The following is a 52859-nucleotide window of genomic DNA, read 5'->3' on the forward strand; positions in this document are numbered from 1 at the left end:
AACACCGCCAGCACCCCGGCCCGCGAGGACGGCTGAGCGGCCGCCGCCGTCTGCCCCACGCTCGCCTTGAAGAGCAGCCCGGACCCGGACCCGGTCAGCACCGCCGCCACCAGGAAGAGCGGCAGGGACGGAACGTACAGCGTGAGAGCCGTGAGCCCGAGACCCACCGGGAACAGCACCGCACCCAGCGTCAGCATCCGCGCCACCGGCATCCGCCCCAGCAGCAGCTGCGCCAGCGCCGAGGCCCCGAAGACGGCGAACGCGGCCGTGCCCGCCACCATCGGCGAGGTGATCCCGAGGTCGAGCCGGACGATGATCGCGCCCAGCGCGGAGAAGATGCCGCTCGCCGCGAAGGCGAAGAAACCACCGGCGGCGGCCGCCACGAACACCGGCCGCGCCCCCTCACGCAGCGCGAACCGCGCGGGCCGCACCCCCTTCGCCGCCTCCGTGTCGACCGTCTCGGGCGTGGCCAGGATCAGCCCGAGCAGCACCAGCATGGCGATGCCGAACAGGACGTACGGAGTGACCAGCGGCACCCCCGCCCACTGCGCGAGCGCGCCCACCACCAGCGGGCCCATCGCCAGTCCGCCGAGGTTGGAGACGGCGGCGACCAGGCCGGGGACGGGCGAGAGCGGCTGCCCGGGGTTCGCCTCGTGCCAGAGGTCCATGAGGTACGCGGTCGCCGTGGACGCCATCAGGCCCACCGCCAGACCGGTCAGCAGCCGGGCGGCGAGCAGCACTGGCAGGTCGGGCCGGATCGCCAGCATCGCGGCGGCGACGACGTCGACGACCAGCGCCGGGACGATCACGCGGCGGCGGCCGTAGCGGTCGGAGAGGTGGCCGAGGCCGAGGAAGCCGACGGACGCGCCGACCACCATGATCGCGAAGGCGATGGTGACGGTGGTCGCGCCGAAGCCGTCGCGGTCCTGGTAGAGCGGCCACAGCGGGGTGGGCGCGGTGCCGAAGGCCATCAGCACGGAGAAGGCGACGGCGACGAACCAGAAGCCGACGCGGGCGGAAGCAGCCTTGCGGGCGGGGGCGGTGGATATCGCGTTCATGCCTGGTTCAACGGACGGCCGATTCCGATCCTTACCAGCTCCACGACAACGGATGGAGATACCGACCATCTCCGCCAGAGATAATGGACGCATGGAACTCCGCCACCTCCGCCACTTCGTCGCCCTCGCCGAGGAGCGCAGCTTCACCCGTGCCGCCGCCCGCGAGCTGATCGTCCAGTCGGGCCTGTCGTCGTCGGTGCGGGCGCTGGAGAAGGAGGTGGGGGCGCTGTTGTTCGTACGGGGAACCCGCCCGGTCCGCCTCACCACCGAGGGCGAGGCCCTGCTCCCGGCCGCCCGGCGCACCCTCGACGCGGCGGACGGCGCGCTCCAGGCGGTACGGGACGTGCACGGCGGCCTCACCGGGCGGCTGCGGATCGGCGCGTACCAGGCGAGCCGCCATCTGGTGCCGCTGGCGTCCTGGCTGTCGGGTTTCGTCCGGGCGCACCCGGGCCTGGACATCGAGGTCCGCCAGCATCCGGCGAACGAGATGATCCGCATGGTCGCGGAGGGCGAACTGGACTGCGCGCTCGCCTCCGCCCCCGACCCGGCCAGGACGACCGCGCTGCTGGACATGATTCCGGTGGCGGTCGAACCGTACGTACTGGCCTGCGCGCTCGACCACCCCCTGGCCGCACGCGAGGACGTCCCCCTCCCGCTCCTCGACGGCGAACGCTTCGTGGAGACCCACAGCCTGTGGACGGGCCGCATCCTGTCGGACGCGCTGTTCGTGGAGGCGGGGATGCGGCGGCGGATCGTGTGCGAGGTGAGCGAGTGGGCGATGGTCAGCGACCTGGTGGCGGCGGGCCTGGGGGTCGCCTTCGTCCCCGAGTCCCTGGCCCGCGACCTGCTCCCGCTCCCCGACCTGCCGCTGCGCCTGCTGCCCATCACGGGCAACACGACGTCGGTACGGCTGGAGCGGCGGGTGGACCTGCTGCTGCCGAAGGGCCAGGCCCTGAACACGGCGACACGGCGGTTCGCGGAGCATGTGCAGGCGGCGGTACGGCCCGGAGGCTAGACCTCCGGCCCCTCCCGCAACCGCCGGGCTAGACCTCCAGCCCCTCGCGCAACCGCCGAGCTAGACCTCCAACCCCTCCCGCAACCGCCGAGCTAGACCTCCAGCCCCTCCCGCAACTGCCGGAAGGCCTCCCGGGCCTCCGCCACCGCCCCCGCGTACACGGCCTCCGCGCTCTCGCCCGCCTCGATCCGCCGCCAGTTCTCCAGGGCGAGCACCCTGAGCACGACCCCGATCTGCCCGGCGGCGAGCCGCGCCCGGACGCCCTCCCCCAGCACTCCCGCGAGGGCCGCCTCCGACCGGCGCAGATAGGTGAACAACCGGGCCTCCAGGCTCGGCGTCCCGTACAGCATCCGCTGGTACGCCAGCACGCCCGCCTCGTCGCACAGCCCGGTGATCGGGTCCCGCGCGGCCAGCCGCTCCAGGAGGTGCCGCTCCAGCGCGTCGAGCGCCCCGAGCCCCTCCGCCCGGCCCGCCCGCACGACCCGCGCCGACTCGTCCTCGTGGTCGGCGAACCGGTACAGCGCCAGGTCCTCCTTGGCCGGGAAGTACCGGAACAGGGTCGGCTTGGACACCTCCGCCGCGGCCGCCACCTCCGCCACGGACACGGCGTCGAAGCCCCGCTCCAGGAACAGCCCCACGGCCGCGTCCGAGATGGCCTCGTACGTCCGCCGCTTCTTCAGCTCCCGCAACCCGCTCATCCGGCGACCCCTCCGTGCTCGACGGCCATCCTAGTTCCGCGGCCCGCGCCCGGCGCGTGGGCGGGCCGCTCAGACGGCGGAGGCCCGGTCGCTCTGCGGGAGGGCGAGCTCCAGGTACGGGTTGAGCACCCTCGCGCCCCGCAGCCCCAGGGAGGCGGTGGCCGCCTGGAGCGTCATCGCGTACGAGTCCACGGCCCGCCGCACATTGGGGGCGTCCAGGCCGTCCCCGGTCAGCAGCCTGTCGAGGTCCACGTAGGCCGACCGGATCAGCTCCACCCAGCGGTAGGTGTGCACGTCACGCTCCCAGCCGTCCACGTACGCGTCCCCGCGCCGCCCCAGCACCCGCTCCCAGCGCTGCACCATGCGCTGGCGGATCTCCGCGCTGTGCGGCGTCAGGTGGAGGTGTCGTACGAGGTCGTAGAGCGGGTCCCCCACCATGGCCATCTCCCAGTCGATCAGGGTGAGCCGGCCCGGCGTTTCGCCCCGGACGAGGTTCCACGGGTTCAGGTCGCCGTGCAGCAGGACGGAACTGCGGGGGGTCACCGTGCGGCCCGCCAGGAGTTCCTTGAGCCGGGCCGCGTCGGGCAGGCCCAGCGCGCGAGCCAGCTGGAGCGACGGCCGGGGCAGCGAGTCGACCAGCTCCACAAGCCGGTCGCTGAGCCAGTCGTAGAAGCCCGCCGGGCCCATCGTCGGGTCCAGCCCGCTCAGCCCGGCGTCGGCCACCGCGCCCAGCTGGTCCACCAGGTCGTCCGCCTCGGCCGGGCGCAGCCCGTGCACCGGGTGCTCGGGCGGGCCGCTGGACGGGCCCTCGTACGAATGGATCGCGAAGCCGTCCGCGAGGCCGCTCTCCCCCAGCGCGAGCACCCGCGGCGCCCGCACGCCGCAGTCCGCGTTCTCCAGGGCGCGGAGCACCACGTGCTCCTGGAGGAAGCAGGCCTCCCTGCGGCTCTCGGACTCCAGCTTGCGCCGTACGACGACGGACCGCTGCGCACTCCGTACGTAGACGACCGTGTTGAGGTGCCCGGTGCCCTTGAAGACGTACGGGGAGGCGGCGGCTCCCTCGGCGGCCAGGGCTTCGGTCACCGCACCGGAAGGAAAGTCGGCACTCGCCCGGAACTCGGGGTCCTTCACCCAGTAGGCGGTGGACAGTTGCCGGGGCTCTCCCTCCTTGCCTCCCCATGCCGCGTGCCACCGGTACAGGGCACGCTCGATCTCCGCCGGTCCGGGCACTTTCGTCAGCGTGAGCGGCTGGCTCGCTGCCAGCAGGGATCGCCGGACGGCCGCGGTCGCCCGCTCCAGACCGGCGGGCTCCCGGCCCTCCCCGAGCGAGCGGGCCGCGCGCATCACCTCGGGCCAGAGCGTCTGTGCGCGTTCGAAGTCGAGATAGTGCCGGAGGTCGGTCTCCATGCCGTTGGCGGCCGCCGGTCGTACCGCGTTCATGGCCCGCAGCCAGGACCGCTTGACCTCGGCGTGCTGCTCCGGGGGGTACCGCATGCGCACCAGGTGTGTCGCCAGGTCGTACAACGGGTCGCCGTAGCAGGCCAGTTCCCAGTCGAGACAGACCAGCGGCGGCTGGCCGTCGTACGGAAGGAGCACCTTGTCGCGGCCGAGATCGGCGTGCAGCAGGCTGAACGGCCGCCGCACCATGGGCGGAAGCCGGTCCGCGAAATCCCTCATCGCACTCTCAGGCACCCCCAGAGCGGCGAAGAGCCCGCCGAACTCGGTCCAATTGGACTGCCTGATGTCCCGGTCGGCCAGCAGAGCGAGCATGCGCAAGAAGGTGCGGCTGTGCCCGTCCCGGGGCCACCCGCCCGGAAGCGCTGGAAGGGTCTCCTTGCGGACGGTGACCAACTGGGCCAGCAGACCGACGAGTGCCTCGACGAGACGGCTGTTGAGCGGGCCCTGCCCGTCCGGGGAGACGCCGGACAGCGGAACGGCCTCGACCGGGTCCTCCCTCCCGGCGAGGAATCCGGGTACTTGGGGCAGTGCATGCGTGAGGGCTTCGAGGACGATCCGCTGCTGGCCGCACCAGATGCTGATACCGCCCCGGGGCGCCTTCGGACGCGTGGAAAGTCCGAGCCGCGCGGTGTCGAGGACGGATTCCTGCCGACTGCCCTCGGCGGGATGGGCGATGGACGTCATGGAGCGGGTCACATTAGCGGTAGGACGAAACCCGGCGTGCGCGAGTGCCCTGTTTTGCTCGGGAGTCGTACGTCGTTGAGGTGACGGGGCCGCCGGGCGGGTGGCACGGGCGGACGAGCGCCCTACGCGTGTGCGGGCGGGACGGCGAGAAGTTCCCAGACCGAGTCGAACCACCGCTGGGACACCTCGACGAAACGGGAGCCGTGAGAGGTCGGGTCGCGGTCCTTGACGTACTCGAAGAGCGGCGCCTGCAGGCCCACCACGTCGATGGCGTCCAGTTCCTCGCCCGCGTCCATTTCCTTCGTGCGCTCGATGACCTCGTAGAAGGCCTGGAGCGCCACCGTCCCGTTCAGGATGTAGAGCTTGGCGTGCGGGGTCAGGGGGACCCGCCTGATCTCCACCTCCACCTCCTGCACCAGGCGCTCACGGCGGAGACCGAGCAGGATGCCCCGGATCAGCTCACTGCTGACCCTGCTCATCTCGTGCAGGGTGGTGGTCAGCCGCTTGTCCTCCGGACCGCCCTTGCTCCTGGGGTACGGCATGTCCACGTCCTCGGCGGGCAGCAGGAGGCGGACGGTGATGCGGCGCGGGCTGATCTCGCCCTCGTGCACGCGCGCCACCTGCTCGTTGAGATAGCCGCTCAGCGTCTCGGCGGTCAGCGAGAACGCGTCGAGGGTCACCTCCTCGGCCCGGAACGCCTCATCGATGAGGGCCCTCAGCACGCCCATCCCGCTGACGGCCGAGTGCACCCGCTGCACCTGGACGACCCTGGTTCCGCTCCCCTGCCTGGCCTCGATCCAGCCCTCACTGGTCAGTTCCCGCAGAGCCCGCTGGACGGTGTCCCGGGAGACGTTGAACCGCGTCGCCAGTACCCGCTGGGGCGGCAGGGAGGACCCCACCCCGTACGTGCCGTCGGACATCGCGGTACGGAGCGCGCGGGCAACCCGCAGATACTCGCCGCCCTCGTTGCCCGATGCAGTCGCCACCCCGAGAACGTACCTCTTCCGGACTGCCGCCAACCCACTTTGGGCCATCCAACAGACCGCAGGGCAAGTCCAGTTAGCCGATCTATTAGGCAGGGGACAAGCCAATCACAGCCAACCAGTCCAATTGGATTGATGGTTGACCGATGGGAGGGCACCTTTCATGTCCCTGCGAATCCTGGTGAGCGAATTCCTCATCGACGGTCTGGAGGCTCTCGCGCAGACGCGGTACGGGGCGCTCGGCGCCGTCTGCTTCCTCCTGATCGTCGTCGGCGCCAAGGCCCGCAACGGAACCTGCACCGCGGTCGGGGCGGTCCTGTTCGCCCTGCTGATGCTTCAGGCCTGAGCGCCGTCCTCCGTCAGCAGGCGGAGGACGTCCTCCATCGAGGCCACCACGGCCTCGGCTCCGGCCGTGCGCAGCCGCGCGATCCTGGCCGGGTCCCTTCCGTACCCCAGGAAGGGAACGCCTGCGGTCCGGGCTGCCTGGAGGTCCGTGGGGGTGTCGCCGATCATCAGGGACTTTGCGGGGTCCGCCTGGAGCGCCGCCAGGGCGCGAACGAGGCTGTAGGGGTGGGGCTTGAGGTGGTCGAGGTTCTCGGTCCTGCCGTAGACGTGCCGGGCGAAGCAGTCGCTCAGGCCGCGTCGCGCGAGGTAGCGGGAGGCGGCTCGGGACGAATTGTTGGTGGCTATGGCGAGCGGGACGCCGCGGACCGCCCACTCCCGGATCAGGGCGTCGGCATGGGGGGTCGGAGCGGCGGTCGGCACCGCCGTCAACTCGGCCTCGGTGAGGGACTGTTCGAGATCACGCACGATCAGCTGCTCGGGATGCGCCACGGCGACGGCTCTGAGCACGGCCTGCGGATCGTCCCGCTCCCTCCCGGTCAGCCGCACCTCGTGCCCGCGCTCGCCCAGCCAGCCGATCATCCGGTCCGCGATGTCATGGGCCCGATGCCCCGCAAAGAGCCCGCATATGGGGCCGTCGAAGTCGAAGAGGACGCAGGTGGCCCCCGTGACCAAGTCCCTCCACTGCTCGATCACGGAAGCCGCCTGCCCGAGGTCCGTCGATTCTGAAGTCACTAGGAGAGTGTCAGGTCCGACGTGATGGTGTTCCAGAGCGCGTCGAACCACTTCGCCGACTGTTCCACAAAGGCCGCGTCGCGCGGACCCTTCTCGGCGTTGAAGGTGAAGAGGACCGACTCCGGGCCCAGCGTGTCGTACATCTCCAGGTTGGTCTCCTCGATCACCTCGGGCCGCTTGGCGACCTGGTAGTACGCGAAGAGGGCTTCCGTGTCGTTCAGCACGTACAGCTTCAGGGGCGGGGTGAAGGGGAGCGCCCGGAAGGTCACGTGCACGTCGATGCCGTGCGAGCGGTAGAGGCTGCGGAGGCTGCTGCGCAGGACCTGGCCCTGCGCGTTGCGCTGCTGGAGCCAGCGCTGGTGGACCAGGGTCGCCTCGCTCGGCTCCACGCCCTTGGGGAAGGCCAGCTCGATGTTGCGGGCGGGCAGCAGGATGCGTGCCGTGATGCTCGTCGGCTTCAGGCGGTTCTCGTGGATCAGGCGCAACGGCTCCGCCATCGCCGGCAACAGCGACTCCGAGGTCAGGCTCAGCGTGTCGATGCGCACCTCCTCCGCCTCGAAGGCCCTGGCCAGGCGGGGGCCGAGCGCGCTCACCGTGGGCTGCGGGCGGGCGCCCTCCGGGTCGCCCGCCGCCGTCACCGGAGAGGTGGCTGCCACCTTCGCCGGCGCCCCCCGCGTCGCCTCCGTGAGGAGGCCCTCGGTGTGCAGGATGCGCAGGGCCTGGCGGATGGTGCCGCGTTCCACGCAGAAGTCCTTGGCGAGCGTCGCCTGTGTCGGCATCGGCTCGCCGGCCTTGATCTCGCCTCTTCGGATCCGGTCGCGCAGGGTGTCGGCCACTTCCCTGTACGTCCGCTTTCCGCCGCTTGCGGAACTGCTCACGTCGCTCACGACACAACGTTACAACTCACAGCCATCTAGCGGGAGTTGTAGCCATCTTGTTTATGGATCGCGACCAAGTGGGGACAACCAAGGTGAGTTGGTTGCTACTTGGCAAACTTGGCTGAGGCAGCGTCGCCTCCCCGCCGCTCACTCCACCGCGCATCCCGAGGGAGGGACCCCATGCCTGCTCTGCTGCTGCTCTCCGCCGTCGTCGTCATTGGATTCGAGAGGTTCGTCGAGTGGCGTTACGGGGCCCCCGGCTCGATCGGGCTCCTGCTGCTCTGCATCGGGGCGAAGGCCAAGAGCCCCGCCTGTGCGAGCGTCGGGGCGACCGTCCTGACGCTCGCGGTGATCGCGCCCGCCGCCATGCCCTAGGACGCCATGTCCCGGGAAGCCCGGTCCGGCTGCCAACTCGTGGTCAGTTGGCAGCCAGGTTCAGGTCCTGGCTGATCGTGTTCCAGATCGCGTCGAACCACAGCTGCGACTGCTCCACGAACGTCCCGTCCCGCGGACCGCCCGTCTGCTGGTCGAAGGGGAAGAGCATGGACCGGGTGCCCACCGTGTCGTACATCTCCAGGGGCTCGTGGTCCTGGTCGAACTGCTCCTTCTGCTTCGTGATCATGTAGTACGCGAAGAGGGCCTCGGAGTTGTTCAGGAGGTAGAGCTTCACGGGGGGAGTGAAGGGCAGCGCGCGGAAGGTGATCTTCACGTCGATGCCGTGCGTGCGGCGCAGGTTGATCAGGTTGTGCCGCAGCACCTGCCCCTGCGCATTGCGCTGCGCGAGCCAACGGCCGTGCAGGCGGGCGTCGTTGCCGTCCGCGACCGGCGTCGGGAAGGCCAGGTCGATGTCCCGGCTGGGGAGCAGCACGCGGACGGTGATCCGGGAGGGTCTCACCCGGCTCTCGTGCACCCGCCGCAGCGCCTCCCCGAAGCCCAGGGTCAGGGACACCGCCGTCAGACACAGGGCGTCGATCTCGACGTGGTCCGCCTCGAAGGCCTCCGTGATGCGGGAGCCGAGGGCCACCATCGTGGGCTGCGGGGGTGCCGCGGCGCCCGCGCCGAGCGCGGCGGGGGCGTCGCCCGCGACCGTCGCCGGGGAGCCCTTGGTCACGTTGGTCAGCAGCCGCTCCTCGGCGAGGATGCGCAGCGCCTGGCGCACCGTGCCGCGCTCCACGCCGTAGTCCTCCGCCAACTGCGCCTGCGTCGGCATGCGGTCTCCCGGCTGCAGCTCCCCGTCCCTGATCCGGGTCCGCAGCGCATCGGCCACATCGCGATGCGACCTCGACCTTTTCCGACCGTTCACGGCGGCGCCGACTGTGCTCACAACCAGAACACTACAACTTCACGCCATCTAACGGGAGTTGTTGGCGAACCTGGTTAAAGGTTCTTGAGGCATGGGGACAACTTGAGAAGAGTTGGTCGCCAACTCGACCAAGCTGGCCCCAGGTTCACCAACCACCGTCCGGAGTGATCCCCATGCCGCTCGTCGCACTCCTCGCCATCGGCGCCTACGTCCTCAGCAACCTGGTCGAGAAGCAGTACGGCCTGCTGGGCGCCCTGGCGCTCGGCTTCCTGACCGTCGGCGTCAAGACCAGGAACACCGCCTGCCTCAGCATCGGCGCCGTCGCCCTCGTCGTCCTCGGGCAGTCCGCCCTCGGCTAGCACCCGGGCAGGCCCTCAGAAGGTGTCCGGGCACCACGGCTGACGCGCCGTCCGGAACAGCCCGTCCGTCCGGGCCGCCGCCCCCGCCGTCCCCTCGGTCACCTCGCCCAGCGCCGCCATCCGCACCGCCGACCGGCCGCCCAGATACAGCGCCCCCAACTCCCTTACATCCAGCGAGAGTTCGGCGTCCATCGAAGTCGGCTCACAGGTCGCCGTACCGAACTCCGACACCGTCAGCCTGAAGCGTCCCCCGGCCAGGCCCAGCCGGTCCGCCACCTCCAGCACCACCGTCCCGCTCCTCTCGTACGTCCTGGCCTCCAGCGCCCGTACGACGTCGAGCACCCGCACCCACAGCCAGTCCGCCGACGTCACGATGCGCGCCGCACGCTGATCGGGCAGCAGGTCGGGCAGCAGGTCGTCCGGCGCGCGGTAGCCGGTCCGTACCGTCGACACCCAGTCGACGGAGCACAGGTAGTGCCACAGCGCGCGTTCGGCGTCCGGGGTGGTGGTGATCATGTTGCCGACGCTCGCCGTGTTCAGCGGCTGCTTGGCGTCGCCCCAGTTGTCGTCCAACCGGTACGCCGCCAGACCCTCGACCTGCCCGCCGCGCTCGGCCGGGCCGCGGTAGAGGGCGTAGAAGGCGGGCGGGTAGGGCTCGAAGGAGTACGCGGTCAGGCCCGTGCGGTTCTTCCACCAGACCTCGTCGCGGTCGATCGCGCCGTGCCGCACCGCCCGGAACCGCTCGTGCAGCTCGGGGCCCAGCTTGCGGATCTCCTCGGCATCGACCAGGTCGATCCGGCCGCCGCACGCGGGGCCCGACCAGCGCGGGTCGAGGCCGGTGCGGTGGGTGTCGATCTCCCAGACGTGCGTGGACGTGGCGTGCCCGAAGCCGTACCGCCCGTAGATCGGGTACTCGGCGGCGATCAGCGTCGCCACCACGTCGCCCCGCTCCTTCGCCTCGACAAGGTCCGCGCGGATCATCCGGCTGAGCAGTCCTCGCCTGCGGTGCGTCGGTGTGACGGTGACACTGGAGACCGCGTTCGCCTGCACGAACTGCCCGCCGGGCACGGTGAGTTGCTGGGCGAAGGAGCGGTACGTCGCCACGCACCGCCCCTGGTCGTACGCGCCCCGCGCCCGCGGGAGGTCGGTGCGCCCCAGCCGCAGCGCGAGGTCCTCGTCGGTGTACGGGGCGGCCCGCAGGAAGCCGGTGTTGGTGGCACGGGCCCAGTTCGGGAAGTCGGCCTCGGTCAGTGTGCGTACGTCTATGGAGTCAGCGGCGGCGGGACGATCAGCGTGGGCACTCATGCGCCCACGCTAAGCACGCCCCCTCAGAATGTCGCCCGGATTTCGCCGACCTTCACCGGTCCTCCGAGCAGCGGCGCGTCCCCGATCCGGGCCACCACGTCGCCGTCCACGCCCAGCAGCCGAAGCGCCCTGGCCAGCACCGGCCCGAGCGCCCGCCCGGCCCCGTCGTCGATCTTGAAGGCGAGGGCCCGGCCGTCCGGCAGCGCCATGGCCTGCACGGCCTCCGCGCCCATCTTCGACAGCGCCCCCGGCACCGCCCGCATCAGCCAGGTGTCCGGGCGTCGGGTGCCCGCCACGTACTCCGGGTGCGCCCGCATCGCGTCGGCGACCCGGCGCTCCGGGCTGCCCTCCTCGGCGAGGACGAAGTGCCGGAAGGCCCGCGCGAGCCCGGTCAGGCTGATCGCCATCAGCGGCGCCCCGCACCCGTCGGTGCCGACGGCGGTGACCTTCTCGCCCGCCGCGCGCTCCACGCACGCGAGGACGAGCTGCTGGAGGGGGTGGGCGGGGTCCAGGTAGGTGGCGGGGTCCCAGCCGTTCAGCCGGCAGGCGGCGATCATCGCGGCGTGCTTGCCGGAGCAGTTCATGGTGACCCGGTCGCGGACGTGCCCGGCGGCCAGGTACGACTCGGCCTCGACGGGGTCCAGCGGCAGGTCGGGCGGCGTCTGGAGGTCGCCCTCGGCGAGGGAGTGCTCGCTGAGCATGGTGCGTACGAGATCGAGGTGGAAGCCCTCGCCGGAGTGGCTTGCGGCGGCCAGTGCCAGGCGCTCGCCGGAAAGCTCCAGGCCCGCGCGGAGGACGGCGGCGGCCTGCATGGGCTTGTTGCTGGAGCGGGGGAAGACGGGGGAGGTGGTGTCGCCGAGGGCGAGCTCCGTGCTGCCGTCGGCCGCCAGCACGACCAGCGAACCCCGGTGGTGGCCCTCGACGAAGCCGGATCGGACGACTTCGGCGAGAACCGGGGGTATGACAGGGGCCGGACCGGCGGCGGGAGCGGTGGAGGTCGTCATCGTCGAGCGGGGCCTTCCGGACGGGGACCCGCCCCGCGGCGGCCCGGCACCGGGGATCGCCCGGCGGGAGCCTCAGTGGAGCAGGTCGTCTACTTGAGCTTCGCCTTCACGGTACCTGCGGGCGATCTCCGCGCTGCAATCGTCGGCGGTGCGCTGGAGGGCCTGCCGCTGCCGGGAGACCTGCTGTTCGTAGCCGATCAGGCGGCCCATTCCCGCGTGCAGCTCTGCGTCCGTCCGGGCGTCGAGGTCGGACAGCTCGACCTCCGCGAGCATGTCGGCGGCCAGCCGCATGTACTCCTCGTTGCGCGGCGTCGACAGGGTGACGTGCCGGGCGGAGGACCGGTGGCTGGAGGGGGTGTCGGCGAGGATCTCCGACAGCCGCTCCACCACGGGCGTCTTGGGCCCGCCCCGCCGGGCCAGCTCGGCACGCAGGATGTCGATGCGGCCGTGCAGCAGCCGCCGTACGTAACTCAGGTCGGCCTCGTCGCTCTGCGCGCCCTGCCGCAGGACGCGCAGCTCGGGCAGCCCCAGGACACCGAGGTCGTGCGGTGCCAGTGCGGGCAGCGCGTCGTGCACCCCTGGGCCTGGGACCGCTGCTCCTGTGACCCCTGGGCCGGTGGCCCCTTGGCCGGTGACCCTTTGGCCGTGGACCCTGTGCCCCGCGCCGGAAATGCTCATGAGTGTCCGTCCCCTCGAACGGTGCGGCGCACCGCCTCGTCACGCATCGTGCCACTCCTGCCGCTTCCCACGCAGGCACACTGCACCCGTATGGCCCTTGCACGAGGGAGGGGATTGCGGGCAGGCATCATGGTCGGCATGCGAGCTGTGGTGCAGAGAGTGGACGGCGCGAGCGTCGTCGTCGGCGGCGAGACGGTCGGGGAGATCGTCGGTGAGGGCCTGTGTGTCCTGGTGGGAGTGACCCACGAGGACACCCCGGAGAAGGCGGCGCAGCTGGCCAGGAAGCTGTGGTCGGTGCGCATCCTGGAGGGCGAGAAGTCCTGTTCCGACGTGAACGCCCCGCTCCTGGTGATTTCACAATTCACCCTGTACGGGGACGCCAGGAAGGGCCGCCGTCCCACCTGGAACGCCGCCGCCCCCGGTGACGTCGCCGAACCGCTGGTCGACGAGGTCGTGGCGCGGCTGCGGGAGTTGGGGGCGACGGTGCAGACGGGCCGGTTCGGCGCGGACATGCGGGTGTCGCTGACGAATCACGGCCCGTTCACGGTGCTACTGGACATCTAGGGCCGTATCAGGGCTCCACGACCACTTCCTGGGCGGCGGCGGTGTCCCCCGCCATCAGCTCGGCGTCGAGCGCCACGTTCCGCTTCACCAGGGCGAGCGCGATCGGGCCGAGCTCGTGGTGGCGTACGGACGTCGTCACGAAGCCGATCTGCCGCCCGTCGGGCCCGTCGGCCGCCAGCCGCACCGGCGTGCCCGACGGCGGCAGCAGCACCTCACTGCCGTCCAGGTGCAGGAAGACGAGCCTGCGCGGCGGCTTCCCCAGGTTCTGCACGCGGGCGACGGTCTCCTGCCCCCGGTAGCACCCCTTCTGCAGATGGACCGCGCTGCCGATCCAGCCCAGCTCGTGCGGGATGGTGCGGTGGTCGGTCTCGAAGCCGAGCCGGGGCCGGTGCCCCTCCACGCGCAGTGCCTCGTACGCCAGCACGCCCGCCGCGGGCCCGTGCTCGGCGGCGAACTTCTCCAGGTCGGCGCGCGGCAGGAACAGGTCCCGTCCGTAGGCCGTCTCCCGTACGACGACACCCGCCGGCACCTCACCGATGGACCCGGCGGGCAGCCAGACCATCGCGACGTCCTCGGTGCGGTCCTGGACCTCGACCCGGTAGAAGAACTTCATGCTCTCCAGGTACGCGATCAACTCGCCCTGCGTACCCGGCTCGACGTGCATCCAGACGCTCTCCCCGTCGTCCACCAGGTACATGGCGTGCTCGACGTGCCCGTTGGCGGTGAGCACCAGCGCCTCGGTGGCCTGCCCGGCGGGCAGCTCGGTGACGTGCTGGGTGATCAGCAGGTGCAGCCAGCTCAGCCGGTCGGCGCCGGTGACGCTCACGACCCCCCGGTGCGAGAGGTCCACGAAACCGGACCCGCCGGCGAGCGCACGCTGCTCGCGGAACAGGTCGCCGTAGTGCGCGGCCACGCCCGCGTCGCGGCCCTCGGCGGGGACGGCGCCGGGCAGGGAAAGGAGGGGGCTCGTCATGCCTCCCAGCGTACGACTCGCTTACGCGTCCCCCTGCGCCGCTTTGGCCGCCGTGCAGTCCTTGCAGCGACCAAAGATCGCGAAGTGCTTCATATCGGTCTCGAAGCCGAACTCGCCGCGCAGTGTGGCGATGAAGTCCCCGGCGACCTCGACGTCGGCCTCGATGACGTCGGAGCAGTCCCGGCACACCAGGTGAAGGTGGTGGTGCCGGTCGGCGAGGTGGTACGTCGGCGCCCCGTGCCCGAGGTGCGCGTGGCTGACCAGCCCGAGCTCCTCCAGGAGCTCCAGGGTCCGGTACACGGTCGAGATGTTGACCCCGGAGGCCGTCTTGCGCACCTCGCCCAGGATGTCGTCGGGTGTCGCGTGCTCCAGCGCGTCCACCGCTTCCAGCACAAGCTGCCGCTGCGGTGTCAGCCGATAACCGCGCTGCCGCAGATCACTCTTCCAGTCGGTGCTCACCACGCCACCAGTCTAGGCAGCGCGGCGAGCGTTCGGACTGCTCTCGGCTCAGCGGAAGAACGCGATGCCGTCGTCCGGCAGGTCGGGGAGGTTCTTGGCCATGGCCTCGACCTCCTCCGGGGTGACGGTCTTCTTCAGGTGCGCCGACATGTACGGGCGCAGCTCGACCTCGGGGGTGGCCTTCTCGCCGACCCACATCAGGTCGCTCTTCACGTACCCGTACAGCCGCTTGCCGCCGGTGTACGGACCGGAGGCGGCCGTGCGCGCGACGGCGTCGGTCACCAGGTCGATCTGCGGCTTCTGGTCGGCCAGCTCGCCGTACCAGATCTCGACGACCCCGGTGTCGCGGGTCATGACGACCTCGACCTTGCGGTCCTTGTCGATGCGCCAGAAGCCGGACTCGGTCTCCAGCGGCTTCACCTTGTTGCCCTCGGCGTCGAGGATCCAGGAGTGCGAGACGTACTCCAGGAAGTCGCGGCCGTCGTGGCTGAAGGTGACTTCCTGGCCGAAGTTGGCCTTCTCCTGGCCGGGGAAGTCGGTGACGCCCGCACCCGTCCACTTCCCGAGGAGGAAGACGAGGGGGACGAGGTCCGGGTGGAGGTCGGACGGGATCTCGATCATGAGTGGCTCAGGCGATCTGTGTGGAGGGCGGCCGGTACGGGTTAGCGCTGGCCCTGGTAGAGCTTCTTCACGGTCAGACCGGCGAAGGCGAGGACGCCGACGCAGACCAGGACCAGCAGGGAGGAGAAGACTGCCTCAAGCACGGGGTGCTCCTTGTGATGAGCGGGGTGTGAGATACGGGCCGGGCCCCAGCTTAGTCCGCCGGGCTCGGGCGCTCTCGGTGAGGTTCGTCGCGCCGGACAGGCCCTTAGGCTGCGCGGTATGTCGAAGAAGCTCGTGATCAAGGTGACCGCCGGGGCCGACGCCCCCGAGCGGTGCTCGCAGGCGTTCACCGTGGCGGCGGTGGCGGTGGCCAGCGGGGTGGAGGTGTCGCTGTGGCTGACGGGTGAGTCGGCGTGGTTCGCGCTGCCGGGGAGGGCGGCCGAGTTCGAGCTGCCGCACTCCGCGCCGCTGCCGGACCTGATCGAGTCCGTCCAGGCGGGCGGGACGATCACCCTGTGCACGCAGTGTGCGGTACGGCGGGACATCGGCGAGAAGGACGTGCTGGAGGGCGTGCGGATCGCCGGGGCGCAGGTGTTCGTGAGCGAGATCATGGGCGACGGCGTGCAGGCGCTCGTCTACTAGGCCGCACGGGGGTCAGGGTAGGCCGCACGGGGGTCAGGGGCGGTCGCGCTTGCCCCGGCCGTCCAGCTCGTCCCACAGGTCGTCGGAGTCGTCGTCCCCGGTGGTGTCGTCCCACCACCGGTCCCCGGGTCCCTTGCGGTTGGCGACCATGGCCGCCACGGGTGGAATCAGGGCCGCCACCACACACATCCCGACCGCGACCGGCACCGACCAGAGCCGCACGACCGCGCACCCTCCCACGAAGAGGACCAGGCACGTCCCCATCATGAGGAAATAGCCGCGGCGGCGACGCGCGTACATACTTCTACGGTACGTCCGGGGACCGGCCCGCGGCAGGGCCGGTACGCGTCCGGCCGACCGGAAGAACGCAGGACCGGAGGGCCGCACCCTTTCGTCACAGGTATGGCGTCCAACCCCCTGTGGGTGCGGCCCTCCGGCCGGTTTGCGAGGCCCGGTGCTGCGCGGAACCCGACGGACGGAGTCCGGCGCAGCGGGCCGAAGCCCGTGAGGCGCCCCGGCGCCGAGCGGTGCGAGGGGCGCGTCAGGTACTCAGACGGCGATCGCGACCTCCGCCAGGCCGCCCGTCTGGGCGACGACCGTGCGGTCCGCCGTGCCGCCCGGGACCAGGGCGCGCAGCGTCCAGGTGCCCTCGGCGGCGTAGAAGCGGAACTGACCGGTGGCCGAGGTGGGGACCTCGGCGGTGAACTCGCCGGTCGAGTCGAGGAGGCGGACGTAGCCGGTCACCGGCTCGCCGTCCTTGGTGACGCTGCCCTGGATGGTGGTCTCACCGGGCTTGATGGTGGAGGCGTCGGGGCCGCCGGCCTGTGCTCCGCACATGAGGGGTGCTCCAAGTCTGGGAAGGGAGGGGGGCTTACTTGTTGGCGCCGAGCTCGATCGGCACGCCGACGAGGGAGCCGTACTCGGTCCAGGAGCCGTCGTAGTTCTTGACGTTCTCCACGCCCAGCAGCTCGTGCAGGACGAACCAGGTCAGGGCCGAGCGCTCACCGATGCGGCAGTAGGCGATGGTGTCCTTCGCCAGGTCGACCTGCTCGGCCTCGTAGAGCGCCTTGAGCTCCTCGTCCGACTTGAAGGTGCCGTCGTCGTTGGCGTTCTTCGACCACGGGATGTTGCGGGCGGAGGGCACGTGGCCGGGGCGCTGCGACTGCTCCTGCGGGAGGTGCGCGGGGGCCAGGAGCTTGCCGGAGAACTCGTCGGGCGAGCGGACGTCGACCAGGTTCTGGGTGTTGATGGCCTTGACGACGTCGTCGCGGTAGGCGCGGATCGACTCGTCCTGCGGCTGGGCCTTGTAGGACGTCGCCGCGCGCTCGGGGACCTGCGCGCCGTCGACCAGGTCGCGGGAGTCCAGCTCCCACTTCTTGCGGCCGCCGTCGAGGAGGCGCACGTCGCCGTGGCCGTACAGCTTGAAGTACCAGAAGGCGTAGGAGGCGAACCAGTTGTTGTTGCCGCCGTAGAGGACGACGGTGGTGTCGTTCCCGATGCCCTTCTCGCTGAGCAGCTTCTCGAAGCCGGCCTGGTCGATGAAGTCGCGGCGGACCGGGTCCTGGAGGTCCTTGGTCCAGTCGATCCGGACGGCGTTGCGGATGTGGTTCTTCTCGTACGCCGAGGTGTCCTCGTCGACCTCGACGATCGCCACCTTCGGGTCGTCCAGGTGGGCCTCGACCCAGTCGGCGTCGACCAGTACGTCGCTGCGGCTCATGTGTTTCTCCTCCGGGGCAGTTACGGGGGGATACGGCAGGGCAGGTGCGGGGGTGCGCGCGGGTACGGCGGCGGGGCCGTGCGTACGGCGGCGCTGTGCGGCGGGAGGGGCGCAGGTCGCCCCGGGAAGGCGGGAGTCGGGACGCAGTGCCCGGCGACCTCCGCGCGAACGGTGCTAGCGACAGAGCATGGCGGCGACGCGGCACAGGTCTACTGCCCGCCGCTTCGTGAGGTCCGCCTGTCGCTTCTGCATGGGTCCGATCGTAGGGACGATCCGGCGGGCGTGTCACCGGTGTGTCATATGGTGAGACGGAATCGTCCGGTGTGTGGGATATGGCGAAGGGCCGGGACATCGGTCCCGACCCCTCGTCCCGCCCGTGGGGCGTCCAGTCCTGCGGAGTGGACGCCTCCGTCTCGCTATCCGGCCACAGGTGTGTTCATCCGGCCAGGTGCACGTTCGTGCCGCTCACGGAGATCTGCATGCCCGTCTCCACCGGCGTGATCTTGTCCAGCTTCAGGCCGTTCGGCAGGCCGCCGATCGGGCGCTCGAAGTCGATCTTCTTGCGGATCAGCTTTTCGAGGCCGGGGATCTCCTGGCCGGGCACCTCGTCGGCGCGCACCGCGATGGACCGGCCGCCGTTCTTCAGGCTCACGCTGGACAGCACGCTGCGGGTCAGTTCGCGGCCGAGGAAGGAGATCGATCCGGTCACCTTGACCTTGCCGCCTCCGCCGTAGGCCAGCTTGACGTCCTTGTCGCCCGCCGCGCGGGTGAGGTCGTCGTACGAGATCACGGCGGTGCCGGTGGCACGGGCGGCGGTGGCGGAGGAGAAGTTGTTCTCCAGGGCCACGTCGTGGAGTTCGGCGGTCATCGTGCCCACGGTCAGCTTCTTGCCCTCCGCGCTCGCCTCCAGGCCGTCCATGGTGACGTCGACCCGGTCGAGCTTCTTGCCCAGGACCTGGGTGAGGAAGGGGAAGCCCTTGATGTCGATCTGCGGTTCCGCCGACAGGCCCTGGCTGGTGCGGACCTTGGCCGCGACCTCGTCCTCGGCGTAGTTCACGGCGAAGCGGTCGGCGGCGACGAAGATGCCGCCGAAGATCACCACCAGGATGAGAAGTATTCGTATCGCGCGCATGACCGGTGTTCCCCCACCCGCATTCGTTCGGCCCCCGTATCTGACGGTGAGCCTAACCGGTGGGGGTCACACCAACCCCGGAAGTCCCAGGAGGGATCAGGCGAACGCCCTGCCCAGCAGGTACACCGCCGGGGCCGCCGCCGTCAGCGGGAGCGCCACACCGGCGGTCATGTGCACGAACTTCGACGGGTAGTCGTAGCTCGCCACCCGCAGCCCGATCAGCGCGCACATCCCCGCCCCGAGCCCGATCAGCGCACCGTCCGGGCCGACCCCGTTGGCCCCGCCGACCGCGATGCCGGAACCGGCGGCGGCGATCAGGGCGACCGCCACGGAGGCGATCGTCGGCAGCGGCAGCGCCCGCGCGAAGACCGCGACGGCGACCGCGACCCCGCCGACCGTCATGGCCTTGGGGTCCGCCGCCAGGTGCCCGGAGGCGACGACCGCGAGCGCGGCCGAGGTGACCCCGGCGGTCAGGGCGTACATCCGCTCGTCGGCGGGCATCCCGTTGCGCAGGTGCAGGACGAGGGTGAGCAGGACCCAGATGCCGAGCGTGCCCAGGATCGCGGCGGGCGCGTGCAGCCCGTCGACGACCAGGATCGCGACGTCGGCCACCACGGCGCCGAGGAAGGCGAGCGCGATGCCCTGCCGGGCGGGCCACATGCCGTTCAGCCGGAACCATCCGGCGGCGGTGACCGCCTGGAGCAGGACGACGGGGACCACCAGCGCGAACTGCCCGAAGAACGCCGCCCCGGCGAGCAGCGCACCCAGCACTGCCGTGATCAGGGCGGGCTTCATGCCGGGCTCTATGATCGGCGACCGCCCCTCGGCACGGGCCCGCTGGGCGTCGGTGATCCGGGTGTTGCCGCGGGTCGCCGGGGAGCTGTAGGCGGGGGCCGGGGGGATGTCGTACGGGGCGTGGGCCTGCGGAATCCCGGCGGCGGGGGTGTGCGCGGGCTCCACGGGCTCCGGGTCCTGCCGGACCGGGACCTCGGGCGGGAGGGGCTGGCTGCCGGTCGGCTGGGTGCCGGTCGACTGGGTCCCGTACGAGGAGCCGGTTCCGTACGAGGAGCCGGTTCCGTACGAAGAGCCCGTCCCGTGCGACGAGCCCGTCCCGTGCGACGAGCCCGTCCCGTACGCGTCGTACGAGGAGTCGTACGAGGCCTGGTTCTGCGGCGGGAGGTACGCGGTGTCGGCCGCCGACGCGGGCTGGACCGGCTGGTACTGGGTCTCCCAGGTCTGGCCCTGCCAGGTCTGCGTGGCGTACGGGTCCTGGGCGGGGGCCTGGAAGGGCTGCTGCGCCTGGGGGTCGTACGGGTCCTGCCCGTAGTCGCCGGACGGCTGCTGACCGTACCCCTGGCCCTGCCCCTGCTGCGGATACGGGTACTGCTCGTTGCTGTGGTTGCTCATGGTCTGGGGTTCACCCTCCTGCGAACGGCGGGAGCACCTCGACCGTGCCGCCCTCGGCCAGCCGTACCGTCCCGTGGTCACGAGTGCCGACGGGGTCGCCGTCGATCAGGAACGAGCACCGCTGGAGCACGCGCGTCAGCTCCCCCGGGTGCCGTTCGCGGACCGCGTCCAGCGCCTCGGCGAGGGTGGCCGCCGCGTACGGCTCCTCGGCGGTGCCCGCGGCGGCCTTGGCCGCCGCCCAAAAGCGGATGGTTCCCGCTGCCACAGCGGCTCTCCTCTCGCCCGACCGACTCGTCAGCTGTCCATCATGGGCCATCCGGCACACCCGCCCGCCCCCACACGGCGATGCGGGCCAGCAGCTCCTCGGCCGCCGCGTTCTCCGCGTGCCCCATCCCGGGCTCGATCCACAGCTGTGCACGGGGCGCGGCGGCGACGAGGGAGCGCGGGTGGTCGAGCGGGAAGTAGGGGTCGCGGTCGCCGTGGACGACCAGGAGAGGGGTGTTCGAGAGGTACGGGGCGGCCTCGACCGGTGACAGCGGTACGGGGTCCCAGGCCTCGGTGTGAATCCTGGTACGCAGTCCGGCCCGCCCGACCAGACGCCCGAGCGGACGCGTCACCACCCAGTGGAGGCGGCGCATGGGGGCCGTCCCCCGGTAGAACCAGCGGGCGGGCGCGCTCACGGCCACCACCGCGTCGGCCCCCGCGCCCGAGCGCGCTTCCGTGCGCCCCCTCTGCTCCGATGCGTACGAAGATCCGGACGGCGCCCCGTACAGGGCCCCGTGCCGGAGCACGACCGAGCCGCCCATCGAGAAGCCGACGGTGATCACGTGGGAGTGCCCCAGCGATCTTCCCCAGGCCACCGCGGCGGCCAGGTCCAGCACCTCGCGGTCGCCGACCGTGGAGCGTCCGCCGGACCTGCCGTGCCCCCGGAAGGAGAACGTGATCACGGCTCCGTACTGCGCGAACACCGCCGCGGCCCGTTGCAGGGCGGGCCGCTCCAGCGAGCCGGAGAAGCCGTGGGCGAGGACAAAGAGGGGGACCTGCGCGGGGTGCGGGGGAGGGTCCTGACCGGCGGTCGGCCCGGGCTCGTACAGCGCCTCGATCGGGACAAAATCGTCCGTACGGAGCGTGGTGCGCCGAGTCGTGGGAGTGATCAAGGGAACAGAGGAGCCGCCTGTCATGTGGGCTATTCTGCTGGGCAGAGGACTCGGGCAACGTTGCCCCCGGGTCCTTTTGTGCTTTCCGGACGACCTAAAAAGCTCGGAAAGAACAGGGCAAGAGAGCAGGAAATCGGGCACGTCGGACCCCGGGGCGCGGGGGCCTTCGGCCTAGTACGTACGAAACAGCAGTACGAAGCAGTGCCGTAAACGTCCTCGCAGGGACCGAGGAGGAACCGACGTTATGGGCGAGCGAACCGTGCACCAACCGAAGACGACGACCGTGCGAGCAGGTGGGGCGCGATGAGCTCTCTGCTGCTCCTCACCAATGCCCTCCAGCCGTCGACGGAGGTGCTTCCCGCCCTCGGCCTGCTGCTGCACAGCGTGCGGGTGGCCCCCGCCGAAGGCCCCGCCCTGGTGGACACCCCCGGCGCGGACACCATCCTGATCGACGGCCGCCGCGACCTCCCGCAGGTGCGGTCGCTGTGCCAGCTGCTGCGCTCCACGGGCCCCGGCTGCCCGCTGATACTGGTCGTCACCGAGGGCGGCCTGGCCGCCGTCACCGCCGACTGGGGCATCGACGACGTCCTGCTGGACACGGCGGGCCCGGCCGAGGTCGAGGCGCGGCTGCGCCTGGCGATGGGCCGCCAGCACCTGGCCGTCGACGACATCCCCACCGAGATCCGCAACGGCGACCTCACGGTGGACGAGGCGACGTACAGCGCGAAGCTCAAGGGCCGGGTCCTGGACCTGACCTTCAAGGAGTTCGAGCTGCTGAAGTACCTGGCGCAGCACCCCGGCCGGGTCTTCACGCGGGCGCAGCTCCTCCAGGAGGTCTGGGGCTACGACTACTTCGGCGGCACCCGCACGGTCGACGTCCACGTACGGCGTCTGCGCGCGAAGCTCGGCGTCGAGAACGAGTCCCTGATCGGGACCGTCCGCAACGTCGGCTACCGCTTCGTCGTGCCGGAGAAGACGGAGAAGCAGGAGCCCGCGGCGGCGGAGAAGGTCGCCGGGCGGGAGGCGGAGAAGGCCCGTGCGCGGGCCTCGGCCTCCGTAGCCCGGTCGGCGGAATCGCCCGAGGCGGAGTAAGTCGGCCCGTTCCTTGGGACGACCGGCCTGTGGCCCGGTCTCTCCGCGTAGACTTCCGCGCGTGGCCAAGGTGACGCGGGACGACGTGGCAAGACTGGCGGGGACTTCGACCGCGGTCGTCAGTTACGTCATCAACAACGGACCGAGGCCGGTCGCCCCGGCCACGCGCGAGCGTGTCCTCGCCGCGATCAAGGAACTGGGCTACCGCCCGGACCGGGTCGCGCAGGCGATGGCGTCCCGCCGTACGGACCTCATAGGAATGATCGTGCCGGACGCCCGGCAGCCGTTCTTCGCCGAGATGACGCACGCGGTGGAGCAGGCGGCCGCCGAGCGCGGAAAGATGGTCCTGGTCGGCAACTCCGACTACCGCAACGAGCGCGAGATCCACTACCTCCGCGCCTTCCTCGGCATGCGGGTCTCGGGTCTGATCCTGGTCAGCCAGGGCATGAGCGAGAGCGCGGCGGCGGAGATCGACGCGTGGGACGCCCGGGTGGTGCTGCTGCACGAGCGCCCGGAGGCGATCGACGACGTCGCCGTCGTCACGGACGACATCGGCGGCGCGCAGCTCGCGACGCGGCACCTGCTGGAGCACGGCCACGCGTACGTCGTCTGCTTCGGCGGCGTCGAGTCCACCCCCTCGGTGGGCGACCCGGTCGCCGACCACGTCGAGGGCTGGCGGCGCGCGATGCAGGAGTCGGGGCGCTCGACGGAGGGGCGGCTCTTCCAGGCGCCGTACGACCGCTATGCCGCGTACGAGGTGGCGCTCGGGCTGCTCTCCGGGCCCGATCGGCCCCCCGCGATCTTCTGCTCCACGGACGACCAGGCGATCGGCGTGCTGCGGGCGGCCCGTGAGCTGCGGATCGACGTGCCGGGGGACCTGGCGGTGGCCGGCTTCGACGACGTCAAGGAAGCGGCCCTGACGGACCCGCCGCTGACCACCATCTCCTCGGACCGGCCCGCGATGGCCCGGGCGGCGGTGGACCTGGTCCTGGACGACGGGCTGCGGGTGGCGGGGTCGCGGCGGGAGCGCGTCAAGCAGTTCCCTTCGGCGTTGATCGTGCGGCGGTCGTGCGGGTGCGGGTGAGGTCTGCGGTCCTCGGGGGCTGAGCTCACTGCCGGGGCTCCGCCCCGGGCCCTTGCACGGGCTGCGCCCGCGCGTCCTCAACCTCCCCCAAGTTCTCGGCTTCGCTCGAACAGGGGGGACCCCCTCGACGGGCCGAAGTGCCCGCCCTTATATCGGGCATACGGGAATCTGCCCGGCTTCTTAACCGGCCCTCAGACTGTTCTCATCCACCGAGCCCAAGCTCATGAACATGACGAACGAGACCCCGCACCCCAGCAGCGACCAGCCCGCGCAGCCGTACGCCGGGTTCCCCCCGCCCCCGGCCCACGCCCCCACCGCGCACCGCCGCCGCGCGGGGCGGCCCGTGGCGCTCCTCGCCGCGGTGGCCGTCGTCGCGGCGGCCTTCGGCGGCGGTGCCGCTTACCTCACGCAGCGGTACACGGGCAACGGCGACGGCACCGGCAGCCCCCTCGCCGCCCCCGGCAGCAACGTCTCGCAGTCCAGCATGGGCACCGTCTCCGGTGTCGCCCAGGCCGTCGGCCCCGCCATCGTCGAGATCAGCGCGACCTCGTCCGCCGGTCAGTCCACCGGCTCCGGCGTGATCGTCACCGCCGACGGCGAGGTCGTCACGAACAACCACGTCATCGCGGGCGCCGACACCGTCAAGGTCACCCTCTCCACCGGCAAGTCCTACACCGCCAAGGTCGTCGGCACCGACCCCGACAAGGACCTCGCCCTCCTGAAGGTCCAGGACGCCCCCAAGCTGCCGACCGCCAAGCTGGGCAGCAGCAAGGACGTCAAGGTCGGTGACGAGGTCGTCGCGATCGGCTCCCCCGAGGGTCTGTCCGGCACCGTCACCAGCGGCATCATCTCCGCCCTCGACCGCGACGTGACCGTCTCCAAGGAGCAGGAGCAGCCCCGCGGCCAGGGCCAGGGCGGCTGGCCCTTCGAGTTCGGCGGCGAGCAGTTCAACGGCGACACAGGCCAGTCCAAGACCACGTACAAGGCCCTCCAGACCGACGCCTCCCTCAACCCCGGCAACTCCGGCGGCGCCCTGATCAACATGCGCGGCGAGATCATCGGCATCAACTCCGCGATGTACGCCCCGAGTTCGGGCGGCGGCAGCGGCAGCAGCTCCGGCAGCGTCGGCCTCGGCTTCGCCATCCCCGTCGACACCGTCAAGGCCGACCTGGACAGCCTCCGCAAGGGCGGCTCCCAGGACCAGCAGCAGACCCCCCGCCAGCAGCAGGACCCGCGCGGCGGCGGCCTGATCGGCGGCCTCGGGGTGTGACGCCCCGGGCGGCGCCCACAACGCCCCGCGCGGACCGCGCCTCCCTGCGGCGTCCGCAGCGTGCGGCGCCCCGCCCCGTGCAAAGCTGGACGCGCCCCCGCCCCGTACCGGAGAAGAGCAGGACTGAAGCGACATGACCCCGGCAGCCACTCCCCCCACCGACCAGACCTCCGCCGAGCGCATCCTCGTCGTCGACGACGAACCCGCCGTACGGGAGGCGCTCCAGCGCAGTCTGGCCTTCGAGGGGTACGCGACCGAGGTCGCCGTGGACGGGATCGAGGCGCTGACGAAGACCGCCACCTACGCACCCGACCTGATCGTCCTCGACATCCAGATGCCCCGCATGGACGGCCTCACCGCCGCCCGCCGTTTGCGCCACTCCGGGGACACCACCCCCATCCTGATGCTGACCGCCCGCGACACGGTCGGCGACCGGGTCTCCGGGCTCGACGCGGGCGCCGACGACTACCTGGTCAAGCCCTTCGAGCTGGACGAACTCTTCGCGCGGGTACGGGCCCTGCTCCGCCGCAGTTCGTACGCCGCCCAGGCCGGGCTGCCCGAGACGCCGGGCGACATCCTGACCTTCGAGGACCTGCGGATGGACATGGTCACCCGCGAGGTGACCCGCGGCGACCGCCAGGTGGAGCTGACCCGCACCGAGTTCACCCTGCTGGAGATGTTCCTCGCCCACCCCCGCCAGGTCCTCACCCGCGAGCAGATCCTCAAGTCCGTCTGGGGCTTCGACTTCGAACCGTCCTCGAACTCCCTGGACGTGTACGTCATGTACTTGCGCCGCAAGACCGAGGCGGGCGGCGAACCCCGCCTGGTCCACACGGTCCGCGGCGTGGGCTACGTGCTGCGGGGCGGCGAGTGAACAGCCCCGCAGGCAACGGCATCCCGGCCTCCGGGAGCCCCGCCCCCGGAAGCCCCGCACCCGAGGACGGCCCCAGCCACCACCGGCCCGGCCCCGCACCCGGAAGCGGCACGGCCCCCGGCAGCGGCCCCACCGCGCCCGGAAGCAGCCCCATCGCACCCGCAAGCGGTGCTCCGGCCCCCGGAAGTGACCCCAACGCGCCCGGAAGCGGCACGGCCCCCGGCAGTGGCCCCAACGCGCCCGGAAACAGCCGCACCACCCCCGGAAGCGGTACTCCGGCCCACGGAGGCGGAACCGGTCCCGCGACCGGAAGCAGCGCCGCCGCCGGAACGGGCACAGGCCCCGCCGGTCCCGGCGGCCCCCGCCGCCGCAGCGGCCCCCTCGCCCGGTACCGCCGTCTCCCCCTGCGCTCCCGGCTCGCCCTCCTGGTCGCCACCGCCGTCGCGCTCGCCGTCGCCGCCGCGTCCGTGACCTGCTGGTTCGTGACGCGTGAGGCGCTCGTCAGCAACCTCGACAACGCGCTCAGCAACAGCCGTATGAACGACGGCGACGTCGTCCGCCAGATCGAGATCGACGCCGATGCCGGGCAGGCGCGCTGCCTGCGCCAGCTCCCCAAGCGGGACGCCACCAGCGGGGTCGACCGGACCACCGTCCAGGTCGTCACCAGGACCGGCGAGCAGTGCGTGATCTACGGGCGGCAGTCCGTCGCCGCCACCCCCCAGGACTACGCCGTGGCCGCGGGGCAGACCGCCGAGTCCTGGCACGACGCGCTCGCCTCCACCGGCGAGAAGTACCGCGTCTACACCTACCAGCTCAAGGCCTACCCCCACCTCCAGCTCGCCGTGTCCGTCTCCCGGCCCCTCAGCGAGGTCAACGACCCCCTCGACACCCTCGCGCTGATCCTCCTCGCGGTCGCCGGGGTCGGTGTGCTGCTCGCGGGCGGGGCCGGACTGTGGGTGGCCCGCAGCGGCCTGCGTCCCGTCGACCGGCTGACGTACGCCGTCGAACACGTCGCCCGTACCGAGGACTTGAGCCTGCGCATCCCGGTCGAGGGCGACGACGAGATCGCCCGGCTCTCCGCCTCCTTCAACGCGATGACCGCCGCCCTGGCCTCCTCCCGCGACCTCCAGTCCCAGCTGATCGCCGACGCGGGCCACGAACTCCGCACCCCCCTGACCTCCCTGCGCACCAACATCGAACTGCTCTCCCGCAGTGAGGACACCGGCCGCCCGCTCCCCCCGGACGACCGCAAGGCCCTCCTCACTTCGGTGAAGGCCCAGATGACCGAACTGGCCTCTCTCATCACGGACTTGCAGGAACTGGCCCGCCCCGAATCCGTCCCCGGCCACGCCTCCCCGAAGGTCGTGGGCTGGCACGACCTGATGCGCACCGCCCTGGAACGCGCCCGCCTGCGCGGCCCGGAGCTGACCTTCGACGTCTCCCTCGCCCCCTGGTACGTACGGGCCGAACCCCCGGTCCTGGAGCGGGCGTTGGTGAACATCCTCGACAACGCGGTCAAGTTCAGCCCGCCGTCGGGCACGATTTCCGTACGTCTCCACCTCGGCGAACTGACGGTCCGCGACCAAGGCCCGGGCATCCCGCCCGCCGACCTCCCGCACGTCTTCGAACGCTTCTGGCGCTCCCCCTCCGCCCGCGCCCTCCCCGGCTCCGGCCTGGGCCTGTCCATCGTGGCCCGCGCCATCCGCGAGGCGGGCGGCGAGGTCGCCCTGCACGCCCCGCTGGACGGCGGCCCGGGCACGGAGGCGGTCGTCCGCCTGCCGGGAGCACCGACACCGCCACCGAGCGAGGTTCCGTAACACCTCCCCCCCTCGCCCTCACCCCACCGCGAGCCGCTCCACCAGCAACGACACCCGCTGCCCGGCGTCCTCCGGGGGGAGGCGGCCCGCGCGGGTGAGGGTGGCGAGGCCGTGCAGGGCGGCCCAGAAGGTCTCGGTGAAGAGGGGCGGGGCGACCCCCTCCCCCGCGACCTCGCCCAGGCTCTCCAGCAGTGCGGCGAAGGCGTCCTTGAGGGGTTCGGGGGTGTCCTCCCTCGCGTAGGCCAGACCGCCGTCGAGCTGGAAGAGGGCGTCGTAGACCGCCGGGTGGCGGGCGGCGAAGTCGAGGTAGGCGTGGGCGAGGGCGGCGACCCGTTCGCGGGGGCCGTTCGCGGCGGAGGTGGCGGCTCGTATCGCCGTGGCCATCTCGGTGGCGCCCTCCAGGGCGACGGCGCCGACGATCTCGCGCTTTCCCCGGAAATGGCTGTAGAGGACGGGTTGGCTGTACTCGATGCGCTCGGCGAGCCGCCGGGTGGTGACCGCGTCCCAGCCCTGCTGCTCGGCGAGTTCGCGGGCGGTGGCGACGATGAGGCGTTCCCGCTCGGCCCGTTCGCGCTGCTTGCGTTCCTGTACTACCGACATAACTGAACCCTAGCACCGCTAGACAAACGAGCGACAGTAGGTCTAGCGTTGCCACATCACCTAGCAACGCTAGATCGATCTCAGGGGAGTCGTCATGCTGGATGCACTTCAGGTCGCCACCACCGTTCTGGTCGGACTGATGGTGGGGGTGGAGTTCTCCGTCGCCTTCGTCATGAACCCGATCTTCAACTCGCTCCCGGAGGACGCCGATCAGCAGGCCCGCAGCAAGGGCGGCCGGATGCTCGGGGCGCTGATGCCGTTCTGGTACATCGGCTCGCTGGTCCTGGCGGCGATATGGGCGGTCGCGGCGTGGGGGGTGGCGGGCACGGGGCTGGTGGTCACGGCGGCCGGGCTGCTCATCCTGAGCGTGGTGATGTCGATCCTGCTCCTCGTCCCGATCAACAACCAGGGCAAGAAGTGGACGCCGGAGAACCGGCCGGCGGACTGGAAGCAGCAGATGAACCGGTGGGACCGGTACCACTACGGCCGCGTGGCGGTCATCATCGTCGCCTTCACCCTGCTGGTCGTCGCCCTGGTCTGACCCACCCGGGCCCCCGGGTCACGAACATCTCGCCGCCGGTGCGGCAGCGCCCCTTCAGGGGGCACGAACATCTCGCCGCCGGTGCGGCAGCGCCCCTTCAGGGGCGCGGGGAACTGCGCGAGCAACCACGACGAACCTGCACGGGTCGGAGACCCACCACCCCCTGCACGGGACCTGTCCCCCCCTTGCCCCTGCGGGTTTAGGTGAAGGGGTGGGGCTGGGGACCCCCTTGCCCCGGCGGGGCGGGGCTGCGCGTGCCCGGTGCCGGGAGGCGGGCCGGCGCCTGGGCGGTGACGCGCGTCCGGCGCAGGTGCTGGGCCAGGGGCGGCACCCGGGTGGGCCGGGAGCGGGAGGGGCCGCCCCCTTGCCCGCCCGTCCCGCCCCCGGGGGGCGGCCCCGCCGCCCAAGGCGGCTAGGGGGAAGGGGAGGGGGGCGACCCGCCGCCCAAGGGGGCTACGGGGGAAGAGAGGGAGGGCGGCCCCGCCGCCCAAAGGGGCGGAAGGGGAGGACACCGCCCCCCACCGGCCACGCGCTTACCTCCGAGGTAATCGCCCCCACCCCCACCCCCACGGCAACCTGGTGCACGTCGACGGGCCCCCGACGGGAACCCCGACCACCTGCCCAAGGAGCACGCATGACCGTCAAGCCCCCCGAGAACACCCCGAGTTCGACCGCCGAGACCACCCGCCAGATCGTCCAGGAGTTCGTGACGGCCCGGCTGGCCGGAGACGAGGAGCGGATGACCGAGCTCTTCGCGGACAAGGTCGACTGGCTGATCGCCGAGAACCCCGCCGCCCCGTGGATTCGCCCGCGTTCCACCGGGGCCGAATGCGCTGCCCAGGCACGGGAGTTGGCGGAGCACACGGTCCCGGAGGACACCACGGCCACCCTCGACGCCTTCCTCGTCGACGGCACCGACGCCGTCCTGATGGGCCACCTCTCGGGAACCGTGCGCACGACGGGCAAGTCCTTCGGCGGCCCGTTCGCGCTGCACCTCACCGTCGAGGACGGCCGGATCACCCGCCACCACCTCTACGAGAACAGCCTCTCGATCGCGGAGGCATGCACCGCGACCTGAACAACACCCCACACCCCACACCCGAAACCCCGCACGCTCAAGCGGACTTGAGCCCCCACGTTCATTCCAGAGCCGCAGGAACCGCCGCTTCCGCGATCGACTTCTACCGGCGCGCTTCCGACGCACACGAGGAGTTCCGGATCGACGCCCCCGCCGAGGGGGGGCCGAAGAACACCGTGGACAAGGTGCTGAAGGGGGCGCGGATACACCCGTGAAGCGGGCCGGGGCGAGGAGGGAGCGGCGGTCCTTGCCGTCCCGGCGGGTTGTGGCCCCTACCCTCTCGGTGGGATCAGCGTGGTGATGCCCGCGCACAGCAGGTCCAGGCTTCGGGTGAACCTTTCGTCCGGGCCGTGGGCCGAGGCGGCGGCCACTGTCAGGGGATAACTCCGCCGGAGCTCGGCGACGCCGTCCGGCGTGATCGGCGCCGCCGGTGGGTCGCTCTGTTCCTGGAGGACGTAACCGGTGATGTGGCTGAGGATCGTGTCGGCCGCGGTGGCGCAGTGTTCTGCGGGGACGCCCGCTTCGGCCAGGGTGTCGAGGAGGCGTTCCATCAACGAGAGCGCGCCGGGACTGAGGGTCTTCGGGCTGCCCGCGAGCAGGATCGCCCCGCCGGGGTGACGCCGGATGCTGTGGCGCAGGGCGACGGACTGTGCGGTGATCCGGTCCGGCCAGTGCGCCTGCGGGGGGAGTGCGGCCAGGGCGGCGGTGCCCTCGTCGTACGCCTGGCGGACCACCCGGTCGGCCATCAGCTGGAGCAGCGCGGCCTTGCTCGGCACGTGGTAGTAGAGGCTGCCCGCGTGCACGTCCAGCCGGTCCGCCACCTGCCGCACCGAGAAACCGTGGTACCCGGTCTCGGCGAACGTCGCCATTCCCGCCTCGACGATGCGCTCTGCGGTCAGCTTCATATGGCGCAGCCTAGCGAATGGTCATGACTTTTCAAACACTGTTTGAATCTGTTCCGGAGCGCGCTAGCGTCTTGATCGACCGGCGACGTCGTTCCGTGACGGCGCACATGCACGAAGGGGGGTGGCGACGATGGACGCAGTGCTGTTCAACGTGACCACGGCGGCATTGATGGTTCTGATGTTCAACGGGGGGCTGGCCCTGGTCGGCCGGAGCACGCTGCGGGAGCGGCGGATTCCCTGGGCGGCGGTCGGTCTGACCTGCCTGGCGCTCGCCGGGGTGGCCCTCCAGCTCTGCTGGTCGGGGGCGATGGGGGCGCTCGACGCCGACCCGGCCAAGTCCGGCTGGTGGCGGGTGGTCACGTCCGTCTTCCTACAGAACGGCGGCATAGGCGGCGCAGCCTGGAACATCGCCACCCTCGCCGCCGTCGCGGCCTTCACCGAGTGGTTCTGGGGCGCGCCGCTGACGCTCGGCCTGTTCGCCGCGGGCATCCTGCTGCCCGAGCAGATCGACAAGCTGTGGGGCCAGGTGGCGCACAGCACCGATCCGCGCAACTTCGCCGGAAGCTCCGGTGCCACCTATTTCCTGGGCGCGACGCTCGCCGCAGCGCTGCTGCTGTACGGCGGCGGCGACCGGAAGAAGGAAGAGGCGGAAGGCGTGCGGGCCAAGGCCGTGCGCAAGGAGAGGCTGTTCGCGCTCGGAGTGCCGGTGCTCGGGCTGGCGATGTGGCTGGCCCAGGAGAACGGGCACGGCCTGGTCTCCGACTACGGCTTCCTCCTCGGCGCCCTCGCCTGGGCCGCCTTCCGTACCGTCCTGCACCCGGACCGCGACCTGCGCAGGCCGGCCCGCCTCACGGTCGCCTCCCTGACCACGCCCTTCGGACGACGGGCCAGGAACGCCTGACGCGGAGCAACCGAAATATGCGCGTCCGGTTACGGAAACTCACCCACCCCGTCCGAGAGCCGCTCTCGCGTCCGCTCCTCGCCGCCCGCACCCCGGCCCGCCGGGAGATCCGGCACGGGCGCCACCAAGGCCGCTACCTGCGCCTACGTCGCCCACGCGACCGGCGCGGGCCGCCGCCCCGCTCCTCCCGCCGGACCTCCATCTCCCTGCGGATACGGGCGGCCTTCCCCCGGACCACCTCCGGCGAAGGACCGCACTCACGCACCGGCTCCGTGCTCCGGCACGGTCGGCACAGTCCGCCCGGCAGTTCTTCGGGCCGTCCGGCCGCTCCGCACCCGACGCACTCGGTCATGGGTACGCCGAGGGGGGTCGCGGGGATTTCGGGCGGCAGCTTGGCCAGCAGGCGCGACTGCACGAAGCCGAAGGGGTGCGTGACGCGGCCGGGCAGCAACAGGGTGAGTGCGTAGACGAGTTGGGTCTCGCTCGCCCCGCGCCGGAACCACTCCCCCGCCGTCTCCGCCAGCGCGTAACACTCACTCTCCGACAGCGCGAGCTGCGGCTCCCGCCGCCCGAGCCGGGCCAGCGCCCGGAAGCCCCGGCCCTCGTGACCGCCGCTGTCGGTCTCGCCGGGCTCGGGGTTGTCGTACCCCGACGCGGGGACGCTGTCCGTGAAGACGTCGTGCCACCAGGCGGCAGGCCGGGGCGTGCGGCTGAAGTGGGTCTCGGTGACGTGCCGGACGTTGCCCTCGTCGTCCATGAGGCCGATGCGGCGGCGGCGCAGGTGACCGGCGTCGGTGAGGCGGTTGAGGGCGGTGCCGATGGCGCACTGGCCGTAGTCGGCCATCTCGCGGGCGAGGGTCTTGATGCTGATGTCCGCGCCGTCGGGCAACCGGTCGATGTACTGCGCGATGGCCGCTTCACGCCTGGGCAGGTGTACGAAGTCGCCCTGGTGGCGTGGGTTTTGGTCGGGGGCGGAACGCTTCCCGAAGCCGGGGGTCGCCATGGGGTGGGCGGGGGCATGGACGGTACGACTAAGCTGGCCAACAGCCATGAGATCGTCTTTCTGAGTTGTGCGATCGGAATGGTCAGGCCTCTGTGTGGTGCGGCAAACACCCGCAGGGGCCGTTCTGTTGTGACGGACCGTACAGGCTCGCCACACGCTGCCGCCACTCGATCACAAAACGTCACCCGCCTTACTGAATCGGCGAGTTGGCGTCGCAACGCCGCTCGCGCGCGGGCTCGCGTGCGCGAAGGGCGGGTGGGTGGGAATGTGCCCACCAGCCTCTTCCGAGTAAAAGCGTCTCGACCCTGAGGTCCCGAAGCTCAAGCGCGGGAACCTCCCCGGCGCCCGCAGGTCCCGGGGGGGGGAGGCGTCGAAAAGTAGGACACTTTGCGGCTCAGATGTCCCACTTTTCTGGGCACGGGGGCGGATTCGGGTTGCGCGATCGAGTCCGGCTTACGCGGGCGGTGGCCCGGCGGGCTGCGGGAGCGGGTAGAGGACCGGGAGGGGGCCGTTGCAGGCCGGGCAGCGGCTGGTGCCGTCCAGCCACAGGACGATCTTCTGGCAGGCGGGGCAGAGGACCGCCTCGCCGCCGTCCTCGGCGCTCAATTCCGCACCGCCTTGCGGGTCTGCTGCTCCAGGAGGAGGGCGCCGGACCGCTGGACCTCGGCCTCCAGGGCGAGGAGGAGGTTGAGCCGCCGGGCGAGGTTGAGACAGTCGACCGCGCTGAGCCGACCGAGGTCGAGCGGGACACCGGGCTCGTCGAGGCAGAGGGTGAGGTGCGGGAGGAGGGTGCCCGCCTTGACCATGGCCGCGAAGAGCTCGTTGAAGGCGACGGTGGCGGTGTGGTTCTGCCGCTCCTGGGCGGTGTCGCGCGGGGGTGTGGTGGGGGTTCTGGGGTTGGGGGTCATGCCTCTTCTTCCTGCTTGCGCAGTTGAACTCCGGTTTCCTCCTTCCAGGTTGACCACTCAGGGTTACGATCGGTAGGAGTTCGCTATCGGAGCGCGATCGAGGTGTACGGCATATGCCACGAGTGCGGGAGCCAGACCCCAGCGAGAACATCGAGCAGTACATCGGGAATGTGGTCCAGGAAGCGCGGCTGGCCAAGATGCGGGCCAAGATCCCGGGCGAGGATTGGTCCCAAAGGGGGCTGGCCGTAAAGGTGTTCTCCAGCCAGTCACGCATCTCGGAGGTGGAGACCGGGGACGCACCACCGGATACAGCTCTGGCACGAAAGCTCGAAGTGGTTTTGGGGCTCCGCCCGGATCAGCTGGTGAACCTGGTCAAGATTCTGGATCAGGCCACATTCGTGGGGTACGCGAAGCCATTCCTGCACAAGCAGCAGGAAGCGGTAATGATCCACGCCTGCGGCCACATTGTGCCCGGCTTGCTTCAAACAGCGGACTATACGAGGGAGTTGATTCTTACTGCCAACGCAGGCAGCCCCGAGCAAGTCGAGCGCACGATTGAGCAACGCAGAGCGCGCCAGGCTGTCTGGGAACGCGCGGACCCGCCGTGGATGTCGCTCATTCTTGCGGAATCCGCCCTGTACGGTGCTACCGAGCCTCAGCTCGCCCGACTCCTGGAAGCCCACGAGACCCCGAACATCAACTTGCGGGTGCTGCCGAGCCGAGCAGGGCACATCGTGGGGACGCTGTCCGTCCTGACCCTCCCCGATGGAACCCGGGGCGCCTACACCGAGGGCTTCAACACCGGCTCGTACAGCGAGGAATTGTCCCAAGTCCTCTGGTACCAGAAGGTCTATGATCGCCTCGCCGCCCGCGCCCTCGCGGTCGAGGAATCAGCAATGGCAATCCAAAAGGCTTTGAAGAGGTTCCATGAGTAGCGAAAACCTGAACTGGCGCAAGTCCTCCTACAGCGGCCCCGTTGCTGACGACTGCGTCGAGGTCGCCGACAACACCCCGGGCCGCACCCACCTCCGCGACACCAAGCTCCCCGCCACCAGCCCCGTCATCACCATCACCGACAACGCCTGGAACGCCTTCCTGACCGTCCTCAAGTGAAGAGGCCGCAGTGAGCAGCTAGAGCCTGAACTGGCACAAGTCCTCCCACAGCGGCCCCGTTGCTGACGACTGCGTCGAGGTCGCCGACAACACCCCGGGCCGCACCCACCTCCGCGACACCAAGCTCGCCGCCGACAGCCCCGTCATCACCGTCACCGACCGCGCCTGGGGCACCTTCCTCACCGTGGTCAAGTAGCCCTCGGTGCAGAACACCGGCCGCCAAAAGTTGCTGCACAAGCTCTCGCGGCGGGCATCTCCCGCGTACGCGTGAGGTGTTGAAGGCTGAGGCCTTGTGGGTGGAGACCTTCACCGGGTTTCGGATGGACCGGTTCGAGAAGCTGGTGAAGATGGTGCGCGAACGCGGTGGCAACGGTCCCGGCGGAGGCCGGCCGTGGGCGCTGCCGCTGGCCGAGCGGGTGCTGCTGGTGGCCGTCTACTACCGCACCAACCTCACGATGCGCCAGCTCGCCCCGCTGTTCGGGGTCTGCCCGGCGACCGTCTGCCGGGTCATCCACCGGCTGCGCCCGCTGCCGGCCCTGGAGCCAGCCCCGCGGCCACTCACCAACACCCACCGGCTGTGGCTCGTGGACGGCACCCTGGTCCCGGTCCGCGACCGGCGCGTGGGCGCCTCCTCACACAACTACCGCTTCTCCGCAAACGTGCAGGTCATCATCGACGCCGACACCCGCCTGGTGATCGCCGCCGCCCGCCCGGCACCCGGCAACAAGGCCGACGCCCACGCCTGGCGCGAGTCCGACCTGCCCTCGAAAGGTGCGGGCGTCACCGTCCTGGCGGACGGCGCGTACTGGTGCACCGGCCTCGTCGTGCCGCACCGCACCGGAAACGGGCCAAGTGGCCGCTGCTGCGCGGCCAGGGCGAGGACAACGCCGCACACCGCAAGGTCCGCGCCCGGGTCGAGCACACCTTCGCCCGGATGAAGAACTGGAAGATCCTCCGCGACTGCCGCCAGAAAGGCCCTGGCCTCCACCACGCCGTCCAGGCCGTCGCCACCATGCACAACCTCACCCTCACCGGATGAAACCGCAGGCCAGAATCGCCCACCCGGCCTGCCCGCACGCACTCTTGTGCAACACCCTTTAGCCCAGAACCGCGCGACCGTGGTCTCGGCACGTGAAACGGTGCGCGGAGACACCCCGGGCCGGGCAGGATCGCGCACATGCTGATCGCTCATGAGGGCCTCTCGCCGACCGTGCACCCGACGGCCTACGTCGCCCCGAACGCCACCCTGTCCGGCGACGTACGCGTGGGAGCCGGGTGCCGGGTGCTGTTCGGTGCCGTACTCACCGCCGAGGGCGGCCCGGTGGAGCTCGGTGAGGACTGCATCGTGATGGAGAACGCTGTCCTGCGCGGCACGCGCCGCGATCCGCTGCGGCTGGGCCGACAGGTCCTGGTCGGTCCGGCCTCGTACCTGACCGGCTGCACCGTCGAGGACGAGGTGTTCCTGGCGACCGGCAGCAGGGTCTTCAACGGTGCGCGGATCGGGACGCGCTCGGAGGTGCGCATCAACGGCGTCGTACACCTGCGCACCGTGCTGCCCGCCGACACGACCGTGCCGATCGGCTGGGTGGCCGTGGGCGACCCGGCCCGTATTCTCCCGCCCGAGGAGCACGAGGCGATCTGGGCGGTGCAGAAGGAGCTGGACTTCCCCGGCTACGTCTTCGGCCTGGACCGGCCGGGCGACGGCGCGAGCCTCATGCCGGGCATCTCCGAGCGCTTCGGCCGGGCGCTCGGCCGCCATCGCGACGACCGGCAGGTCTGAGCCGCCGGCCGTGGCCTGCTCGAACTGCTCCCCCCTGCTGACGAGCAGCGGGCCGCGCCCCGTCCGCGTGGCGATGACAAGGACCGGGCCTCCGGGCACGGTGTGAACCGGACGGCCGCCGGAAACCGACGGGACTCACTTACGCCTGCACCTGCCCCCGCCCCGTCCAGGAGTCGCTATGTGCCCGCAGCCGCCGACCGCGCCGCACCGGCCGGCGCCGACAGCGGCCATCCTGGCCGGGGCCGCGTGGTCTGTGCCGTACATCGATCCGATCGCCATGACCGCCGAGACGTCCGACCTGACAGTGTTCGACGACCCCCCGCGAAAGTAGGACACTTTCCCGCCAATCTGTCCCACTTCTGAACGCACACCCACTCCCGGCGGAGCCGTCATCCACCAGCCGGGCGTGCCGTCAGAAGTCGCCCAGCAGCTTCGCTGCGGACTTGGGGTCCATCAAGGTCGACCAGGCCTGTTCCTTCCCCGCGAGCAGGCGCTCCGGCATGACGAACTCGGGTCCCCAGCCGCTGCGTTCGCATCCAGGTACGAGGTCGAGGCAAGGCAGCGAGCGCAGTGTAGGGCACGGTGAACGAGGGGCCAGGCGGTCATTCATCCTCGGGAACCCCGCCCACCGCGTCGCGCTGTTCCGGTGTGAGGCCCGTGAGCAGGGCGACGCGTGAACGATCGGTGACGTCCAGGACGCTGCTCATCGCTCCCTGCGTCCTGGCCCGCATCTCCTCGCGGTGCCGCGCGACGTAGTCCGTCACGGCGATGGCCACCAGGTCCTTCTTGGTGACGTTCATGAAGTGCGCCACGTGCGTGATGAGGCGGTCTATCTCGGGATCGACCTTCAGCGGGGCAGAGCCGCGGCCGCCTCGGGGTCCGGCCTTGTCCTTGACACTCATCCGGGGCTCCTCCAGCAGCAGGGATTCGCTACCCCAGGGTTCCGGTGGTTCGCGATACCGGTACGGGTGGGAGCCGCGTGCGTCATGCCGGGCAGCTCCGGGCGTTCCGGCCGGGCACTCGGCCGCCATCGCGACGACCGGCAGGACCGTCGGGTCTGAGCCCTGGCCGGCGCTCCTCGAACTGCGCACACCCGGATGGGGCCTGCACGCGGGGCCCTCGCGCACAGGCCGCACCACCGGTGCCGGTGCCGATGCCGGTACCGGAGCCACCCGGACCCGGCATCCGCCGGTCAGGGACTCAGCTCAGCCGGGCGGCGGCGTACGCGAGCATGGCGTCCCGCTGGTACGCGGCGAGCCCCGAAGCGATGGACTCGTACGCGGCGCGCCAGGTCTCGTTGCCGACGATGGAGTGGGCCAGAGCCCGGTAGTCCTCGGCGGAGAGGGCGCGCAGTTCGGTCAGGGCCCGGTACTGGGCGTCGGCCTCGGCCTGTACGGGCGCGGCGTCGGCCGGGTGGCCCGCGGCCATGAGTTCGGCCAGGCGGATCATCTGCGCCGTGCGCTCGCGGTGGGCGGCGTCGGCGTCGGCCTGGCTCATGGTGGCGGCGCGACGGCCGACCGCGTCGGCGAGGTCGGGGTGGTCGCCCATGTTGGGCTCGTAGTGGGCGGGCGTGACGCCCTCGAACAGGTTCTCCGGACGGTTGATGGTCATGGGTCGGTCGTCCTTCCTGGACTCTTCCAGTTCGGCAATGGTGCGCGAGACGGTGTCGGCCAGGACGTCGATCCGGTTCCGCTCCGTGAGGAGGCGCCGGTGGTGGCTGCGCAGGGCGTCCACCTCGTCGACCTGGTCGGACAGGATGCGGGCGATCTCCGGCAGACCGACGCCCAACTCCCTCAGTACGAGGATCTGTTGGAGCCGCAGCAGCTCGCGCTGCCCGTAGCGGCGGTGGCCGTTGGCGCCGATCCTGGAGGGTGGCAGCAGGCCGGTCTCGTCGTAATGGCGCAGCGTCCGGGCGGTGACGCCCGACATGCGGGCCACGTCTGCGATCGGCCAGTCCCTCTCCACGCTCTCACTCCCTCACGCGTGTGCCGCAGGGCCGGTCGTTCCGGCCCTGGTCACGACCGTAGAAGCTGCCGCAGCGGCAACTTCAAGCCCGCAGCGCGTACGAAATCCAGGGAATCCACGGAATTCACGGAATTCACGGAAGCGACCGGCCTCCTTCGCGCGGTGTGCGCTCACCTGCTGCGCAACGCCTCGATGAACCAGGTGAAGACCGGCGCCAGGGACGGCGGGACCGGCCAGCCGTTCAGGGTGGACAGGAGGTGCCAATAGCGTTCCGCGCGAGGGTCGTTGGCGACTTCCAGGCGGATCAGGAGCCAGCGGCGCAGGTCGGCGTCGTCGGTACGGGCGAAGACCTCGGCGTAGCGGGCGGTGAGGGCGTCGACGACGGGGGCCGCCCCGGCGGAGGCGGGGGCGATGCCTGCGGCGAGGGCGCGGCCCACCTGGTCGCGGACCGTCTCGGTGAGGTCGTGGTGCAGGCCGGTGGTGTCGCCCTCGGCGCGCTCGGCCGCCTGGTGCTCGGCCATCCGGCGCACCGCGGTGCGGAATTCCGGGTCCTGGGTGAGTTCGGCGAGTTCGATCCAGGCGTCGACCTGATCGGGCTCGGGGTCCTCCGGCAGCTCGGGCATGGCCGAACGCATCATCTCCACGAAGGCGGGATTGGCGTCCAGGCCGCCGAAGGTGGCGTCGATGAAATCGTGGACGTGGCGGCGGCGTTCGTCGTCGGAGAGTCGGGCGAGCTTGTGCATGAGGTCCATTTCCTCCGGGCTGGGGCCCCGCTTGGCCACCGCTCGTAACACCGCGCGACGCAGGCGAAGGGTGCGGATCTGCACGTCCAGGGCGTCGGCGTGGGCGGCCGCGACCTCGGGGACCGAGGCCTCCCGCTCCACCACCCGCCGGATGACGGCGAGTTCGAGGCCGAGGTCGCGCAGGGTGCGGACCAGGTCCAGGCGTGCGAGCGCGTCGATGTCGTAGAGCCGGTAACCGGCGGGGCTTCGGGCGGTGGACGGGACGATGCCGGTGTCGGAGTAGAACCGGATGGTCTTCACCGTCAGCCCGGTCCGCCGGGCCAACGCTCCGATCGTGTACAACGTGTCGTCGTCGTCCATGCCCCCACCCTCCGGTCTCCCCCCACGGGAGACTCAAGCCGCCCGCGCGGCTCAAGAGTTCACGGGTCGAACGCCCCGTGCGCGGTCGCTGCGCACCAGCTTCCAGATCAGGCCCAGGGCCGTCGACTGGATGAGTGCGCTGAGGGCGATGACGACGTACACGACGAGCCCCGCGGCATCCTTCTCGCCCCCGCCAAAGATTTGCAACGCCCCCAGGATCAGCGTGGACGTGGGCGAGGTCACCAGGATGACCCAGAGCGCTATGAACTCGTTCGCTTCCTCGACGAAGGCCGAGATCACCGTGAAGACCGTGACTGCTGCGACGAGTCCCAGGTAGGCGGCGGAGAGCGGGTTGGTGACGGTCGTACGGAGCAGCTTGCGCGCGATCATGAGGTTCCCCCGGTGGGTGGTGTGGTGCGATCGTGGCTGCGATCGCGGTCGTGTTTGCGTCGCCTCATGGTGCGGAACGGGGCGCGGCCGGGGCGTGAGTACGCGTACTCACTTCACCGCGCGGGAACCTCATGCACCCCTGGGCACGTCCGCCCGCCGGGGGCCCGTACGAGAGGGGGACGAAGCGGTGAGCCTGGGTTCGGATCTGGAGTCGTTGCTGGCGGAGGCCGCCCTCCTGGACGTGGATGTCGATGCCGCCGTCGCGGACGAGCACGTCCGCATGGCCGCGTACCACTGCGTCATCGCGGTGCTCGTTGCCTCCACGAGCCGCGACCGGGACCGCGCGGTCGTGGCCACGCTCCTGCGCGACCCCCGGGAAGCGCTGGCCAAGACGGCGGTGGTCGCGCTCGTGGACGGGGTTGCGGCGAAGGGCGACGGTCTTACTGAGTTCAGGGAGTGGGCCGGTCAACTACAGCCGGAAATTGAGGGGTTCAGGGCCGAGGGCCACCGCACCTTCATCCGTCGCCGCATCGGCGACTGGGACTTCCTGCTGTCCGTCGAGGGCGGTCATGCACCGACGCCGGCTGAGCTGGCGGAGGTCTCGGACTGGATGCAGCGCCTCCTCGCCCGGGACTCGACATCACCCCCGGTACTCGCCCTGCTCGCCGCGTCGGCCCGCACCCGGAAGGTACGCAACGTCGCCAGGGACCGGGCGGGAAGCCGCAGGCTGAGGGCGGAGTAGGGACTTCGCCCGTGGAGCCAACCCCCTAGCGAGACGCAACGTCTTGCCAGGGGGGCCGGGGGACGGTATCTTCCTTCTCGCGAGACGATGCGTCTCGTTGAAACGCGCATCGCGCCGCCCCTGCCCCTGTCCCCTACAAAAGGTCCCCACTTGTTCCCAGCAGCCGCAGCCACCACCTCCCAGCTCGCCGCCGCCGAGATCACCAAGCGGTACGACGGCCAACTCGTCCTGGACCGCGCCTCGTTCACCGTCCGCCCCGGCGAGAAGGTCGGCATCGTCGGGGACAACGGGGCCGGGAAGTCGACCCTGCTCCGGCTGATCGCCGGGCGGGAGCTGCCCGACAACGGCAGCCTCACCGTCACCGCCCCCGGCGGCATCGGATACCTCGCACAGACCCTGGACCTCCCCGGCACCGCCCGCGTCGGCGACGCGATCGACCTCGCGCTGCGTGACGTACGGGAGTTGGAGCAGGCCCTGCAAGGGGCGAGCGCCGACGATGTGGAAGCGTACGGGCGCCTCCTCGCCGCGTTCGAGGCACGCGGCGGGTACGACGCCGACCGGCTCGTCGACACCGCCCTCCACCGGCTGGGCGAACGCGAGGCCCTGGACCGGGCCCGGCCGCTGGGCACTCTGTCCGGCGGGCAGCGCTCCCGGCTCGCGCTCGCCGCCACCCTCGCCTCCTCGCCCGAGCTGCTGCTCCTGGACGAGCCGACCAACGACCTGGACGACGCGGCCGTGGACTGGCTGGAGGGGCGGCTGCGGGCACACCGGGGGACGGTCGTCGCCGTGACGCACGACCGGGCCTTCCTGGAGCGGGTGACGGACACGGTCCTGGAGGTGGACGCCGACCTGCACACCGTGCGGCGGCACGGCAACGGGTACGTGGGCTACCTCGCCGCGAAGGCGGCGGCCCGGGCGCGCTGGGCACGTCAACACGATGAATGGCGTGCGGAGTTGGAGCGGCAGTCAGCACTCGCGGAGAGCCACAACACCCAGCTCCACGCCATCCCCCGCAAGGTGCCGCGCGGCTTCAGCGGCGCCGGGGCCTTCCGGGCCAGGTCGCGGGCGCACGGCGCGATGGGGCGCATCCGCAACGCGCAGGAACGCCTTCAGCGACTGACGAGCAATCCGGTTCCGCCGCCTCCGGTGGCATTGACCTTCACGGGGCGTCTGCCCGGTGAACTACCGTCACAGGCGGTCGAGTTGACGGACGTACGAGTGCCGGGACGCCTGAGCATCGACGCGCTGACCGTCGAACCGGGTGCACGCCTCCTCGTGACCGGCCCCAACGGGGCAGGCAAGTCGACCCTGTTGGAGCTGCTGGCCGGATCGCTCGCACCCGACTCCGGCACGGTCGTACGGCCGGAACGCGTCGGCATCCTGCGGCAGCAGTCCGCGTACGCCGCGGCCCATGACCCGCGCACCGTCCTCGCCGCGTACGGGGAGGAGCGCGGCCACCTGCTCGTACGGTACGGGCTGTTCCGGGAGGCGGACCTCGCGACGCCGGTGTGCGACCTGTCCACCGGGCAGCGGCGCAAGCTGGAGCTGGGGGCCCTGCTCGACGGGCCCCACGACCTGCTCCTCCTCGACGAGCCGACGAACCACCTCTCGCCCGCCCTGGTGGAGGAGCTGGAGGCCGCGCTCGCCGGATTCCCCGGGACGCTCGTCGTCGCCACCCACGACCGGCGGCTGCGGGCGGGGTTCGCGGGCGGGGAGCGGCTGGAGCTGACGCCGGAGTCGGTCCGGTGAACGGGCATGCGCAAGGGGCGGCACCCGGAGATCACCGGGTGCCGCCCCTTCACGTATCAGCGTGCGGACGTACTACTTCACGATCTTGATCCGGTCCGTCACCGGCGGCGCGATCGGCTTGGCGGCGCTGGAGTTCGCGGCCAGGTAGGCGTTGAAGACGTCCAGGTCGGAGGCCGCGTTGAGCTTGTTCTTGCCGAGGGCGAGGGCGGGGAAGTTGTCGCCGCCGCCGGCCAGGAACTCGTTCATCGCGACGCGGTAGGTCTTGGCGGGGTCGATCGCCTCGCCGTTCAGCTTGATGGTCGCGGCGTCGATGCGATCGGCGCCCTTCTTGGTCAGGTCCAGGGTGTACGTGAGGCCCTTGGAGATCTGGAGGATCTTCGGGGAGGCCTCGTTACCGCCGCTGACCTGCTGCTTCAGCGCGGCGATGAGGTCGGCGCCGGTGAGGTCGACGACGTTCATCAGGTTGGTGAAGGGCTGCACGGTGAAGGCCTCGCCGTACGTGACGACGCCGTCCCCTTCCGCACCCGAGGCCTTGTAGACCAGGTCGGAGCGGATGCCGCCGGGGTTCATCAGGGCGAGCTGCGCGCCGCCCTTGTCGGCGGCGGACAGGCCCTGCTGCTGGGCGTCGGCGATGAGGTTGCCCAGCGGCTTCTCCAGCGCGGGGGAACCGCGGCCTTCGATGTCGGCGGAGATGTAGCCCTGGGGGCGGTTGGCGATCGGGGCGGCCAGGACGTTCCAGCGCGCGATCAGGTCCCGCATGTCCTCGCCCAGCTTCTCCCGCTCGGGCTGGTCACGGGTGACGATGTGGTTGCCCGAGGTGGGCGACTTGGCCGTCGTGCGGACGATGTCCTGGGTACGGCGGTCGTAGGTGAGCGTCGTGTCCGTGTAGACCCGGCCGAAGGAGGCGGCCGACGTGACCAGGCGGGGGTTGCCCGCCGGGTCGGGGATGGTGCAGACGTAGCTCTGGTGGGTGTGGCCGGTGACCAGCGCGTCGACCTTGGGGCTGATGCCCTTGGCGATGTCCTTGATCGGACCCGAGATGCCGTCGCCGGGGCCGGGGCTGTCGCAGTTGTAGTCGTACGTGGTGGAGGCGGGCATGCCGCCCTCGTGGATGAGCGCGACGATGGACTTCACGCCCTGCCGGTCGAGCTCCTTGGCGTACTTGTTGACCGTCTCGATCTCGTCGTGGAACTTCAGGCCCTTGACGCCGTTGGCCGTCACGACGCCCGGGGTGTTCTCCAGCGTGACGCCGATGAAGCCGATCTTGACGCCGTTCTTCTTCCAGACGGTGTACGGCTTGAGGAGCGGCTTGCCGGTCTTCTCCTTGGTGACGTTCGCGGAGAGGTACGGGAAGTCGGCGCCCTTGAACTTCTTCGGCTTGCCCTTCTTGTCCTTCTCGAAGCAGCCCTCGGTGGGGTGGCAGCCGCCGTTCTGTATGCGCAGCAGCTCGGCCGAGCCCTCGTCGAACTCGTGGTTGCCGACGGACGTCACGTCGAGCTTCATCTTGTTCAGGGCTTCGACGGTGGGCTCGTCGTGGAAGAGCCCGGACAGCATGGGGCTCGCGCCGATCATGTCGCCCGCGGCGGCCGTGACCGAGTACGCCTTGCCCTTGCGGGCCTTGCGCAGGCTCGTCGCCAGGTGCTCGACACCACCCGCGTCGATCGCGCCGATCTTGCCCGAGGAACCGGCCGGGGGCTCCAGGGTGCCGTGCAGGTCGTTGAAGGAGAGGAGCTGCACGTCGACGGTGCGGGCCGGCTTCGGGTGGCCGTGGCCGCCGTGTCCGTTGCCGCCGCCGTGGCCCTGCGCGGACGCGGGCATCGCGGCGACGAGCGCACCGGCGGTGGTGAGACCGGCGGCGGCGAAGAGGAACCGCCGGGCGGCGCGGTTCGGACGAGGGTTCGCTGACATCTGTCCCCTTGTGAGTTCAGCGTGAAGGGTGCGGGGTGCGTTCGAGAGCCTAAAGTCAACGCGCGTAGCGCAACAGGGGGGTGCGGGTTACGAGGTGGTTTCCGTTGGCGGTACGTCAGGGATGGGGTGAGTTTCACCCGTTCGGCTGAGTGTGGGGCGTTGGGGGGCCAGGGGCATATGCGAGAAGCAAGCCTGTGCGTGTGAACGAGAAGATCGCGGCCGAGACCGCTGCCGTAGCCGTACCCGCCCAGGCTTCGAGCCTGCCGCCTGGCTTCCACGAGATGGTCGACGACCTGAAGTCGATCGTGCGGGGTGCGCATGTGCGGGCGCAGCTCAAGGTGAACACCGAGATGATCCGGATGTACTGGGAGATCGGCAGGACAATTCTGGAGAAGCAGGGCAAGGAGAGGTGGGGGACGAAGGTCATCGACCGGATCGCCACGGAGCTGCGGACGGAGTTTCCGGGGCAGCGGGGGTTCAGCCGGAGCAATCTCCACTACATGCAGCAATTGGCTCGAACATGGGTCGAACCAATTGTCCAACAGCCTGTTGGACAATTGCCGTGGGGACACATCGTGAGCCTCATGAACAAGTGCGAAACCCGCCCCGAGCAGGACTTCTACGCCCAACGCGCCATCCAGCACGGCTGGTCCCGCAGCGTCCTCGACCTCCAGATCAAGCAGCGCCTGCACGAGCGCGAGGGTGCCGCCCTCAACAACTTCACCCTCACCGTCCCCGAGGATTCCGACGTCCTCCGGGAGATCACCCGGGACCCGTACCTCTTCGACTTCACGGGACTCGGCGGCAACGCCTCCGAGCGCAGCCTGGAGGACGCGCTCGTGGCCCGGATGGTCCTGTTCCTCACCGAACTCGGCACCGGGTTCGCCTTCGTCGGCCGCCAGTACCCGCTGCGGGTCGGCGGCTCCGACTTCCGGCTGGACCTGCTCTTCTACCATGTGCGACTGCACCGGTTCGTGATTATCGAGCTCAAGACGGGCCGGGCCGAGCCCGAGCACTACGGCAAGCTGAACTTCTACCTGGCCGTTGCCGACGACCTCGTACGGGACAAGGAGCTGGACGGGCCCACCATCGGGCTGCTCGTCGCCGCCAACCGCGACGGGGAGGTCGCCCGGTACGCCCTCGAACGCAGCGGAAGCCCGATGGCCGTCGCCACGTGGACCGGACTGGACCGCGAGGCCCAGGTGTCGCTTCCCCCTGCCGAGGACCTGGCGCGCGTCGCGGACGGGGTGCTCCGGGAGCACGGGGCGGGCTGAGTGCCCGAACGGGGGGATCGAACGACCCCCTCCCCGTACCCTCGACCCCATGACCAGCGACGCGACTCTTCCCGGCCCCGGCCGGCTGCGGATTCTTGATGCGCTTGACGGCGCGCAGGCCGCCCAGGTGACCGAGCTACTGACCGATGCCGCCCGTTCCGACGGCGTGCAGGCCGTCTCCGAGCAGGGGCGGTTGCAGCTGCGGGGCGGGAAGCGGGAGGGGGTCACCCATTTTCTGATCAGTGACGGGGATCAGCTGGTGGGGTATGCCCAGTTGGAGGACACCGACCCCGTCGAGGCGCCGGCCGCCGAGCTCGTCGTACGGCCCGAGCAGCGGGGGAAGGGGTACGGGCGGGCCCTCGGGGACGCGCTCCTGGACGCGTCCGGGCGGCGGCTGCGGGTGTGGGCGCACGGCGGGAAGCCTGCGGCGCGGCATCTGGCGCAGGTGCTGGGGATGGCGATGTTCCGGGAGCTGCGGCAGTTGCGGCGGCCGTTGAGCCCGCTCGACATCCCGGAGCCCGTGTTCCCGGAGGGCGTGAGCGTACGGACCTTCGTGCCCGGGCAGGACGACGCGGCGTGGCTGGCCGTGAACGCCGCCGCCTTCGCGCACCACCCCGAGCAGGGGTCGCTCACGCAGCGGGACCTCGACGACCGGAAGGCGGAGGAGTGGTTCGACCCGAAGGGGTTCTTCCTGGCCGTTCGCGAGTCCGACGGGGAGATCGTCGGGTTCCACTGGACCAAGGTGCACCGCGAGGAGCAGCTCGGTGAGGTGTACGTCGTCGGGGTCGCGCCCGGCGCGCAGGGCGGCGGGCTCGGCAAGGCGCTGACCGCGACCGGGCTGCGGCACCTCGCGGCGGAGGGGCTGCCGACGGCTTCCCTGTACGTGGACGCGGACAACGTCGCGGCGGTGGCGGTGTACGAGCGGCTCGGGTTCACGACGTACGAAACGGACTTGATGTACCGGACCGAGTCATAACGGACCACGTTACGGACCCGTAGCGCGAGCGAGAGGGCCGGTGTCGTTTGACACCGGCCCTCTCTTGGATCACCCTTTCACTACTTGATTAGTGAAAGGGGGGTGAAGCGCGATGGTCGAGTACCGCATCGACCGGCGCAGTGGCGTCGCCACCTACCTCCAGATCGTCCAGCAGACCAAGCACGCCCTGCGGCTCGGTCTGCTGGAGCCGGGGGACCAACTCCCCACCGCCCGGGCGGTGGTGGAGGCGACCGCGATCAACCCGAACACCGTGCTCAAGGCGTACCGGGAGCTGGAGCGGGAGGGCCTGGTGGAGGCCAGGCGAGGGATGGGCACGTTCGTGACCCGTTCCCTGGGGGCCGCGCAGCCCGCAGATTCACCACTGCGCGAGGAACTGCGGGAGTGGGCGGGGCGGGCCAGGTCGTCGGGGATGGACAAGGACGACGCGGCCGCGCTCTTCACTTCCGTGCTGGAGCAGGTCTTTGAAGGGGAGCAAGGGGAACAGCGATGACCAACGCAGCGATCGAGGCGGTCGGCCTCGGCAAGAGGTACGGGAGGCTGGGCAAGTGGGCCGTCCAGGACTGCACCTTCCGGCTGCCGCAGGGCCGGATATGCGCGCTCGTCGGGCCCAACGGGGCAGGTAAGTCAACCCTGTTGGGGCAGCTGGCGGGGCTCGTACGGCCGACGCAGGGCGAGCTGAGGGTGCTGGGGCGCACGCCGGGGGCCGCACGTGAGCAGCTCGCCTTCCTGGCGCAGGAGAAGCCGCTGTACCCGCAGTTCAGCATCGGCGAGACCCTGCGGATGGGGCAGGAGCTGAACCCGGTGCGCTGGGACGCCGAGCGTGCCACGCGCATCGTCAAGGACGGCGGGCTCGACCTCGACACCAAGGTCCGCGAGCTGTCCGGCGGCCAGCGCACCCGGGTCGCGCTCGCCCTGTGCCTGGGCAAGCAGCCCGACCTGCTGCTCCTGGACGAGCCGATGGCCGACCTGGACCCGCTCGCCCGCCACCAGCTGATGGGCAACCTGCTCGCCGAGGCGGGCGAGAGCGGCACCACCGTGGTCATCTCCTCCCACATCCTGGCCGAGCTGGAAGGCGCCTGCGACTACCTCCTGCTGATGGAGAACGGCCGCATCCGCCTCGGCGGCGAGACGGACGAACTCCTCGCCGCGCACGCCCTGTTGTCGGGTCCGGTCGCCGAGATCGGGCCGGGGACGACGGTCGTCGAGTCGAAGGTGACGGGGCGTCACATGACGGCTCTGGTACGACGCGGGGCCGAGCCGGTCGGAGGCGACTGGGAGGCCGTGGAGCCGACCCTGGAGGAACTCCTCCTGGCCCACATGCGCTCGCCGGAGGCCCCGGCCCTGCTCACGCCGAGTGCGGAGCCGCTGGGTGCCGGGCCGCAGGGTGCGGTGGCGGGGCGTACGTCGACGGAGGTCGGGGCGTGAGTGCACTGTCCGTACTGCCCGCGCTGCGCGGCCCGCAGTGGGTCGCCGCACGCCAACACCGTTCCACGGCACGGGTGTTCACGGCTCTGATCCTGCTGTGTGCCGTGTTCGTGGCCGCCTTCCTGATCACCCTCGCCCTGAGCGACGATCCGGCGAGCGTCAGCGCCCGGGGGGCCGACACCGGCCTCACCCTGGCGCTGAACACCTCGCTCGTCCCGCTGTCCCTCCTGCCCGCCCTGGTCGGGGCGTTCGTCGCGGGCCCGCTGGTGGCGCGCGAGCTGGAGTCGGGGACGTACACCTGGCTGTGGACGCAGTCCGTCACCCCGGTCCGCTGGCTGGCCACGAAGCTGGCCCTGACGACGGCGGTGACGCTGACCGGGACGACCGCCCTGGTGCTGCTGTTCCGCGCGGCCAGGGACGGCCTGCCCGAGGGCTCCCTCCGCTTCAGCTGGTACGGCACCGCGTACGAGATGCTCGGGCCGGGCGTGGTCGCGCAGTGCGCGCTGGGCATCGGCGTCGGGGCGCTCGTGGGGCTGCTGGTGCGCAGGACGGTACCCGCGATGGTGGTGACCGCCGTGGTCGTCTTCGTCGCCCAGAGCGCCTTGACCATGGGGCTGCGGGAACTGCTGTGGCCGGTGCGGACGCTGGTGTCGAAGACGCCGATCGAGTCGCTGCACACCCCCCAGGTGTGGACCCTCACCGAGGGCATGCTGACCTCGGACGGGACCCGCATCCTCAACGACACCTGCAACGGCCCCACCGGCGTCGGCTCCACCTTCGAGGAGTGCATGACCGGCCTGGGCGGCGTGACCCACTTCGCCGACGTACACCCCGAGTCCCACTTCTGGCCGCTCCAACTCGTGGGTTCCGGGCTGCTGTTGGCGCTCGCGGCCATCGCGGTCGCCCTCGCCTTCCGCGTCCTGCGGGGCCGCCACGCGGGGGCGTCGTGAGCGCCGTCGCGGGGGTCGCGCCGAGGGCCGCCGTCCCCTACCGGCACGTCCTGCACCAGCACCGGGCGGCGCTGATCACCGCGCTGGTGCTGGCCGGGACGGCTGCGGTGCTCTCGGCCGGGGGGCGGATGTGGTCCGCCGACGGGGGCTGGGGGCTCACCGCCGGGAAGGCGGTCGCGGGACTGCTGCCGCTGTTCGGCGGGGTGCAGATGGCGGGGCCGATGGTGGCCGAGGAGCTGGAGTCGGGGACGTACAAGATGGCCTGGACGCAGGGCGTGACGCCGCTGCGCTGGCTGGCGGCGAAGGCCGTCGTGGCGCTCGGGCTGCTGGTGGGGCTGGAGGTGGCACTGGGGTGGGTGAACGGCACCCCGCTGTCGTTCGCGCCCGTACCCCTCGCCTACGTGCTGCTCGCGGTGGCCTTCGGCACGATGGTCGGGCTGCTGGTGCGCCGGACGACGCGGGCGACGGTCGTCACCGGTCTGGCGCTCGGCGTCCTGATGCTGGCGGGCCAGTCACAGCCGCACGACACGCTCGGCGCTCAACTCACGTTGGCCCTCCCCCTGTTGGCGGGTACGGCCGTGGCGGCTGCGGCTGCCTGCCTGCTTCTTCACCGCGCATCCCAGGGAGATGCCTCATGACCACCACGCACACGGCACCGCACACCACCGGGCCCGCACGGGCGGCGGCCCCGGGGCCCGCACCGGTCGCCGAGCTGCGGCGCGGGGCGATCCGCGTGGCGCTGCGGCAGCACCGGTGGGCACTGCGGATCGCCGCCGTGCTGACCGTGTTGGTGGCGGGAGCTGCGGCGGGGACGCGGTGGTGGATGGAGGCGACGGGCGCCCCGCTGGGCGGCCGCAGTCAGGTCGTCAACGCGTTGCGGACCTTCGTCGAGCCGTACGGCACCGGCCTCCTGCTCCTTCCGCTGCTGGTGGGGGCGTTCGTCGCGGGCCCGCTGGTCGCGCGGGAGCTGGAGTCGGGGACGTACAAGCTGGCCTGGACGCAGTCCGTGTCCCCCGCGCGCTGGCTAGCGGTGCGGCTCGCGCTGCCGCTGACGGTGGTGGTGACCGGGGCGCTGCTCCTGGTCGCGGGCTACCGGCTGGCGCGCGCGCCGTTCACGGGCAAGCCTTACTGGAGCTTCGACTGGTACCAGTTCGGCGTGTACGAGTCCCTGGGCCCGGTGACCGTCGCGTACTGCGTGCTGGGCGTGACCGCCGGTGCTCTGCTCGGGCTGCTGGTGCGGCGGGCGGTCGTGTCGATGGCGGTGACGGCGGCGGTGCTGGGCGGCGTGCTGGCCGTCATGAAGACCGTGCGGGGCGGGCTCTGGCCGGTCCGTACGAAGACGGGCGACGACGCGGCGGACATGTCGGGGATGATCCAGGTGTGGCTGCACGACGCGGGCTGGATGGACGCGTCGGGCGTACGGATCGACACCGAGCCCTGCGCCGCAGCGGGGATACGGGCGCTCAACGCGCACCCGGATCCGAGCGACGAGGTGTACGGCCAGGTCTTCGACGCGTGTGTGAAGGAGCGGGGCGGGACCACCCAGTACGTCGACTACCACACGCTGGCGGACCTCTGGCCGCTCCAACTGGTGGAATCGGGTGTGGTGTTGGCGCTGGCGGTAGTCGCGGGGGCGCTCGCCTTCCGGGTGCTGCGGCGGATGCACGGGTGACGGCTGAGGGGCCGGGGCCCCTTCCGCACCGGGGGCTCATGCCGGGCCGGGGGGTCCTTCCGTACCGGGGGGGGCTCGTTCCGTACCGGGGGCTCATTCCGTGACGGTGAGGTCCTTCGCGTAGAACTCGATGGCTTCGCGGTACTCCTGCACGGACGTGTCCCCGCTGGTCTCCGTCAGCAGACGCAGCAGCAGACGCATGCCGTCGTGGGCCTCGCCCACGTTGAACAGCGCCATCGCGAGGAAGGTGCGGAGCGCCCCGTGCTCGGGGAACTCCTGGGTCCCGGTGCGCAGCGTGCGGACCGCGTCCTCGTAGCGGCCGAGGGTCCGGTACGTACTGCCGAGCCCCAGCAGCGCGCCCCTGCGGTCCTCGGGGGTCAGGGTCCCGGCGAGCGCCTTCTCGTAGAAGGGGACCGCCTCCGCCTCCAGGCCGAGCCGGTCGTGCGCCCACGCGGTCTGGTACGCGATCTCCGCGTCCTCCGGGAAGCGCTCGCCGAGGGCGAGGAGGCGGATGCGGGCCTCCTCGGTGCGGCCGGCGGTGCGCAGGGATATGGCTTCGGTGAGGGAGCTGTCGCGGTTCGTGTCCTGGGGGGCGGTCATGGGGGCATGATCGCAGGCAGGGCGCGGCTCAGCGGACGTATTCCTTGAGTTCCTCGGTGTCGAGCTCGATGCTCACGGGCTCGGGGATCGTGATCTTCTGGCCGAAGGCGACTCGATGTGTGTCCGTGTAATTGCCGAGTTCTCCGTCAGGCTTGGTGAACACGATGACCTCGCAGCTGTCCCGGTCGATGAGCAGGTACACCGGAATACCCGCTGTCGCGTACGCGGGCGGCTTCTCCACCCGGTCCCGCTGGTCGGTGTCCGAGTCGTACGAAGTGACCTCGACGACCATCACCGCAGGAGCAGGGTCACCCCACTCGCCCTGTCCGGCGAATGACTTCCGGGGCGCGAGAATCCCATCGGGCCGGGCCCGGCCGTTGCGGTACTTCTCGACCTTGAGGCCTTGATCGGAGCCGAACAGCGCCCAGCCGGGCTTGTGCTGCATACAGATCGCCCGAAGCCACTCGACGATTTCGTTGTGATCCCCGTCCGGCACTTTCTTTTCCCTGGTCCGTCCGTCGATGAACTCGAACCTGACGGCATCGGAGGCGGCGGCGGCCCCTCGGGCCACCTCTTCGAACTCCTCCACCGTCATGCCGGACGTGCGCTCTGCCATGACCGTCATGATGCGCTCCCTTCCTGGCGAGCACCAGTGTGGATGGGCCGACACGCAAAAGTGCTGGTTCATTCACCGTTCCCCCGAACGGGTGATCGCCCCCCCTACCCCGGCGTCACCAGCCTCGCCTCGTACGCGAAGACCGCCGCCTGGGTGCGGTCCCGCAGGCCCAGCTTCACCAGCACGCGGCTCACGTGCGTCTTGATCGTGGACTCGGCGACGACCAGCCGGGACGCGATCTCCCCGTTGGAGAGTCCGTGCGCGATCAGCACCAGGACCTCCGTCTCGCGGTCGGTGAGGTCACCGATCTGGGTGAGCGCGGCGGGTCTGCGTCCCGTCGGCCCGGTCAGCTTCGAGAACTCCGCGATCAGCCGCTTCGTGACGGCGGGCGCGAGCAGCGCCTCGCCGCCCGCCACCACCCGTACCCCCTCGGCGAGTTGGCGTGCGGAGGCGTCCTTCAGCAGGAACCCCGAGGCCCCCGCCCGGAGCGCCTGGTAGACGTACTCGTCCAGGTCGAAGGTGGTGAGGACCAGCACCTTCGCGTCCCCGTCGGCGGCGACGATCTCGCGGGTGGCCTCGATGCCGTTCAGCTCGGGCATCCGGATGTCCATCAGGACGACGTCCGGCCGCAGGGCCGCCGCCCGCTCGATCGCCTGCCGCCCGTCGACCGCCTCGCCGACGACCTCGATGCCGGGCATGGCGTTGAGGAGTACGGAGAAGCCTTCCCGCACCATCATCTGGTCGTCGACGATCAGCACCCGGATGGGGTGGGAGGGGGCGGGGGCTGCTGTGGTCATTCGGCGGGCTCCGGGCGGTTCGGGAGGGGTTCGGGCCGCTCCTTCAGGAGGGAGAGCGCGGACGGCTCCGGCTGTGACGGTACGGGGGGCTGCTCGCGCGGCGACGGTACGGGTGCCTCCTCGTCCGGCGACGGCACGGCGTCCTCCACCGCGCTCCCCCGCCGCCCCTGCCCGGGCACCGGCACCGGAACCGGCACCGGAACCGGAACCGCATCCTCCGGACCCGCCCCCGCCCCCGCCCCCGAGGCCACCGGCACGAACACCGTCACCTCGAAGCCCCCTTCCGGCGTCGGTTCCGCCGTCATCTCGCCGCCCAGCATCTGCACCCGCTCCCGCATCCCGGTCAGCCCGTGCCCGGCACCGGGCGAGGGCGGCGCGTCGGCCGCCGAAGGCCCGTTGACCACCCGCAGCCCCAGCCCGCCCAGGACGTAACTCACCTCGACGCGGGCCCGCGCACCCGGCGCGTGCCGCAGTACGTTGCTCAGCGCCTCCTGGACGATCCGGTACGCCGACAGCTCGACCCCCTGCGGCAGCACCCGCACCGCACCGGT

The 52859-nt window shown here is 71.1% G+C and carries 64 protein-coding genes and 1 pseudogene (2 of these 65 running past the window's edge); 30 read left to right on the forward strand and 35 right to left on the reverse strand.

Annotated features, from left to right (window positions below):
- Positions 1-1058, reverse strand: partial view of an MFS transporter gene (locus ACIO3O_RS06845; protein ID WP_401742807.1) — the 5' portion only. Its footprint begins 208 nt before the window's first position; 1058 of the gene's 1266 nt are visible here — the first part of the coding sequence; the start codon lies at positions 1056-1058; the stop codon falls past the left edge of the window.
- Positions 1059-1149: 91 nt separating this feature from the next.
- On the opposite strand from ACIO3O_RS06845, the gene ACIO3O_RS06850 reads away from it, so the two are divergent.
- Positions 1150-2073: a LysR family transcriptional regulator gene (locus tag ACIO3O_RS06850; protein ID WP_401742810.1), complete on the forward strand. Its 924-nt coding sequence runs from the start codon at positions 1150-1152 to the stop codon at positions 2071-2073.
- Between the two features lie 92 nt (positions 2074-2165).
- Here the strand turns inward: ACIO3O_RS06850 and ACIO3O_RS06855 are convergent, their stop codons facing one another.
- From ACIO3O_RS06855 to ACIO3O_RS06865, 3 genes are all read right to left on the reverse strand, one after another.
- A complete protein-coding gene (locus ACIO3O_RS06855) occupies positions 2166-2771 on the reverse strand; it encodes a TetR family transcriptional regulator (protein WP_401742812.1) in 606 nt (201 codons plus the stop codon).
- 69 nt (positions 2772-2840) lie between these two features.
- Positions 2841-4913: a phosphotransferase gene (locus tag ACIO3O_RS06860; RefSeq protein ID WP_401742814.1), complete on the reverse strand. Its 2073-nt coding sequence runs from the start codon at positions 4911-4913 to the stop codon at positions 2841-2843.
- Between the two features lie 122 nt (positions 4914-5035).
- Positions 5036-5899, reverse strand: coding sequence for a GntR family transcriptional regulator (locus tag ACIO3O_RS06865; protein ID WP_401742816.1), 864 nt, complete (start codon positions 5897-5899; stop codon positions 5036-5038).
- Positions 5900-6059: 160 nt separating this feature from the next.
- On the opposite strand from ACIO3O_RS06865, the gene ACIO3O_RS06870 reads away from it, so the two are divergent.
- Positions 6060-6242 carry a hypothetical protein gene (locus ACIO3O_RS06870; protein WP_401742818.1) on the forward strand — a complete coding sequence of 61 codons (183 nt, stop codon included), beginning with the start codon at positions 6060-6062 and terminating at the stop codon, positions 6240-6242.
- Here the strand turns inward: ACIO3O_RS06870 and ACIO3O_RS06875 are convergent.
- Both ACIO3O_RS06875 and ACIO3O_RS06880 read right to left on the reverse strand, forming a co-directional pair.
- Entirely contained in the window at positions 6233-6973 is a 741-nt protein-coding gene (locus ACIO3O_RS06875) for an HAD family hydrolase (protein WP_401742820.1), read from the reverse strand. The two genes, ACIO3O_RS06870 and ACIO3O_RS06875, sit on opposite strands and share 10 nt — an antisense overlap.
- A complete protein-coding gene (locus ACIO3O_RS06880) occupies positions 6973-7851 on the reverse strand; it encodes a winged helix-turn-helix domain-containing protein (RefSeq protein WP_401742822.1) in 879 nt (292 codons plus the stop codon). Before ACIO3O_RS06880 ends, ACIO3O_RS06875 begins: the two co-directional genes overlap by 1 nt.
- A 180-nt stretch (positions 7852-8031) precedes the next feature.
- On the opposite strand from ACIO3O_RS06880, the gene ACIO3O_RS06885 reads away from it, so the two are divergent.
- Positions 8032-8226 carry a hypothetical protein gene (locus ACIO3O_RS06885; RefSeq protein WP_401742825.1) on the forward strand — a complete coding sequence of 65 codons (195 nt, stop codon included), beginning with the start codon at positions 8032-8034 and terminating at the stop codon, positions 8224-8226.
- Between the two features lie 43 nt (positions 8227-8269).
- Here the strand turns inward: ACIO3O_RS06885 and ACIO3O_RS06890 are convergent, their stop codons facing one another.
- A complete protein-coding gene (locus ACIO3O_RS06890; RefSeq protein ID WP_401743421.1) occupies positions 8270-9181 on the reverse strand; it encodes a winged helix-turn-helix domain-containing protein in 912 nt (303 codons plus the stop codon).
- 146 nt (positions 9182-9327) lie between these two features.
- Here ACIO3O_RS06890 and ACIO3O_RS06895 point away from each other — a divergent pair, with 146 nt between their 5' ends.
- The gene (locus tag ACIO3O_RS06895) at positions 9328-9513 is read left to right on the forward strand and encodes a hypothetical protein (protein ID WP_401742827.1); all 186 of its coding nucleotides are present in this window, start codon (positions 9328-9330) and stop codon (positions 9511-9513) included.
- A 15-nt stretch (positions 9514-9528) separates the two neighbouring features.
- Here ACIO3O_RS06895 and ACIO3O_RS06900 read toward each other — a convergent pair whose 3' ends face one another.
- The 3 genes from ACIO3O_RS06900 to ACIO3O_RS06910 all read right to left on the reverse strand — a co-directional run bounded on the left by ACIO3O_RS06900 (position 9529) and on the right by ACIO3O_RS06910 (position 12500).
- Positions 9529-10818, reverse strand: a complete 1290-nt coding sequence (locus ACIO3O_RS06900; RefSeq protein ID WP_401742830.1) for a GNAT family N-acetyltransferase — start codon at positions 10816-10818, stop codon at positions 9529-9531.
- 23 nt (positions 10819-10841) lie between these two features.
- On the reverse strand, positions 10842-11822 hold the full coding sequence (locus tag ACIO3O_RS06905; protein ID WP_401742831.1) for an asparaginase: 981 nt from the start codon (positions 11820-11822) through the stop codon (positions 10842-10844).
- Positions 11823-11894: 72 nt separating this feature from the next.
- Positions 11895-12500 (reverse strand): ABC transporter substrate-binding protein, encoded by a 606-nt coding sequence (locus ACIO3O_RS06910; RefSeq protein ID WP_401742834.1) that lies wholly within the window; start codon positions 12498-12500, stop codon positions 11895-11897.
- A 138-nt stretch (positions 12501-12638) separates the two neighbouring features.
- Here ACIO3O_RS06910 and dtd point away from each other — a divergent pair, with 138 nt between their 5' ends.
- Positions 12639-13064: a D-aminoacyl-tRNA deacylase gene (gene dtd, locus ACIO3O_RS06915; protein ID WP_401742836.1), complete on the forward strand. Its 426-nt coding sequence runs from the start codon at positions 12639-12641 to the stop codon at positions 13062-13064.
- 7 nt (positions 13065-13071) lie between these two features.
- Here dtd and ACIO3O_RS06920 read toward each other — a convergent pair whose 3' ends face one another.
- Genes ACIO3O_RS06920 through ACIO3O_RS06930 form a run of 3 tightly spaced genes read right to left on the reverse strand, consistent with a single transcriptional unit; the run spans position 13072 to position 15117 of the window.
- A complete protein-coding gene (locus ACIO3O_RS06920) occupies positions 13072-14037 on the reverse strand; it encodes a YgfZ/GcvT domain-containing protein (protein WP_401742838.1) in 966 nt (321 codons plus the stop codon).
- A gap of 21 nt (positions 14038-14058) precedes the next feature.
- On the reverse strand, positions 14059-14499 hold the full coding sequence (locus tag ACIO3O_RS06925) for a Fur family transcriptional regulator (protein WP_401742840.1): 441 nt from the start codon (positions 14497-14499) through the stop codon (positions 14059-14061).
- Positions 14500-14544: 45 nt separating this feature from the next.
- Positions 14545-15117: an FABP family protein gene (locus ACIO3O_RS06930; protein ID WP_401742843.1), complete on the reverse strand. Its 573-nt coding sequence runs from the start codon at positions 15115-15117 to the stop codon at positions 14545-14547.
- Between the two features lie 261 nt (positions 15118-15378).
- Here ACIO3O_RS06930 and ACIO3O_RS06935 point away from each other — a divergent pair, with 261 nt between their 5' ends.
- Positions 15379-15741 carry a DsrE family protein gene (locus ACIO3O_RS06935; RefSeq protein ID WP_401742845.1) on the forward strand — a complete coding sequence of 121 codons (363 nt, stop codon included), beginning with the start codon at positions 15379-15381 and terminating at the stop codon, positions 15739-15741.
- A gap of 33 nt (positions 15742-15774) precedes the next feature.
- Here the strand turns inward: ACIO3O_RS06935 and ACIO3O_RS06940 are convergent, their stop codons facing one another.
- The 8 genes from ACIO3O_RS06940 to ACIO3O_RS06975 all read right to left on the reverse strand — a co-directional run bounded on the left by ACIO3O_RS06940 (position 15775) and on the right by ACIO3O_RS06975 (position 21178).
- A complete protein-coding gene (locus ACIO3O_RS06940; RefSeq protein ID WP_401742848.1) occupies positions 15775-16041 on the reverse strand; it encodes a DUF3099 domain-containing protein in 267 nt (88 codons plus the stop codon).
- 249 nt (positions 16042-16290) lie between these two features.
- Positions 16291-16578, reverse strand: a complete 288-nt coding sequence (locus tag ACIO3O_RS06945; RefSeq protein WP_189822275.1) for a DUF1416 domain-containing protein — start codon at positions 16576-16578, stop codon at positions 16291-16293.
- 34 nt (positions 16579-16612) lie between these two features.
- Positions 16613-17458: a sulfurtransferase gene (locus tag ACIO3O_RS06950; protein WP_401742850.1), complete on the reverse strand. Its 846-nt coding sequence runs from the start codon at positions 17456-17458 to the stop codon at positions 16613-16615.
- 174 nt (positions 17459-17632) lie between these two features.
- Entirely contained in the window at positions 17633-17710 is a 78-nt protein-coding gene (locus ACIO3O_RS06955; protein WP_401743424.1) for a putative leader peptide, read from the reverse strand.
- Between the two features lie 184 nt (positions 17711-17894).
- Positions 17895-18590 carry a DUF2993 domain-containing protein gene (locus tag ACIO3O_RS06960; protein ID WP_401742851.1) on the reverse strand — a complete coding sequence of 232 codons (696 nt, stop codon included), beginning with the start codon at positions 18588-18590 and terminating at the stop codon, positions 17895-17897.
- Positions 18591-18686: 96 nt separating this feature from the next.
- A complete protein-coding gene (locus tag ACIO3O_RS06965; RefSeq protein ID WP_401742854.1) occupies positions 18687-19997 on the reverse strand; it encodes a hypothetical protein in 1311 nt (436 codons plus the stop codon).
- A gap of 10 nt (positions 19998-20007) precedes the next feature.
- Entirely contained in the window at positions 20008-20262 is a 255-nt protein-coding gene (locus ACIO3O_RS06970) for a MoaD/ThiS family protein (protein ID WP_401742856.1), read from the reverse strand.
- A 40-nt stretch (positions 20263-20302) separates the two neighbouring features.
- The gene (locus tag ACIO3O_RS06975; protein WP_401742858.1) at positions 20303-21178 is read right to left on the reverse strand and encodes an alpha/beta hydrolase; all 876 of its coding nucleotides are present in this window, start codon (positions 21176-21178) and stop codon (positions 20303-20305) included.
- Between the two features lie 279 nt (positions 21179-21457).
- On the opposite strand from ACIO3O_RS06975, the gene ACIO3O_RS06980 reads away from it, so the two are divergent.
- The 5 genes from ACIO3O_RS06980 (at position 21458) to ACIO3O_RS07000 (ending at position 27291) form a co-directional block, all read left to right on the forward strand.
- On the forward strand, positions 21458-22246 hold the full coding sequence (locus ACIO3O_RS06980; RefSeq protein WP_401742861.1) for a winged-helix domain-containing protein: 789 nt from the start codon (positions 21458-21460) through the stop codon (positions 22244-22246).
- Between the two features lie 61 nt (positions 22247-22307).
- Complete coding sequence (locus ACIO3O_RS06985; RefSeq protein WP_401742862.1) at positions 22308-23330, forward strand: LacI family DNA-binding transcriptional regulator; 1023 nt, start codon at positions 22308-22310, stop codon at positions 23328-23330.
- Positions 23331-23553: 223 nt separating this feature from the next.
- On the forward strand, positions 23554-24600 hold the full coding sequence (locus ACIO3O_RS06990; protein WP_401742864.1) for a S1C family serine protease: 1047 nt from the start codon (positions 23554-23556) through the stop codon (positions 24598-24600).
- A 133-nt stretch (positions 24601-24733) separates the two neighbouring features.
- Positions 24734-25474 carry a response regulator transcription factor gene (locus ACIO3O_RS06995; protein WP_401742866.1) on the forward strand — a complete coding sequence of 247 codons (741 nt, stop codon included), beginning with the start codon at positions 24734-24736 and terminating at the stop codon, positions 25472-25474.
- Between the two features lie 404 nt (positions 25475-25878).
- Positions 25879-27291: an ATP-binding protein gene (locus ACIO3O_RS07000; RefSeq protein ID WP_401743426.1), complete on the forward strand. Its 1413-nt coding sequence runs from the start codon at positions 25879-25881 to the stop codon at positions 27289-27291.
- Positions 27292-27309: 18 nt separating this feature from the next.
- Here ACIO3O_RS07000 and ACIO3O_RS07005 read toward each other — a convergent pair whose 3' ends face one another.
- Complete coding sequence (locus ACIO3O_RS07005; protein ID WP_401742869.1) at positions 27310-27891, reverse strand: TetR/AcrR family transcriptional regulator; 582 nt, start codon at positions 27889-27891, stop codon at positions 27310-27312.
- 94 nt (positions 27892-27985) lie between these two features.
- On the opposite strand from ACIO3O_RS07005, the gene ACIO3O_RS07010 reads away from it, so the two are divergent.
- The 3 genes from ACIO3O_RS07010 (at position 27986) to ACIO3O_RS07020 (ending at position 29725) form a co-directional block, all read left to right on the forward strand.
- Positions 27986-28432: an anthrone oxygenase family protein gene (locus tag ACIO3O_RS07010; protein WP_401742871.1), complete on the forward strand. Its 447-nt coding sequence runs from the start codon at positions 27986-27988 to the stop codon at positions 28430-28432.
- Between the two features lie 634 nt (positions 28433-29066).
- Entirely contained in the window at positions 29067-29510 is a 444-nt protein-coding gene (locus ACIO3O_RS07015) for a nuclear transport factor 2 family protein (protein WP_401742873.1), read from the forward strand.
- Positions 29511-29557: 47 nt separating this feature from the next.
- Entirely contained in the window at positions 29558-29725 is a 168-nt protein-coding gene (locus tag ACIO3O_RS07020) for a hypothetical protein (protein ID WP_401742876.1), read from the forward strand.
- Positions 29726-29782: 57 nt separating this feature from the next.
- Here ACIO3O_RS07020 and ACIO3O_RS07025 read toward each other — a convergent pair whose 3' ends face one another.
- Positions 29783-30415, reverse strand: coding sequence for a TetR/AcrR family transcriptional regulator (locus ACIO3O_RS07025; RefSeq protein ID WP_401742878.1), 633 nt, complete (start codon positions 30413-30415; stop codon positions 29783-29785).
- Positions 30416-30545: 130 nt separating this feature from the next.
- Here ACIO3O_RS07025 and ACIO3O_RS07030 point away from each other — a divergent pair, with 130 nt between their 5' ends.
- Positions 30546-31316: a hypothetical protein gene (locus tag ACIO3O_RS07030; protein ID WP_401742880.1), complete on the forward strand. Its 771-nt coding sequence runs from the start codon at positions 30546-30548 to the stop codon at positions 31314-31316.
- A gap of 133 nt (positions 31317-31449) precedes the next feature.
- On the opposite strand, the gene ACIO3O_RS07035 is transcribed toward ACIO3O_RS07030, so the two are convergent.
- The 3 genes from ACIO3O_RS07035 to ACIO3O_RS07045 all read right to left on the reverse strand — a co-directional run bounded on the left by ACIO3O_RS07035 (position 31450) and on the right by ACIO3O_RS07045 (position 33227).
- Positions 31450-32367 (reverse strand): hypothetical protein, encoded by a 918-nt coding sequence (locus ACIO3O_RS07035; protein WP_401742881.1) that lies wholly within the window; start codon positions 32365-32367, stop codon positions 31450-31452.
- A 405-nt stretch (positions 32368-32772) separates the two neighbouring features.
- Positions 32773-32925, reverse strand: coding sequence for a hypothetical protein (locus tag ACIO3O_RS07040; protein WP_401742884.1), 153 nt, complete (start codon positions 32923-32925; stop codon positions 32773-32775).
- The gene (locus ACIO3O_RS07045; protein WP_401742886.1) at positions 32922-33227 is read right to left on the reverse strand and encodes a hypothetical protein; all 306 of its coding nucleotides are present in this window, start codon (positions 33225-33227) and stop codon (positions 32922-32924) included. The genes ACIO3O_RS07040 and ACIO3O_RS07045 overlap by 4 nt, the downstream gene beginning before the upstream one ends.
- Before the next feature lie 113 nt (positions 33228-33340).
- Between ACIO3O_RS07045 and ACIO3O_RS07050 the strand changes: the two genes are divergently transcribed.
- From ACIO3O_RS07050 to ACIO3O_RS07075, 6 genes and pseudogenes are all read left to right on the forward strand, one after another.
- A complete protein-coding gene (locus tag ACIO3O_RS07050) occupies positions 33341-34162 on the forward strand; it encodes a Scr1 family TA system antitoxin-like transcriptional regulator (protein ID WP_401742888.1) in 822 nt (273 codons plus the stop codon).
- Positions 34155-34340 (forward strand): DUF397 domain-containing protein, encoded by a 186-nt coding sequence (locus ACIO3O_RS07055; protein WP_401742891.1) that lies wholly within the window; start codon positions 34155-34157, stop codon positions 34338-34340. Before ACIO3O_RS07050 ends, ACIO3O_RS07055 begins: the two co-directional genes overlap by 8 nt.
- Positions 34341-34365: 25 nt before the next feature.
- Positions 34366-34536, forward strand: coding sequence for a DUF397 domain-containing protein (locus ACIO3O_RS07060; protein WP_401743429.1), 171 nt, complete (start codon positions 34366-34368; stop codon positions 34534-34536).
- A 151-nt stretch (positions 34537-34687) separates the two neighbouring features.
- A pseudogene (locus tag ACIO3O_RS07065) lies at positions 34688-34983 on the forward strand (transposase family protein); the annotation flags it as partial.
- Entirely contained in the window at positions 34918-35379 is a 462-nt protein-coding gene (locus tag ACIO3O_RS07070) for a transposase family protein (RefSeq protein ID WP_401743432.1), read from the forward strand. The pseudogene ACIO3O_RS07065 and the gene ACIO3O_RS07070, both read left to right, overlap by 66 nt.
- Before the next feature lie 138 nt (positions 35380-35517).
- Complete coding sequence (locus tag ACIO3O_RS07075) at positions 35518-36120, forward strand: gamma carbonic anhydrase family protein (protein ID WP_401742892.1); 603 nt, start codon at positions 35518-35520, stop codon at positions 36118-36120.
- Positions 36121-36722: 602 nt separating this feature from the next.
- On the opposite strand, the gene ACIO3O_RS07080 is transcribed toward ACIO3O_RS07075, so the two are convergent.
- From ACIO3O_RS07080 to ACIO3O_RS07095, 4 genes are all read right to left on the reverse strand, one after another.
- Positions 36723-37022, reverse strand: coding sequence for a hypothetical protein (locus tag ACIO3O_RS07080; RefSeq protein ID WP_401742894.1), 300 nt, complete (start codon positions 37020-37022; stop codon positions 36723-36725).
- A gap of 298 nt (positions 37023-37320) precedes the next feature.
- A complete protein-coding gene (locus tag ACIO3O_RS07085; protein WP_401742897.1) occupies positions 37321-38085 on the reverse strand; it encodes a MerR family transcriptional regulator in 765 nt (254 codons plus the stop codon).
- Between the two features lie 170 nt (positions 38086-38255).
- Positions 38256-39188 (reverse strand): MerR family transcriptional regulator, encoded by a 933-nt coding sequence (locus tag ACIO3O_RS07090; RefSeq protein ID WP_401742898.1) that lies wholly within the window; start codon positions 39186-39188, stop codon positions 38256-38258.
- Positions 39189-39239: 51 nt separating this feature from the next.
- The gene (locus tag ACIO3O_RS07095; protein ID WP_401742901.1) at positions 39240-39578 is read right to left on the reverse strand and encodes an SCO4225 family membrane protein; all 339 of its coding nucleotides are present in this window, start codon (positions 39576-39578) and stop codon (positions 39240-39242) included.
- Positions 39579-39765: 187 nt separating this feature from the next.
- Between ACIO3O_RS07095 and ACIO3O_RS07100 the strand changes: the two genes are divergently transcribed.
- Both ACIO3O_RS07100 and ACIO3O_RS07105 read left to right on the forward strand, forming a co-directional pair.
- A complete protein-coding gene (locus ACIO3O_RS07100; protein WP_401742903.1) occupies positions 39766-40320 on the forward strand; it encodes a hypothetical protein in 555 nt (184 codons plus the stop codon).
- Positions 40321-40470: 150 nt separating this feature from the next.
- Positions 40471-42069 carry an ABC-F family ATP-binding cassette domain-containing protein gene (locus ACIO3O_RS07105; RefSeq protein WP_401742905.1) on the forward strand — a complete coding sequence of 533 codons (1599 nt, stop codon included), beginning with the start codon at positions 40471-40473 and terminating at the stop codon, positions 42067-42069.
- 72 nt (positions 42070-42141) lie between these two features.
- Here ACIO3O_RS07105 and ACIO3O_RS07110 read toward each other — a convergent pair whose 3' ends face one another.
- On the reverse strand, positions 42142-43977 hold the full coding sequence (locus ACIO3O_RS07110) for a bifunctional metallophosphatase/5'-nucleotidase (RefSeq protein WP_401742907.1): 1836 nt from the start codon (positions 43975-43977) through the stop codon (positions 42142-42144).
- Between the two features lie 200 nt (positions 43978-44177).
- Between ACIO3O_RS07110 and ACIO3O_RS07115 the strand changes: the two genes are divergently transcribed.
- From ACIO3O_RS07115 to ACIO3O_RS07145, 7 genes are all read left to right on the forward strand, one after another.
- Positions 44178-45251 (forward strand): YhcG family protein, encoded by a 1074-nt coding sequence (locus ACIO3O_RS07115; protein ID WP_401742909.1) that lies wholly within the window; start codon positions 44178-44180, stop codon positions 45249-45251.
- 49 nt (positions 45252-45300) lie between these two features.
- On the forward strand, positions 45301-46227 hold the full coding sequence (gene mshD / locus ACIO3O_RS07120) for a mycothiol synthase (RefSeq protein ID WP_401742911.1): 927 nt from the start codon (positions 45301-45303) through the stop codon (positions 46225-46227).
- Between the two features lie 112 nt (positions 46228-46339).
- Positions 46340-46738: a GntR family transcriptional regulator gene (locus tag ACIO3O_RS07125; RefSeq protein WP_401742914.1), complete on the forward strand. Its 399-nt coding sequence runs from the start codon at positions 46340-46342 to the stop codon at positions 46736-46738.
- The gene (locus ACIO3O_RS07130) at positions 46735-47673 is read left to right on the forward strand and encodes an ABC transporter ATP-binding protein (protein WP_401742916.1); all 939 of its coding nucleotides are present in this window, start codon (positions 46735-46737) and stop codon (positions 47671-47673) included. Before ACIO3O_RS07125 ends, ACIO3O_RS07130 begins: the two co-directional genes overlap by 4 nt.
- On the forward strand, positions 47670-48623 hold the full coding sequence (locus ACIO3O_RS07135; RefSeq protein WP_401742918.1) for an ABC transporter permease: 954 nt from the start codon (positions 47670-47672) through the stop codon (positions 48621-48623). The genes ACIO3O_RS07130 and ACIO3O_RS07135 overlap by 4 nt, the downstream gene beginning before the upstream one ends.
- On the forward strand, positions 48620-49261 hold the full coding sequence (locus ACIO3O_RS07140) for a hypothetical protein (protein ID WP_401742920.1): 642 nt from the start codon (positions 48620-48622) through the stop codon (positions 49259-49261). Before ACIO3O_RS07135 ends, ACIO3O_RS07140 begins: the two co-directional genes overlap by 4 nt.
- Complete coding sequence (locus tag ACIO3O_RS07145) at positions 49258-50295, forward strand: ABC transporter permease (RefSeq protein ID WP_401742923.1); 1038 nt, start codon at positions 49258-49260, stop codon at positions 50293-50295. Before ACIO3O_RS07140 ends, ACIO3O_RS07145 begins: the two co-directional genes overlap by 4 nt.
- 93 nt (positions 50296-50388) lie before the next feature.
- On the opposite strand, the gene ACIO3O_RS07150 is transcribed toward ACIO3O_RS07145, so the two are convergent.
- From ACIO3O_RS07150 to ACIO3O_RS07165, 4 genes are all read right to left on the reverse strand, one after another.
- Entirely contained in the window at positions 50389-50895 is a 507-nt protein-coding gene (locus tag ACIO3O_RS07150) for a tetratricopeptide repeat protein (protein ID WP_401742926.1), read from the reverse strand.
- A gap of 28 nt (positions 50896-50923) precedes the next feature.
- Complete coding sequence (locus tag ACIO3O_RS07155; protein WP_401742928.1) at positions 50924-51520, reverse strand: Uma2 family endonuclease; 597 nt, start codon at positions 51518-51520, stop codon at positions 50924-50926.
- A gap of 95 nt (positions 51521-51615) precedes the next feature.
- The gene (locus ACIO3O_RS07160; RefSeq protein ID WP_401742930.1) at positions 51616-52308 is read right to left on the reverse strand and encodes a response regulator; all 693 of its coding nucleotides are present in this window, start codon (positions 52306-52308) and stop codon (positions 51616-51618) included.
- Positions 52305-52859, reverse strand: the 3' end of a protein-coding gene (locus tag ACIO3O_RS07165) for a sensor histidine kinase (protein ID WP_401742933.1). 972 nt of this gene lie beyond the right edge of the window; only the last 555 of its 1527 coding nucleotides appear in the window; its start codon lies beyond the right edge, outside the window — the gene reads right to left on this strand; the stop codon is at positions 52305-52307. Before ACIO3O_RS07165 ends, ACIO3O_RS07160 begins: the two co-directional genes overlap by 4 nt.

The organism is Streptomyces sp. NPDC087440, assembly GCF_044744005.1.
GTDB lineage: Bacteria > Actinomycetota > Actinomycetes > Streptomycetales > Streptomycetaceae > Streptomyces.

Bases quoted from the DNA above. Each gene is read 5' to 3' on its own strand.
- ACIO3O_RS06850 (WP_401742810.1), top strand. From the start codon at position 1,150: ATGGAACTCCGCCACCTCCGCCACTTCGTCGCCCTCGCCGAGGAGCGC.
- ACIO3O_RS06855 (WP_401742812.1), bottom strand. From the start codon at position 2,771: ATGAGCGGGTTGCGGGAGCTGAAGAAGCGGCGGACGTACGAGGCCATC.
- ACIO3O_RS06860 (WP_401742814.1), bottom strand. From the start codon at position 4,913: ATGACGTCCATCGCCCATCCCGCCGAGGGCAGTCGGCAGGAATCCGTC.
- ACIO3O_RS06870 (WP_401742818.1), top strand. From the start codon at position 6,060: ATGTCCCTGCGAATCCTGGTGAGCGAATTCCTCATCGACGGTCTGGAG.
- ACIO3O_RS06885 (WP_401742825.1), top strand. From the start codon at position 8,032: ATGCCTGCTCTGCTGCTGCTCTCCGCCGTCGTCGTCATTGGATTCGAG.
- ACIO3O_RS06895 (WP_401742827.1), top strand. From the start codon at position 9,328: ATGCCGCTCGTCGCACTCCTCGCCATCGGCGCCTACGTCCTCAGCAAC.
- ACIO3O_RS06900 (WP_401742830.1), bottom strand. From the start codon at position 10,818: ATGAGTGCCCACGCTGATCGTCCCGCCGCCGCTGACTCCATAGACGTA.
- ACIO3O_RS06905 (WP_401742831.1), bottom strand. From the start codon at position 11,822: ATGACGACCTCCACCGCTCCCGCCGCCGGTCCGGCCCCTGTCATACCC.
- ACIO3O_RS06910 (WP_401742834.1), bottom strand. From the start codon at position 12,500: ATGAGCATTTCCGGCGCGGGGCACAGGGTCCACGGCCAAAGGGTCACC.
- dtd (WP_401742836.1), top strand. From the start codon at position 12,639: ATGCGAGCTGTGGTGCAGAGAGTGGACGGCGCGAGCGTCGTCGTCGGC.
- ACIO3O_RS06920 (WP_401742838.1), bottom strand. From the start codon at position 14,037: ATGACGAGCCCCCTCCTTTCCCTGCCCGGCGCCGTCCCCGCCGAGGGC.
- ACIO3O_RS06930 (WP_401742843.1), bottom strand. From the start codon at position 15,117: ATGATCGAGATCCCGTCCGACCTCCACCCGGACCTCGTCCCCCTCGTC.
- ACIO3O_RS06935 (WP_401742845.1), top strand. From the start codon at position 15,379: ATGTCGAAGAAGCTCGTGATCAAGGTGACCGCCGGGGCCGACGCCCCC.
- ACIO3O_RS06940 (WP_401742848.1), bottom strand. From the start codon at position 16,041: ATGTACGCGCGTCGCCGCCGCGGCTATTTCCTCATGATGGGGACGTGC.
- ACIO3O_RS06945 (WP_189822275.1), bottom strand. From the start codon at position 16,578: ATGTGCGGAGCACAGGCCGGCGGCCCCGACGCCTCCACCATCAAGCCC.
- ACIO3O_RS06950 (WP_401742850.1), bottom strand. From the start codon at position 17,458: ATGAGCCGCAGCGACGTACTGGTCGACGCCGACTGGGTCGAGGCCCAC.
- ACIO3O_RS06955 (WP_401743424.1), bottom strand. From the start codon at position 17,710: ATGCAGAAGCGACAGGCGGACCTCACGAAGCGGCGGGCAGTAGACCTG.
- ACIO3O_RS06960 (WP_401742851.1), bottom strand. From the start codon at position 18,590: ATGCGCGCGATACGAATACTTCTCATCCTGGTGGTGATCTTCGGCGGC.
- ACIO3O_RS06965 (WP_401742854.1), bottom strand. From the start codon at position 19,997: ATGAGCAACCACAGCAACGAGCAGTACCCGTATCCGCAGCAGGGGCAG.
- ACIO3O_RS06975 (WP_401742858.1), bottom strand. From the start codon at position 21,178: ATGACAGGCGGCTCCTCTGTTCCCTTGATCACTCCCACGACTCGGCGC.
- ACIO3O_RS06980 (WP_401742861.1), top strand. From the start codon at position 21,458: ATGAGCTCTCTGCTGCTCCTCACCAATGCCCTCCAGCCGTCGACGGAG.
- ACIO3O_RS06990 (WP_401742864.1), top strand. From the start codon at position 23,554: ATGAACATGACGAACGAGACCCCGCACCCCAGCAGCGACCAGCCCGCG.
- ACIO3O_RS06995 (WP_401742866.1), top strand. From the start codon at position 24,734: ATGACCCCGGCAGCCACTCCCCCCACCGACCAGACCTCCGCCGAGCGC.
- ACIO3O_RS07005 (WP_401742869.1), bottom strand. From the start codon at position 27,891: ATGTCGGTAGTACAGGAACGCAAGCAGCGCGAACGGGCCGAGCGGGAA.
- ACIO3O_RS07010 (WP_401742871.1), top strand. From the start codon at position 27,986: ATGCTGGATGCACTTCAGGTCGCCACCACCGTTCTGGTCGGACTGATG.
- ACIO3O_RS07015 (WP_401742873.1), top strand. From the start codon at position 29,067: ATGACCGTCAAGCCCCCCGAGAACACCCCGAGTTCGACCGCCGAGACC.
- ACIO3O_RS07025 (WP_401742878.1), bottom strand. From the start codon at position 30,415: ATGAAGCTGACCGCAGAGCGCATCGTCGAGGCGGGAATGGCGACGTTC.
- ACIO3O_RS07030 (WP_401742880.1), top strand. From the start codon at position 30,546: ATGGACGCAGTGCTGTTCAACGTGACCACGGCGGCATTGATGGTTCTG.
- ACIO3O_RS07035 (WP_401742881.1), bottom strand. From the start codon at position 32,367: ATGGCTGTTGGCCAGCTTAGTCGTACCGTCCATGCCCCCGCCCACCCC.
- ACIO3O_RS07045 (WP_401742886.1), bottom strand. From the start codon at position 33,227: ATGACCCCCAACCCCAGAACCCCCACCACACCCCCGCGCGACACCGCC.
- ACIO3O_RS07050 (WP_401742888.1), top strand. From the start codon at position 33,341: ATGCCACGAGTGCGGGAGCCAGACCCCAGCGAGAACATCGAGCAGTAC.
- ACIO3O_RS07055 (WP_401742891.1), top strand. From the start codon at position 34,155: ATGAGTAGCGAAAACCTGAACTGGCGCAAGTCCTCCTACAGCGGCCCC.
- ACIO3O_RS07075 (WP_401742892.1), top strand. From the start codon at position 35,518: ATGCTGATCGCTCATGAGGGCCTCTCGCCGACCGTGCACCCGACGGCC.
- ACIO3O_RS07080 (WP_401742894.1), bottom strand. From the start codon at position 37,022: ATGAGTGTCAAGGACAAGGCCGGACCCCGAGGCGGCCGCGGCTCTGCC.
- ACIO3O_RS07090 (WP_401742898.1), bottom strand. From the start codon at position 39,188: ATGGACGACGACGACACGTTGTACACGATCGGAGCGTTGGCCCGGCGG.
- ACIO3O_RS07095 (WP_401742901.1), bottom strand. From the start codon at position 39,578: ATGATCGCGCGCAAGCTGCTCCGTACGACCGTCACCAACCCGCTCTCC.
- ACIO3O_RS07110 (WP_401742907.1), bottom strand. From the start codon at position 43,977: ATGTCAGCGAACCCTCGTCCGAACCGCGCCGCCCGGCGGTTCCTCTTC.
- mshD (WP_401742911.1), top strand. From the start codon at position 45,301: ATGACCAGCGACGCGACTCTTCCCGGCCCCGGCCGGCTGCGGATTCTT.
- ACIO3O_RS07125 (WP_401742914.1), top strand. From the start codon at position 46,340: ATGGTCGAGTACCGCATCGACCGGCGCAGTGGCGTCGCCACCTACCTC.
- ACIO3O_RS07130 (WP_401742916.1), top strand. From the start codon at position 46,735: ATGACCAACGCAGCGATCGAGGCGGTCGGCCTCGGCAAGAGGTACGGG.
- ACIO3O_RS07145 (WP_401742923.1), top strand. From the start codon at position 49,258: ATGACCACCACGCACACGGCACCGCACACCACCGGGCCCGCACGGGCG.
- ACIO3O_RS07150 (WP_401742926.1), bottom strand. From the start codon at position 50,895: ATGACCGCCCCCCAGGACACGAACCGCGACAGCTCCCTCACCGAAGCC.
- ACIO3O_RS07155 (WP_401742928.1), bottom strand. From the start codon at position 51,520: ATGACGGTCATGGCAGAGCGCACGTCCGGCATGACGGTGGAGGAGTTC.
- ACIO3O_RS07160 (WP_401742930.1), bottom strand. From the start codon at position 52,308: ATGACCACAGCAGCCCCCGCCCCCTCCCACCCCATCCGGGTGCTGATC.